The organism is Streptomyces arenae (assembly GCF_022343545.1).
Lineage (GTDB): Bacteria > Actinomycetota > Actinomycetes > Streptomycetales > Streptomycetaceae > Streptomyces > Streptomyces humi.
Genome location: NZ_JAKQYH010000068.1, coordinates 1 through 55,684 on the forward strand (window position 1 = coordinate 1; position 55,684 = coordinate 55,684).

The 55,684-nt window shown below is 71.7% G+C and carries 53 protein-coding genes, 1 tRNA gene and 2 pseudogenes (1 of these 56 cut by a window edge); 21 read left to right on the forward strand and 35 right to left on the reverse strand.

Annotation, left to right across the window (positions count from 1 at the left end):
- The first annotated feature begins 176 nt into the window (after positions 1 to 176).
- From MB828_RS30980 to MB828_RS31015, 8 genes are all read left to right on the forward strand, one after another.
- The gene (locus tag MB828_RS30980; protein WP_301651063.1) at positions 177 to 599 is read left to right on the forward strand and encodes a hypothetical protein; all 423 of its coding nucleotides are present in this window, start codon (positions 177 to 179) and stop codon (positions 597 to 599) included.
- Between the two features lie 54 nt (positions 600 to 653).
- Positions 654 to 1,076, forward strand: a complete 423-nt coding sequence (locus MB828_RS30985) for a phage tail protein (RefSeq protein ID WP_046734831.1) — start codon at positions 654 to 656, stop codon at positions 1,074 to 1,076.
- An 88-nt stretch (positions 1,077 to 1,164) separates the two neighbouring features.
- Complete coding sequence (locus tag MB828_RS30990) at positions 1,165 to 1,887, forward strand: LysM peptidoglycan-binding domain-containing protein (protein WP_046734830.1); 723 nt, start codon at positions 1,165 to 1,167, stop codon at positions 1,885 to 1,887.
- On the forward strand, positions 1,887 to 3,800 hold the full coding sequence (locus MB828_RS30995; RefSeq protein WP_301651064.1) for a VgrG-related protein: 1,914 nt from the start codon (positions 1,887 to 1,889) through the stop codon (positions 3,798 to 3,800). Before MB828_RS30990 ends, MB828_RS30995 begins: the two co-directional genes overlap by 1 nt.
- Before the next feature lie 40 nt (positions 3,801 to 3,840).
- The gene (locus MB828_RS31000; protein ID WP_133023585.1) at positions 3,841 to 4,284 is read left to right on the forward strand and encodes a GPW/gp25 family protein; all 444 of its coding nucleotides are present in this window, start codon (positions 3,841 to 3,843) and stop codon (positions 4,282 to 4,284) included.
- A gap of 5 nt (positions 4,285 to 4,289) precedes the next feature.
- Positions 4,290 to 6,251, forward strand: coding sequence for a putative baseplate assembly protein (locus MB828_RS31005; RefSeq protein WP_301651065.1), 1,962 nt, complete (start codon positions 4,290 to 4,292; stop codon positions 6,249 to 6,251).
- 28 nt (positions 6,252 to 6,279) lie between these two features.
- On the forward strand, positions 6,280 to 6,849 hold the full coding sequence (locus MB828_RS31010; protein WP_301651066.1) for a phage tail protein: 570 nt from the start codon (positions 6,280 to 6,282) through the stop codon (positions 6,847 to 6,849).
- Entirely contained in the window at positions 6,846 to 8,411 is a 1,566-nt protein-coding gene (locus MB828_RS31015) for a zinc ribbon domain-containing protein (protein WP_301651067.1), read from the forward strand. The genes MB828_RS31010 and MB828_RS31015 overlap by 4 nt, the downstream gene beginning before the upstream one ends.
- 33 nt (positions 8,412 to 8,444) lie before the next feature.
- On the opposite strand, the gene MB828_RS31020 is transcribed toward MB828_RS31015, so the two are convergent.
- The 5 genes from MB828_RS31020 to MB828_RS46740 form a co-directional block, all read right to left on the reverse strand.
- Entirely contained in the window at positions 8,445 to 9,110 is a 666-nt protein-coding gene (locus MB828_RS31020) for a response regulator (protein WP_301651068.1), read from the reverse strand.
- On the reverse strand, positions 9,107 to 10,213 hold the full coding sequence (locus MB828_RS31025; RefSeq protein WP_301651160.1) for a sensor histidine kinase: 1,107 nt from the start codon (positions 10,211 to 10,213) through the stop codon (positions 9,107 to 9,109). Before MB828_RS31025 ends, MB828_RS31020 begins: the two co-directional genes overlap by 4 nt.
- Positions 10,214 to 10,314: 101 nt before the next feature.
- Positions 10,315 to 10,845 carry a hypothetical protein gene (locus tag MB828_RS31030; protein ID WP_301651069.1) on the reverse strand — a complete coding sequence of 177 codons (531 nt, stop codon included), beginning with the start codon at positions 10,843 to 10,845 and terminating at the stop codon, positions 10,315 to 10,317.
- A 108-nt stretch (positions 10,846 to 10,953) separates the two neighbouring features.
- Entirely contained in the window at positions 10,954 to 11,904 is a 951-nt protein-coding gene (locus tag MB828_RS31035; RefSeq protein WP_301651070.1) for a glycoside hydrolase family 26 protein, read from the reverse strand.
- Positions 11,892 to 12,569 (reverse strand): M23 family metallopeptidase, encoded by a 678-nt coding sequence (locus tag MB828_RS46740; protein ID WP_343236217.1) that lies wholly within the window; start codon positions 12,567 to 12,569, stop codon positions 11,892 to 11,894. Before MB828_RS46740 ends, MB828_RS31035 begins: the two co-directional genes overlap by 13 nt.
- 172 nt (positions 12,570 to 12,741) lie before the next feature.
- On the opposite strand from MB828_RS46740, the gene gndA reads away from it, so the two are divergent.
- Complete coding sequence (gndA, locus tag MB828_RS31045) at positions 12,742 to 14,181, forward strand: NADP-dependent phosphogluconate dehydrogenase (protein ID WP_301651071.1); 1,440 nt, start codon at positions 12,742 to 12,744, stop codon at positions 14,179 to 14,181.
- A gap of 147 nt (positions 14,182 to 14,328) precedes the next feature.
- Here the strand turns inward: gndA and MB828_RS31050 are convergent, their stop codons facing one another.
- From MB828_RS31050 to MB828_RS31060, 3 genes are read right to left on the reverse strand one after another with little or no spacing between them, the layout of a single operon-like run.
- Positions 14,329 to 16,869, reverse strand: coding sequence for an FtsX-like permease family protein (locus MB828_RS31050; protein ID WP_301651161.1), 2,541 nt, complete (start codon positions 16,867 to 16,869; stop codon positions 14,329 to 14,331).
- A gap of 5 nt (positions 16,870 to 16,874) precedes the next feature.
- Positions 16,875 to 17,636 carry an ABC transporter ATP-binding protein gene (locus tag MB828_RS31055; protein WP_301651072.1) on the reverse strand — a complete coding sequence of 254 codons (762 nt, stop codon included), beginning with the start codon at positions 17,634 to 17,636 and terminating at the stop codon, positions 16,875 to 16,877.
- On the reverse strand, positions 17,633 to 17,863 hold the full coding sequence (locus MB828_RS31060) for a hypothetical protein (RefSeq protein ID WP_301651073.1): 231 nt from the start codon (positions 17,861 to 17,863) through the stop codon (positions 17,633 to 17,635). Before MB828_RS31060 ends, MB828_RS31055 begins: the two co-directional genes overlap by 4 nt.
- 183 nt (positions 17,864 to 18,046) lie before the next feature.
- On the opposite strand from MB828_RS31060, the gene MB828_RS31065 reads away from it, so the two are divergent.
- Positions 18,047 to 19,306 (forward strand): sensor histidine kinase, encoded by a 1,260-nt coding sequence (locus MB828_RS31065; RefSeq protein WP_301651074.1) that lies wholly within the window; start codon positions 18,047 to 18,049, stop codon positions 19,304 to 19,306.
- Between the two features lie 7 nt (positions 19,307 to 19,313).
- Entirely contained in the window at positions 19,314 to 19,976 is a 663-nt protein-coding gene (locus MB828_RS31070; RefSeq protein ID WP_301651162.1) for a response regulator transcription factor, read from the forward strand.
- A 13-nt stretch (positions 19,977 to 19,989) separates the two neighbouring features.
- Here the strand turns inward: MB828_RS31070 and MB828_RS31075 are convergent, their stop codons facing one another.
- Positions 19,990 to 21,030 (reverse strand): C40 family peptidase, encoded by a 1,041-nt coding sequence (locus tag MB828_RS31075; RefSeq protein WP_301651075.1) that lies wholly within the window; start codon positions 21,028 to 21,030, stop codon positions 19,990 to 19,992.
- Positions 21,031 to 21,238: 208 nt separating this feature from the next.
- On the opposite strand from MB828_RS31075, the gene MB828_RS31080 reads away from it, so the two are divergent.
- Positions 21,239 to 22,288: a chitinase gene (locus MB828_RS31080; protein ID WP_301651076.1), complete on the forward strand. Its 1,050-nt coding sequence runs from the start codon at positions 21,239 to 21,241 to the stop codon at positions 22,286 to 22,288.
- A 122-nt stretch (positions 22,289 to 22,410) separates the two neighbouring features.
- On the opposite strand, the gene MB828_RS31085 is transcribed toward MB828_RS31080, so the two are convergent.
- Positions 22,411 to 23,583, reverse strand: coding sequence for a right-handed parallel beta-helix repeat-containing protein (locus MB828_RS31085; protein ID WP_343236218.1), 1,173 nt, complete (start codon positions 23,581 to 23,583; stop codon positions 22,411 to 22,413).
- A 238-nt stretch (positions 23,584 to 23,821) separates the two neighbouring features.
- Between MB828_RS31085 and MB828_RS31090 the strand changes: the two genes are divergently transcribed.
- Positions 23,822 to 24,676 (forward strand): LLM class F420-dependent oxidoreductase, encoded by an 855-nt coding sequence (locus tag MB828_RS31090; protein WP_301651077.1) that lies wholly within the window; start codon positions 23,822 to 23,824, stop codon positions 24,674 to 24,676.
- 361 nt (positions 24,677 to 25,037) lie between these two features.
- On the opposite strand, the gene MB828_RS31095 is transcribed toward MB828_RS31090, so the two are convergent.
- From MB828_RS31095 to MB828_RS31105, 3 genes are all read right to left on the reverse strand, one after another.
- On the reverse strand, positions 25,038 to 25,646 hold the full coding sequence (locus MB828_RS31095; protein WP_301651163.1) for a TOPRIM nucleotidyl transferase/hydrolase domain-containing protein: 609 nt from the start codon (positions 25,644 to 25,646) through the stop codon (positions 25,038 to 25,040).
- A 187-nt stretch (positions 25,647 to 25,833) separates the two neighbouring features.
- Positions 25,834 to 26,709, reverse strand: a complete 876-nt coding sequence (locus MB828_RS31100) for a PhzF family phenazine biosynthesis protein (RefSeq protein WP_301651078.1) — start codon at positions 26,707 to 26,709, stop codon at positions 25,834 to 25,836.
- A 29-nt stretch (positions 26,710 to 26,738) separates the two neighbouring features.
- Positions 26,739 to 27,620 carry a TetR/AcrR family transcriptional regulator C-terminal domain-containing protein gene (locus MB828_RS31105; RefSeq protein ID WP_301651079.1) on the reverse strand — a complete coding sequence of 294 codons (882 nt, stop codon included), beginning with the start codon at positions 27,618 to 27,620 and terminating at the stop codon, positions 26,739 to 26,741.
- A gap of 103 nt (positions 27,621 to 27,723) precedes the next feature.
- On the opposite strand from MB828_RS31105, the gene MB828_RS31110 reads away from it, so the two are divergent.
- Positions 27,724 to 28,896 carry an FAD-dependent oxidoreductase gene (locus MB828_RS31110; protein WP_301651080.1) on the forward strand — a complete coding sequence of 391 codons (1,173 nt, stop codon included), beginning with the start codon at positions 27,724 to 27,726 and terminating at the stop codon, positions 28,894 to 28,896.
- 96 nt (positions 28,897 to 28,992) lie between these two features.
- Here MB828_RS31110 and MB828_RS31115 read toward each other — a convergent pair whose 3' ends face one another.
- Positions 28,993 to 29,631, reverse strand: coding sequence for a TetR/AcrR family transcriptional regulator (locus tag MB828_RS31115; protein ID WP_301651081.1), 639 nt, complete (start codon positions 29,629 to 29,631; stop codon positions 28,993 to 28,995).
- A 138-nt stretch (positions 29,632 to 29,769) separates the two neighbouring features.
- On the opposite strand from MB828_RS31115, the gene MB828_RS31120 reads away from it, so the two are divergent.
- Positions 29,770 to 30,789 carry an aldo/keto reductase gene (locus tag MB828_RS31120; RefSeq protein WP_301651082.1) on the forward strand — a complete coding sequence of 340 codons (1,020 nt, stop codon included), beginning with the start codon at positions 29,770 to 29,772 and terminating at the stop codon, positions 30,787 to 30,789.
- 51 nt (positions 30,790 to 30,840) lie between these two features.
- Here the strand turns inward: MB828_RS31120 and MB828_RS31125 are convergent, their stop codons facing one another.
- The 6 genes from MB828_RS31125 to MB828_RS31150 all read right to left on the reverse strand — a co-directional run bounded on the left by MB828_RS31125 (position 30,841) and on the right by MB828_RS31150 (position 36,935).
- A complete protein-coding gene (locus MB828_RS31125; RefSeq protein WP_301651083.1) occupies positions 30,841 to 31,020 on the reverse strand; it encodes a hypothetical protein in 180 nt (59 codons plus the stop codon).
- Positions 31,021 to 31,035: 15 nt separating this feature from the next.
- Positions 31,036 to 31,413: a hypothetical protein gene (locus MB828_RS31130; RefSeq protein ID WP_301651084.1), complete on the reverse strand. Its 378-nt coding sequence runs from the start codon at positions 31,411 to 31,413 to the stop codon at positions 31,036 to 31,038.
- 295 nt (positions 31,414 to 31,708) lie between these two features.
- A complete protein-coding gene (locus MB828_RS31135) occupies positions 31,709 to 32,338 on the reverse strand; it encodes a hypothetical protein (RefSeq protein WP_301651085.1) in 630 nt (209 codons plus the stop codon).
- A gap of 65 nt (positions 32,339 to 32,403) precedes the next feature.
- Positions 32,404 to 35,010, reverse strand: coding sequence for a SpoIIE family protein phosphatase (locus MB828_RS31140; protein WP_301651086.1), 2,607 nt, complete (start codon positions 35,008 to 35,010; stop codon positions 32,404 to 32,406).
- A gap of 162 nt (positions 35,011 to 35,172) precedes the next feature.
- Complete coding sequence (locus MB828_RS31145; protein WP_301651087.1) at positions 35,173 to 36,264, reverse strand: CU044_5270 family protein; 1,092 nt, start codon at positions 36,262 to 36,264, stop codon at positions 35,173 to 35,175.
- Positions 36,261 to 36,935, reverse strand: a complete 675-nt coding sequence (locus MB828_RS31150; RefSeq protein WP_301651164.1) for an RNA polymerase sigma factor — start codon at positions 36,933 to 36,935, stop codon at positions 36,261 to 36,263. Before MB828_RS31150 ends, MB828_RS31145 begins: the two co-directional genes overlap by 4 nt.
- A gap of 82 nt (positions 36,936 to 37,017) precedes the next feature.
- Between MB828_RS31150 and MB828_RS31155 the strand changes: the two genes are divergently transcribed.
- Positions 37,018 to 37,218 (forward strand): hypothetical protein, encoded by a 201-nt coding sequence (locus MB828_RS31155; protein WP_301651088.1) that lies wholly within the window; start codon positions 37,018 to 37,020, stop codon positions 37,216 to 37,218.
- 7 nt (positions 37,219 to 37,225) lie between these two features.
- Here MB828_RS31155 and MB828_RS31160 read toward each other — a convergent pair whose 3' ends face one another.
- The 5 genes and pseudogenes from MB828_RS31160 to MB828_RS31180 form a co-directional block, all read right to left on the reverse strand.
- Positions 37,226 to 38,005, reverse strand: coding sequence for an ATP-binding cassette domain-containing protein (locus tag MB828_RS31160; RefSeq protein WP_301651089.1), 780 nt, complete (start codon positions 38,003 to 38,005; stop codon positions 37,226 to 37,228).
- Positions 38,006 to 38,118: 113 nt separating this feature from the next.
- Complete coding sequence (locus MB828_RS46745; protein ID WP_343236219.1) at positions 38,119 to 38,457, reverse strand: substrate-binding domain-containing protein; 339 nt, start codon at positions 38,455 to 38,457, stop codon at positions 38,119 to 38,121.
- Positions 38,458 to 38,572: 115 nt separating this feature from the next.
- Positions 38,573 to 38,770, reverse strand: coding sequence for a hypothetical protein (locus MB828_RS31170; protein WP_301651090.1), 198 nt, complete (start codon positions 38,768 to 38,770; stop codon positions 38,573 to 38,575).
- A 19-nt stretch (positions 38,771 to 38,789) separates the two neighbouring features.
- Positions 38,790 to 40,991, reverse strand: coding sequence for a SpoIIE family protein phosphatase (locus MB828_RS31175; protein ID WP_301651091.1), 2,202 nt, complete (start codon positions 40,989 to 40,991; stop codon positions 38,790 to 38,792).
- A gap of 162 nt (positions 40,992 to 41,153) precedes the next feature.
- Positions 41,154 to 41,354: pseudogene (locus tag MB828_RS31180) on the reverse strand (antibiotic biosynthesis monooxygenase family protein); the annotation flags it as partial.
- A 22-nt stretch (positions 41,355 to 41,376) separates the two neighbouring features.
- Between MB828_RS31180 and MB828_RS31185 the strand changes: the two are divergent.
- Positions 41,377 to 43,014, forward strand: coding sequence for a recombinase family protein (locus MB828_RS31185; protein WP_301651092.1), 1,638 nt, complete (start codon positions 41,377 to 41,379; stop codon positions 43,012 to 43,014).
- Between the two features lie 198 nt (positions 43,015 to 43,212).
- Here the strand turns inward: MB828_RS31185 and MB828_RS31190 are convergent, their stop codons facing one another.
- Both MB828_RS31190 and MB828_RS31195 read right to left on the reverse strand, forming a co-directional pair.
- A complete protein-coding gene (locus MB828_RS31190) occupies positions 43,213 to 43,545 on the reverse strand; it encodes a hypothetical protein (protein ID WP_301651093.1) in 333 nt (110 codons plus the stop codon).
- 191 nt (positions 43,546 to 43,736) lie between these two features.
- Entirely contained in the window at positions 43,737 to 44,489 is a 753-nt protein-coding gene (locus MB828_RS31195) for a hypothetical protein (RefSeq protein ID WP_301651094.1), read from the reverse strand.
- A gap of 331 nt (positions 44,490 to 44,820) precedes the next feature.
- Here MB828_RS31195 and MB828_RS31200 point away from each other — a divergent pair, with 331 nt between their 5' ends.
- A complete protein-coding gene (locus MB828_RS31200) occupies positions 44,821 to 45,420 on the forward strand; it encodes a hypothetical protein (RefSeq protein ID WP_301651095.1) in 600 nt (199 codons plus the stop codon).
- 151 nt (positions 45,421 to 45,571) lie between these two features.
- Here MB828_RS31200 and MB828_RS46750 read toward each other — a convergent pair whose 3' ends face one another.
- The 3 genes and pseudogenes from MB828_RS46750 to MB828_RS31210 form a co-directional block, all read right to left on the reverse strand.
- Positions 45,572 to 45,901: a replication initiator gene (locus tag MB828_RS46750; protein WP_343236220.1), complete on the reverse strand. Its 330-nt coding sequence runs from the start codon at positions 45,899 to 45,901 to the stop codon at positions 45,572 to 45,574.
- A 73-nt stretch (positions 45,902 to 45,974) separates the two neighbouring features.
- Positions 45,975 to 46,307 (reverse strand): annotated as a pseudogene (locus MB828_RS46755) (replication initiator); the annotation flags it as partial.
- A gap of 546 nt (positions 46,308 to 46,853) precedes the next feature.
- The gene (locus MB828_RS31210) at positions 46,854 to 47,183 is read right to left on the reverse strand and encodes an antibiotic biosynthesis monooxygenase family protein (RefSeq protein ID WP_301651096.1); all 330 of its coding nucleotides are present in this window, start codon (positions 47,181 to 47,183) and stop codon (positions 46,854 to 46,856) included.
- A gap of 385 nt (positions 47,184 to 47,568) precedes the next feature.
- Here MB828_RS31210 and MB828_RS31215 point away from each other — a divergent pair, with 385 nt between their 5' ends.
- The gene (locus MB828_RS31215; protein WP_301651097.1) at positions 47,569 to 48,540 is read left to right on the forward strand and encodes a Yip1 family protein; all 972 of its coding nucleotides are present in this window, start codon (positions 47,569 to 47,571) and stop codon (positions 48,538 to 48,540) included.
- A 96-nt stretch (positions 48,541 to 48,636) separates the two neighbouring features.
- On the opposite strand, the gene MB828_RS31220 is transcribed toward MB828_RS31215, so the two are convergent.
- Both MB828_RS31220 and dcd read right to left on the reverse strand, forming a co-directional pair.
- On the reverse strand, positions 48,637 to 49,155 hold the full coding sequence (locus MB828_RS31220) for a phosphoribosyltransferase (RefSeq protein WP_133023559.1): 519 nt from the start codon (positions 49,153 to 49,155) through the stop codon (positions 48,637 to 48,639).
- 10 nt (positions 49,156 to 49,165) lie between these two features.
- Positions 49,166 to 49,741 carry a dCTP deaminase gene (dcd, locus tag MB828_RS31225; RefSeq protein WP_133023558.1) on the reverse strand — a complete coding sequence of 192 codons (576 nt, stop codon included), beginning with the start codon at positions 49,739 to 49,741 and terminating at the stop codon, positions 49,166 to 49,168.
- 525 nt (positions 49,742 to 50,266) lie between these two features.
- Here dcd and MB828_RS31230 point away from each other — a divergent pair.
- Positions 50,267 to 50,340, forward strand: a tRNA-Gly gene (locus MB828_RS31230).
- Positions 50,341 to 50,673: 333 nt separating this feature from the next.
- On the opposite strand, the gene MB828_RS31235 is transcribed toward MB828_RS31230, so the two are convergent.
- The gene (locus MB828_RS31235) at positions 50,674 to 53,535 is read right to left on the reverse strand and encodes a PKD domain-containing protein (RefSeq protein WP_301651098.1); all 2,862 of its coding nucleotides are present in this window, start codon (positions 53,533 to 53,535) and stop codon (positions 50,674 to 50,676) included.
- A gap of 694 nt (positions 53,536 to 54,229) precedes the next feature.
- Here MB828_RS31235 and MB828_RS31240 point away from each other — a divergent pair.
- Positions 54,230 to 55,009 (forward strand): hypothetical protein, encoded by a 780-nt coding sequence (locus MB828_RS31240; RefSeq protein ID WP_301651099.1) that lies wholly within the window; start codon positions 54,230 to 54,232, stop codon positions 55,007 to 55,009.
- 213 nt (positions 55,010 to 55,222) lie between these two features.
- Here MB828_RS31240 and MB828_RS31245 read toward each other — a convergent pair whose 3' ends face one another.
- On the reverse strand, positions 55,223 to 55,621 hold the full coding sequence (locus MB828_RS31245) for a PIN domain-containing protein (RefSeq protein WP_301651100.1): 399 nt from the start codon (positions 55,619 to 55,621) through the stop codon (positions 55,223 to 55,225).
- Positions 55,618 to 55,684, reverse strand: partial view of a hypothetical protein gene (locus MB828_RS31250; RefSeq protein ID WP_301651101.1) — the 3' end only. Its footprint extends 215 nt past the window's final position; only the last 67 of its 282 coding nucleotides appear in the window; its start codon lies beyond the right edge, outside the window — the gene reads right to left on this strand; it ends in the stop codon at positions 55,618 to 55,620. Before MB828_RS31250 ends, MB828_RS31245 begins: the two co-directional genes overlap by 4 nt.

Below are 55,684 nucleotides of genomic sequence, written 5' to 3' on the forward strand. Positions count from 1 at the left end.
AGGCAGCTGACGGCGAGGGCCGAGCCGACGGCGGCGGTCGCGGCGAGCGCGACGGTGGTGAAGAGGCTGCCGGAGTCGAGCAGCAGGAGGTCGAACAGCAGCAGCAGGAGCAGGGCGGCGGGACGCGACGACAGGACCTGACGGCCGTGCACCCGCATCTCCGAACCCCCCTCCCTGTGGCCCCCCTCAACCTCCCCGTCGTCCAGCGCGACGCTCTCACCGCCTCCCGGCCGCCCGTCCTCCCCGCGCACTCCGCGCACCCCGTGAAGAGGGCCCCGGTCACCGGTTCTGCCCCCACCCGCCCTCAGGCACCGCTCACCAAGTCCGAGACGCCGCCGCCACCCCCGCCGCCGCCCTCGTCCCCGCCGCCGGACGATCCGCCGCCGTCGTACTCCGTCTCCGCGTCGGCCGCCCGTGAGGACGACGACCCGCCGGCGTACACCGCGATCGAGGAGGGCGGCTTCGACCCCCGCGCCCTCACCGAGTACCAGGTCGACGCACTGGTCCACCGCATCATCGACCGGATCACCCGGCAGGTCCGCACGGAACTCCGCCGGGACCGCGAACGCGTCGGCAAGCTCCGCGACTTCCGTCCCTGAGCCGGTGCCCGCCCCCGCCCACCGCCCGCAAACCCCTCCACAGAAAGGCCCCCGATGGCTCGCCAGGACCCGGGAACCACGATCTGGTTCAGCCTCTCCATCGACGGTGAGAGCCTCGGCTACTTCAACGGGTGCGAGGGGCTGTCGTCCCAGGTGGAGATCGAGCGCCGGCAGGAGGGCGGCAACAACGGCTTCGTGTGGCAACTGCCCACCCGCGTCACGTTCTCCAACATCCGGCTGACCCGTCCGCTCACCCCGGACACCTCCAAGGTCGCCAAGTGGATCTCCTCCGTGCAGACCGGCATCAAGCGGCCCACCGCCCAGATCACCGCGCTGCGGGCGGACGGCTCGGAGGTCGCCCGCTGGGGTCTTCTCGACGTCCTGCCCGTGAGCTGGCAGGGCCCCTCCCTCGACCCGGCCAGCCCCGCCGTGGCCACCGAGGTCCTGGAGATCACCCACCACGGCTTCACGGACTGAGCGGAACCGGCGAAACCGGCGAGCCAGACGAGACAGCGAGTCGGACAAGACGGACGAGACGAGAGAGACAGAGAGGGCAGAGAAAGACATGGCCAGCAGCAGCCGGGGCGCCGGCAAGAGCCTCGTGCGCGCCACCCTGGAGATCCACCAGCCCCCGCCGAGCGGCAGCCGCACCCCGGGCGCTCTCATCAAGTCCTTCCACTTCGACTTCAACCCGGCGCAGCTCAGCATCGGCCGCCGGGCCGACTGGAAGTCCTCCTACGCGCCGATCGAACGCGACGGCCCCATCCCGGAGTTCCTCGGCGCGCACCCGCGGCAGATGAGCGTGGAGATCTTCCTCGACTCCTCCGACGACCCGGGCGACAACACGGTGCTCAAGAAGGTCGAGTCGCTGCTGACCTGCTGCGAGGTCACCGGTCAGAGCATCGCGAACAAGCGGCCCTCGCCGCCGTGGGTGGTCTTCGAGTGGGGTTCGTTCTCGACGGCCCGCTTCACGGCCTACGTCGCCTCGGTCGACGCCTCGTACACCCTGTTCGGGACGAGCGGGATGCCCATCCGGGCCACCTGCCGGCTCCAGCTCCAGGAGATCCCGACCAAGACCCCCGGGCAGAACCCGACCTCCGGCGCGCTCACCGCGCAGCGCGTGCACCGGGTGGTCGCCGGCGACTCGCTCCAGGCGCTGGCCTGGCGGGAGTACGGCGACGCGTCGGCCTGGCGGTCGATCGCCGACGCCAACGGGATCGACGACCCGAACCGGCTGCCCACCGGCACGGAACTCGTGCTGCCTGCCGCCGAGGAGGTGCGGCGCTGATGGTGAAGTACGCCTATTCGAACATCATCAAGGTCACGGTCGACGGGAAGGACCTGAAGTCCGACCCGGTGTGGGGGTCGGCGCTGGTCGACGCCACCGTCGACCAGGGCGTCGGGGTGCCCGCCGCCTTCCAGCTGACCTTCCGGGACAAGGACCGCAAGCTCTTCGGCGACCTGGGCGTCAAGTTCGGCAGCGAGGTGGTGCTCACCCCGATGTCCGACGGCCAGGACACCGCGGGACCGCTGCTGACCGGCGAGGTCACCGCGATGGAGGCCGAGTACGACGGCACCGGCAGCTACGCCGTGATCCGCGGTTACGACAACGGCTTCCGGCTGATGCGCCAGCGCCGGGTGGTCGCCTACCGCAACCAGACGGCCTCCGACATCGCCCGCAAGCTGGCCGGGCAGGACGGGGTGCCGATCGGCCGGATCGACGCGACGAAGACCGTCTACGAGTTCATCAGCCAGAGCAACGTCACCGACTGGGAGTTCCTCGCGCGGCTCGCCGACGAGAACGAGATGGTGATGTCCGTCGACGCGAAGGGCAAGTTCCAGTTCGTGAAGCCGAAGGACGCCTCCGGGGCGCCCTCGACCAGCACGGACGGCGACAAGAGCCCGTTCGTCCTGGAGGCCGGGCACGACATCCTGCGGCTGCGGTCCGCGGTGACCGCCGCCGACCAGGTCGCCACCGTCGAGTCCCGCGGCTGGGACGTGACGACGAAGAAGACGCTCACCGCGACCTCGAAGGCCAACGGCAACAAGGCGTACAGCATCGGCGCCACCCCGGGCGACGCCTACGCCAAGTTCCCCACCGCCAAGCTGGTCGAGACCCGTACGCCCTACGACAAGCAGTCCGAGGTGAAGTTCGCGGCGGACGCCCTCTCCGACGACGTGACGAGCGGGTTCGCCGAGGTCGAGGTGATCGTCCGGGGCAATCCGCAGCTGCGGCCCGGGGTGCCGGTGACGCTCAAGGACGTCGGCACGCCCTTCGCCGGCAAGTACACGGTCACCTCCGTACGGCACGTCTTCGGCGACGCCAAGCACTACGAGACCTGGGTGACGGTCAGCGGCCGGCAGTGGCGGTCCCTGTACGGGGTGGCCTCGGGCGGCGGGGCCACGGACGCCGGTTCCGACCGGCAGCTCAGCGTGGCCCCGGCGCTCGTCACCGACGTGCAGGACCCGCTCCAGCAGGGCCGGGTGAAGATCAAGTTCCCCTGGCTGGACGACACCTACGTCAGCGACTGGACGCGGACCGTGCAGATGGGCGGGGTCCGCGGCGGCGGGGTGTTCCCGATGGACGTCGGCGACGAGGTGCTGGTCGCCTTCGACCGAGGGGCCCTCGACCACGCGTACGTCATCGGCGGCCTCTACAACGGCAAGGACAAGCCGACCAAGGTCAGGGACGTCCCGCTGCACGACGGTCTGCGCGGCCGTGCCACCCGGCACACGATCTCCGACCGCGTCGGCAACCGGATGGACCTGCTCGACCAGCGGGGCCGCAAACAGGGTGTCCGGCTGGCCAGCGGCGACGACAAGCTGACCGTCCACCTGGACCGGCAGAAGACCGAGATCACCGTGGACAGCAAGGGCAGTGTCTCCATCAAGGGCAGCAGGTCGGTGTCGGTCGAGGCCGGCGCCGGCCTGTCCCTGAAGGCGGGCGGCGCGCTCAGCATCAGGAGCGGCGGACCGCTGTCGTTGCAGAGCGCGGAACTCGTCGACATCAAGTCCCCCGCGGGCGCGGTCACCGTGAACGCCGCCGCCGTGAACCTGATGGCGAACGCGGCCCTGTCGCTGCGCGGCAACGCCGCCGTCGCGATCAGCTCCCTGGCCACCGTGGCGATCCAGGCCCCCCAGGTGCCGGTCCTTGGCAACCTGATGATGGGCGGCCTGACCGTGATGGTGATCCCGGCATGAGCGGGTGCGAGGTCTTCCCCGAGGGGCGGGTGCGGAGCTGATGGCGGAGCAGTTCGTGGGCTCGGGGTGGTCCTTCCCGCTCCGGATCGGCCCCACCGGCGGTATCGCCCTGGTCAGCGGCGAGAAGGAGGTCGAGGAGGCCATTCGTCTCGTGCTGTCCACGGCCCCCGGCGAACGCCCGATGCGCCCGGAGTTCGGCTGCGCCATCCACGACCTGGTCTTCGCGCCGGTCAACGAGCAGACCGCAGGCCGGATCCAGCACGAGGTGTACGCCAGCCTGGACCGCTGGGAGCCGCGGATCGAGGTCGAGGACGTCGAGGTCACCACCGGCGCCGACCCGAGCGTGCTGATGATCGACGTCCGTTACTCGATCCGCGGCACCAACAACCCGCGCAGCCTGGTGTTCCCCTTCTACGTCATCCCCTCCCACGACGAGCCGGACCTGCCGCCCGCCTCCCCGGACTCCTCCGAAAGCGACCGCTGATCCCGATGGCCCTGCCCTCCCCGAACCTCGACGACCGGCGTTTCCAGCAGTTCGTCGACGACGCCAAGCGTTACATCCAGCAGCGCGCCCCGGAGTGGACCGACCACAACGTCTCCGACCCCGGCATCACGCTGGTGGAGACGGTCGCGCACATGGCCGACCAGATCGTGTACCGGCTGAACCGGGTCCCGGAGAAGAACCACCTGGCCTTCCTGGACCTGGTCGGCATCACGCTGTTCCCGCCGTCCGCGGCCCGCACGGACGTGACGTTCTGGCTGTCGGCGGCCCAGGAGGAAGCGGTCGCGGTGCCGGTCGGCACGGAGGTGGCGACCCGCCGTACCGAGACCCAGGAGGCGGTGGTCTTCGCGACCGAGCGCCATCTGAGCGTCGTGCCGAGCGAGTTGCGCCACCTGATGAGGCAGCAGCGCGGCTCGGCCGTCGTCGACCTCACCCACGAACTCAGCGAGGGCAAGGACCTGTTGTGCTTCACCGAGGCCCCGAACCCCGGTGACTGCATGCTGCTCGGCCTGTCCGCGGCGGTCCCGCACTGCGCGGTCGCGTTCGACCTGGACAGCCGGGTCGACGGTGTCGGCGTGGACCCGCGGCAGCCGCCGCTGGTGTGGGAGGCGTGGACGGAGGACGGCTGGCGGGAGTGCGAGGTCGACCAGGACGGCACCGGCGGCCTCAACCGGCCCGGCGAGGTCGTGCTGCACGTCCCCGGCGGCCACGTGCTGTCCCGCAACGGCGGCCGGGAGGCGGGCTGGCTGCGCTGCCGGGTCACCGAACCCCACCCCGGCCAGCCCTTCTACACCACCTCCCCGACGGTCCGGTTCGCCGAGGCCTGCACGGTCGGCGGTACCACCGGCGCGGTGCACGCGGAGACCGTCGAGGACGAGGCGCTCGGCGAGTCCACCGGGCTGCCCGGCCAGCGGCTGCGTCTGGCGCACGCCCCCGTCGTCGGCGACACCCCGCCGCTGCTCCTCCAGACCGCCGAGCACGACGGCGAGGACGGCTGGCTGGACTGGCAGGTGGTCCCGCACTTCGCGGCCTCCGGACCGTACGACCGGCACATCACGCTCGACGCGACCACCGGCGAGATCGCCTTCGGCCCGGCGGTGCGCGAACCGGACGGCTCGCTGCGCCAGTACGGCGCGGTGGCCGCGAAGGGCGCGGTCATCAGGGCCCGCCGCTACCGCACGGGCGGCGGCCGGGACGGCAACGTGGCCCGCGGGGCCGTACAGATCCTGCGCTCCTCCATCCCGTACGTCTCCGAGGTCGTCAACCGGGAGGCGGCGCGTGGGGGAGTGGACGGCGAGACGGTCGCCGAGGCCAAGGTGCGCGCCCCGATCACGCTGCGCGCCCAGGAACGGGCGGTGACCCTGCGGGACTACGAGGAACTGGCCCGCCGCGCCGCCCCGGAGACGGCCCGGATCACCTGCCTGGAGGGCGAGGAGGGCCAGCACGGGGCGTACGCGGTACGGGTGCTGGTGGTGCCGCAGGCCGTCGCGGACCCCGGCGGCCGGCTCCGCTTCGAACAACTCGTGCCCGGTGACGCCCTGTTGGACCGCATCACCCGTCACCTGGACGAACGCCGGCTGATCGGCACCCGGCTGGCCGTCGGCCCGCCCTTCTACCAGGGCGTCACCGTGGTCGCCACCGTGCACGCCTTCCGCGGGGTGGACGTCGAGCGGGTCCGCCGCCAGGCCCACGACGCCCTCTACCGCCACCTCGACCCGCTGACCGGCGGCGCCGACGGCAAGGGCTGGCCGTTCGGGCGCCCGGTGCAGTCCGGCGAGGTCTTCGCGGTGCTGCAACGCGTCCCCGGTGTCGAACTCGTCGACGAGGTCGTCCTGCACCCCGCCGACCCGCTCACCGGCAAGCGCGGCGACCCGACCGACCGTATCGACCTGGACGCCCCGTCCCTGGTCTTCTCCTACGACCACCGGGTCCGGGTGATCGGCGAATGACCGTCAACCACGTGATGGGAGACCCCCGTTGAGAGGCTCCATCGACGGCCTGGGCTCCTCCACCCCCATCGGCCCGATGCTCCCCGCGGTCTTCGCCGACGACGACCTGGCCCTGCGGTTCGTCGCCGGTCTGGACGACGTGATCGCACCGATCCCCAACGTCCTCGACTGCCTGCCCAGTTACTTCGACCCGGCGCTGGCCCCGCTGGACTTCGCGGAGTGGCTCGGCACCTGGGTCGGCGCGGAGACGGACGGCACGGAACCGGGCCCGCTGCTGCGCGCGGCGGTGGCCGCGGCCGCCTACCTGCACCGCATCCGGGGCACCCGGCGTGGTCTGTCCGAGGCGGTCCGGCTGGCGTTCGGCGTGGCACCGGAGATCACCGAGAGCGGCGGTGCGGCCTGGAGCGCCCGCCCGCTCGGCGCGTTCCCCGGCACCCCGCGCCCCCGCCTCCACGTCCACCTCACGCTGCCCGCGCCCACCCCCGCCGACGAGGTCCGCCTGGAGCACCTCGTGGCCGCCGCCCGCCCCGCCCACATGCCCTACACGGTCCAGGTGACCGCGTCTTCCCCGTCCGCCGAAAGGACCCCGCAGCGATGACGACCACCCAGAACTGCACGGAGTGCGGCACGGTCGCCGAACCGGGCCAGTCCTTCTGCGACGCCTGCGGAGGGGTCCTGAGCTGGTCCGCCAACCGGGACACCCCGGCCCCCGAACCGGCCACGGCCCCGAACGCCCCCTCCCCCGGCTGGGACGCCTTCACCCGCCGCGACGGCGCCTCAGGCCTCCCCCAACGAGAACTCCGCACAACAATCACGACAGCCCCCCACGACACCACCCCAGCAGAAGCCACACCAACACCCCATCACGGCGGCTCCGATGCGGCCACGTCAGCGCCCCGTCAGCCGGACGGCGAGGTCTCGGGAGCGGCCACGTCAGCGCCCGGTCAGTCCTACGGCGACGCCTCGGGAGCGGCCGCGTCAGCGCCCCGTCAGTCCTACGGCGGGTCTTCGGATGTGGCCGCGCCGGCGCCCCGTCAGACGGACGGCGAGGTCTCGGGAGCGGCCACTACAGCGCCCCGTCAGGGGCGCGGGGAACTGCGCGACCAGCCACAGCTCACCCGCACGGACTCCACGGTCCCCGACGCCCCCACCGTCCCCACACCCCGTGCCGCCGACGAGCCAGCACAGACAGCACAGACCGCACAGCCCTCCCACCAACCGCCCGAACCGCCCGCCGCAGGCGACGGCGACGACGCCCACGAACGCGCCCGCCGTCTCCTCATCCCCGTGCGGGACACCGAACCGGCGGCCCCCGCACCCCCCACCGTCACCCCCGTCCTCCCCGGCCGCCCCACCCCCCAGCGCCCCGCCTCCGTCCGCGCCCCCGGCGAGGACCTCGGCGCCCACGGCGGCACCCCCTGCCCCTGGTGCGCCACCCCCAACCGCCCCGACCGCCACTTCTGCACCCGCTGCGCCATGCCCATGGCCGGCCACCCCGACACCGCCCCGTCGGCCCCCCGCCCCTGGTGGCGCCGCATCTTCGACTTCCGCAACCGCGAGACGCCCTGGGCCGGCGACCGCCCCCGCCTGCGCCGCACCTTCGACCGCGTCCTCACCTGGATCGGCGTGGCCCTCCTCCTCACCGTCGTCACGGTCCTGGCGGTCAACACGCCGAAGGCGATCAGCGCCACCCGCGACCACTTCGCCAAGCGCACCCAGGTCCCCCCGGACCGCTACCTCGCCTCCCGCTCGTACGCGGGTCACAAGCCCGACCTGGCCTTCGACAAGCTGAACAACACCTGGTGGGGACCGGGCGTGACCGGGGCCGGCCGCGGCGAGTGGATCGAGGCCCGCTTCGACGAGCCCACCCGCCTGCTGAACGTCGTCTTCACCTCCGGCGAGTCGACCCACTTCGACCAGCTCAGGAAGTCGGCGCTGCCGCACCGCCTGAAGGCGACGATCAAGACGTCCGACGGCAGGACCGAGGAACGGGAGCTGATCCTCGACCAGACGGCCGGCGGCCAGACCCGCGGCTTCCGCGCAGCGAACGTCGTCTCGGTCCGCTTCACGATCGACTCGTCGTACCAGGCGTCCGCCAAGACCCAGGTGGCCATCGCCGAGATCGAGTTCTTCGGACCGTCGAACGCGGGCTCGTCCTGACGGTCCGGGGACGGCGTCCGCTGGGCCGGGAGGTCAGGCCAGGCCGGCCGCGATGGCGCGGCGCACGGCGTCGGCCCGGTCCCGGATGCCGGCCTTGGCGAACAGGTTGTTGATGTGCGTCTTGACGGTCGCCTCGCTCACGAAGAGCTTCTCGGCGATCGACCGGTTGGGCAGGCCCTGGCCGATCAGGGTGAGCACTTCGCGTTCACGGGGCGTGAGATCCGCCGGCAGCCGCGGTCCGGACGCCGCCGGCCTGGCGCGGACGGTGGCCAGCAGCCGGTCCTGGACCTCGCGGTCCAGGACGGACTGGCCCGCGGCGGCGGCGCGGATCGCGCGGACGATGTCCTGGCGTCCGGCGTTCTTCGTCAGATAGCCGCGGGCGCCCGCGCCGAGGGCCGCCAGGATCGAGTCGTCGTCGGCGAACGTGGTGAGCACGACGACGGCCACCTCGGGGTGTTCGTCGCTCAGCCTGCGGGTGGTCTCGATGCCGTCCAGCACGGGCATGCGCAGGTCCATCAGCACGACGTCCACCGGACCGGCGGCGACCGCGTCCAGTACGCCGTCGCCGTCCGCGGCCGCCGCGACGACGTCGATGTCCTCGGCCAGGTCCAGCACCGCGGCGAGGGGTTCGCGGACGGCGGCCTGGTCGTCGGCGACGACCACGCGCAACGGCCGGGAGCTCTCGGTGGGTTCACTCATCGCGGGATCACTGCCTCCACTCGCCAGCCGCCCTGGTCCGGTCCCTCGGTGACCGGTCCCGCGGTGAGGGTGCCGCCCAGCAGGGCGACGCGTTCGCGCATTCCGATCAGCCCCATGCCGCTGCCGGCCCCCGGTGTCACCGTACGGGTGGCGGGCCGGTTGCGGATCGTCAGCGCCGTCGAGGAAGCCGTGAGGGCCAGTTCCACCCGCACCTCACCGCCCGGGGCGTGCCGCGCGGCGTTGGTCAGGGACTCCTGGGCGATCCGCAGCAGATTCTGGGTCACCCGGGCCGGTATCTCCACGGGGGTGCCGTGGACGGTCAGGGCGTCGCGGTGGCCGGACGACTCGAGCATCGCGGTGAGGGTCTCCACCAGCGGCAGCGCGTCCTCGCGGAGTGCGTGGACGGTCCACTGGGCCTGCTTCAGGCTCTCCTTGACGAGACTGTGGGCCTTGTCGTTGACCGCCCTGACCTTCTCCAGGTCGCCGGTGTCGAGCAGCGCGTCGGCCAGTTCCAGCTGCATGTTGATCCCGGCCAGCGAGTGTGCCAGGACGTCGTGCACGTCCCGGGCGATCCGGGCGCGTTCGGTGAGCACGGCGGCCTGCGCCTCGGCCCGGGCGGCACGCTCCGCGCTCTCGGCGGCCGACAGCGCGGCGGCCACGGCCTGGTGCTGGACGCGGTTGAGTATCCCGATCAGGACCGGTGCGCCGGTGGTGAGACCGACGGCCCAGGGCAGCAGGTGGTGACCGGGTCCGACATGGAAGTACAGGACGCCTCCGCAGAGCAGGCCGCAGGCCAGCGCCAGGACGAGGGCCTGTCTGGCCGGCAGCCGGTACCCGATGTGACCGGAGAGGAAGAAGGCGAAGAGGTAACCCGTTCCGCCGCGGCCGGCGCCGATCAGCGCGGCCGCCGCGAGGATGCCCAGCGACAGCCAGACGACGGCGGCACGCGGCGGGATCCTGCCCGGGGGCAGGCCCCGGGCCAGCAGCGCGGCACAGTTCAGGACGTACAGGACCGCGACCAGCAGCCCCTGCCCGCTGACGCCCATCGGCCGGATCGTCAGGGCCCCGCTGACGATGACCGTCAGGGTCAGCGCCCACTGCACCCGGGGGTCCCGGCCCGGGATCGGCCGGAGCGCGGCCGACGGGGGCGGGACCTCTCCGGGGGAGGAGGCGGTCTCGGCGGTGGGCACGGCCCGACGATAACTCACGGCCGGACCGCGACACGGTGCGCGGCAGGGGCGGGCTGCCCGGCGGTCAGCATCCGGCCGCGGACGAAGATCGTGGCCAGCCGCGTGACGACCTCGGTGAGCGCCATCAGGACGAAGGCCGCCACCCATGCCTGGTCGCTGGTGATGTGGTGGGCGAGGCTGAACCGGGCGACGTCGTCGGCCCCGCCGTGCTCGGTCCACAGCTGGAAGCCCATCCGGGCACCCATGCCGAGCACCCACAGGACCGCGGAGACCGCGCCCGCCTTGATCAGGATGTGCTCGCCCGCGGCCCTGACCCGGGTGTAGACGCCGCCGGCGATGCCGAGTACGGCGCCTGCGCCCATGAGGGCTCCGACGAGCACCAGGTCGTTGCCCCCGGTGGGAACGGCGTCCAGGTACGTGTGGGCCACGTAGGCCACGATCCCCAGCGGGATCAGGAAGGTCCTGAGGTCCAGCCGGCCTTCCCGCAACTGCCGGAAGACGACGAGGATGAGAGCGATGTCGGTGATCCACTCGGTCGTTGTCATGCCCCCAAGCGTGCTGTCACAGAGGCCCGCGACGCCTGGACCCAAGGGTGGAAACCGGGGTGGAGAAACACGCCGGCGCCGGCCCGGGAGACAGCGCCTGGCCCTCGCCTAGCCCTTCATCAGCGCGCGGTACACGGCCGTGGACCTGGGGTTGCTGCGGCAGCCCCAGACACCGTGCGGGCAGTAGTCGGTGAGGGACTGGTACACCGGCCGGGCACGCGCGAACCAGTCCAGCATGCCCCGCAGATAGGCCGGGTCGTCCCCGTTCTCGTACAGCCCCCACTCCGGGTACGAGACGGGTTTGCCGTGGGCGCGGGCGAAGTCGACCTGGTCGCGCAGCCCGTACGGCTCGTCGGCCTGCTCCTGGAAGGACAGGCCGCGCGGCGAGTCGTAGGCGTCCATCCCGATGACGTCGACGTACCGGTCGCCGGGGTAGCACCGGGTCCACGGGACCGCGTCCAGCCCGCGGTTGGGCGCGAAGTCGAAGCGGAACCGGGCGCCCGGCACCGACCGCATCGCCGTGATGATCCGCACCCAGTACGCCTTCCAGGCCGCCGGGTCCGGACCGCAGCGGTGGCTGTACGTCACCCCGTTCATCTCCCAGCCGAGGACGACGACGGTGTCCGGCGCGCCGACCGTCACCAGCCGCCGGGCCAGCGTCCGGAAGTGGCCGTCGTACGCCCCGGACGCCCCGAGCCGCAGCCGGCGGCGCACCTCGGTGTCCGGCAGGTGCTCCTCGGTGCCCTCCAGCATCGGCACGTTGAGGACGAGCAGCCGGTCCGGCTCGGCACGCCGCCAGCGCGCCCACAGCCGGACGAAGCCGGGGGCGCCCTCGATGTTCCGCCACACGTCACCGGGCAGGTAGGTGTGCCCGACCCGCGGCTCGTCGTGCCCCAGCCACGCGCCCAGCGCACTCACCCGCCGCACCCCTTCGGCGCCGTAACCGACGTACGCCCCGAAGGGGCCGGGCGCGGCGGGGCGCGGGGTCTCCGGACGGGAGGCGGGGAGCAGGAAGAGGGCGACCAGCGCGGTGACGAGGACGAACCTCAGACGAGCCATGGGGTGCAGTCTGTCGGTTCCGGGGTGACGGCGCGGTCGCCGCGGAGATCTTCGAACTTTGTACGAGGCACGCACCGGATCCGGACCAGGTCCCGGTCCGCCGCGGCTTCCCCGGAGAGCCGCACGCCGTGCCGGCGCAGCCAGGGCAGCGGTGCCACGTCCGAGCCCAGGTACGGGGTCGTGCGGACCTCGAAGTGCAGGTGCGGGCCGTCCGCGTTGCCGGTGGCGCCGGCGGCGCCGATCCGCTGGCCCGCCGACACCTCCTGGCCGGGGCGGACGTTGATGACGGAGAGGTGGGCGTACTGGGTGTAGTAGCCGTCGGGGTGTCGTATGACGACCTGGTTGCCGAATCCGTCGCCGCAGCCCGCGGCCACCACCCGGCCGGGCCCGACCGCGTACACCGGGGTGCCGGTGCCGACCGCGAAGTCCTGGCCGGTGTGCCGCAGCCGCCAGTGCGGGCCCTGGGCCGCGTACCCGGCGGAGAGCCGGTAGTGGACCGTCGGCGCGGTCCAGCCCGCGGTGTCACCGCCGGCCGGCGGGCCGCTGGGGCTGCCGAAGGCGCAGGCCCCGGTGCCGGTGCCGGCCTTCGCCGGTGTGACGAGGAACGCGCCGGTCAGCAGGAGGACGAGCGCGGCGGTGAGCAGTCGAAGATCGTCCGTTCGCATCTTCGGATCCTCGGACGAGCGGGCCGCCGCCCACCGGCGTCACACGCCCGGCGCCGCGACTTTCGCCCGTTCGGATCGGGGCGCGGTGACTCTCGGGCCGGTCTGAACGGACGCCCACCGTCCGCCCGTACCTCCGGGCACGTCAGCGTTCGACCGCAGATCGGAGTCCCCCGTGAACGCATCCGCAGCCATCGGCGTGACCGGCCTGGGCGTGATGGGCCGCAATCTGGCCCGGAATCTCGCCCGGCACGGCTACCCGGTCGCCGTCCACAACCGCACGCCGGCCCGTACCCGCGCGCTGCTCGACGAGTACGGCGACGAAGGCACGTTCGTCGGCGCCGAGAACGCCGCGGAGTTCGTGGCCGCCCTGGAACGCCCCCGCCGTCTCATGATCATGGTGCAGGCGGGTGCCGCCACCGACGCCGTCATCGACGAGTTCGTCCCGCTCCTGGAGCCCGGTGACATCGTCATCGACGGCGGCAACGCCCACTTCGCGGACACCCGCCGCCGCGAGGCCGCCCTGCGCGCGAAGGGGCTGCACTTCGTGGGTGTCGGTGTCTCCGGCGGCGAGGAGGGCGCGCTCAACGGGCCGTCGATCATGCCGGGCGGCTCCACGGAGTCGTACGCCGTCCTCGGGCCGATGTTCGAGGACATCAGCGCGAAGGTGGACGGCGAACCGTGCGCCACGCACGTCGGAGCCGACGGCGCCGGGCACTTCGTGAAGATGGTCCACAACGGCATCGAGTACGCCGACATGCAGCTCATCGCCGAGGCCTACGACCTGCTGCGCCAGGTCGGCGGATACGCGCCGGCCGAGATCGCGGACATCTTCCGGGAGTGGAACGGCGGCCGGCTCGGCTCCTACCTCGTCGAGATCACGGCCGACGTCCTCGCCCACGTCGACGTGGCCACCGGCGCGCCCTTCGTCGACGTCGTCGCCGACGCGGCCGGGCAGAAGGGCACCGGGCGCTGGACCGTGCAGACCGCGCTGGACCTCGCCTCGCCGGTCACCGCGATCGCCCAGGCGACGTTCGCCCGCGCCGCGTCCGGGCGCAGTGAACTGCGCGCCGCGTACGCCGGGTTGCCGGGCGGCACCACGCCGCCGCTCAGCGCGACCGAGGCCGACCGGTTCGCCTCCCGCGTCGAACACGCCCTGTACGCGTCCAAGGTCATCGCCTACGACCAGGGCTGTACGATGATCCAGGACGCGGCCGCCGAGTACGGCTGGAAGATCGACCTGGGTGCGGTGGCGCGGATCTGGCGGGGCGGCTGCATCATCCGGGCGTCCTTCCTGGACCGGATCCGCGCGGCCTACCGGGCGGACCCCGACCTCGTCAGCCTGCTCGCGGAGGGGGAGTTCGCGAAGGAGATCGCGGACGCGCAGGTGCCGTGGCGGGAGACCGTCGCGTCCGCGGCCCGCCGGGGCATCCCGGTCCCCGCGTTCTCGGCGGCCCTGGCCCACTACGACACCCTGCGCGCGCCCCGCCTCCCGGCGGCGCTCCTCCAGGGGCAGCGGGACTACTTCGGTGCGCACGCCTACCGGCGGACGGACCGGGAGGGGACCTTCCACACCCTCTGGGCGACACCGCACCGCCCCGAAACAGAGGCCTGAACACAACACCCCGCCAGGGGCAGCGCCCCGTCAGGGGCGCGGGGAACTGCGCGATCAGCCACGACGGACCGCCGCGGGACATCCGGTGCTCAGCCGTCCGCGGCGCCGTCGTGGCTTGTCGCGCAGTTCCCCGCGCCCCTTACGGGGCTACGGTGCTCTCAGCGCTTCGGCCGGCGGCACCCTCAGTGCTCTTCTCGTCGGCAGTTCCACCGTCGCGTACGACGTGACGAGCACCGTCAGCGCGGCGGCGGGCAACAGCCACACCGGCCCCGCCGGCCACGGCCGGTGCAGGAAGCCCTGGCCCAGCAGCACCAGCGGCAGCGCCGACAGCACCACCCCCGAGACCAGCGCGGCCAGCGCGATCACCCCCGCCTCCCGGCGCATCATCGCGAGGACCTGGCCCGGCGTCGTACCGACCAGCCGCAGCGCGGCGATCTCCGTGCGGCGCTGGACCGTCGCCGCGACCAGCCGGTTGGCGATGCTGAGCAGCAGATAGCCGAGCAGGACGACGATGACGGCGAGGTTGATCCAGACCTCGGGCGGGGTGTCCGCGCCGGCCTCGGGCGTCGCGTCCGACAGGGCGAGGCCGGGGCGGGCGGCGGCCAGCGCGGTCAGCGCGCGTCCGGCGCGGGCCGTGCCGTCCGTGCGGACCAGCACGCTGTCGTCGAGGTCCGTCGTGGTGTGCCCGGCGGCCAGGTCGTGGGAGAGGACGACGGGGCCGAAGCCGAGTCCGCGGTCGTAGACGGCGACCACCAGGGCGGTGACCGGCGCCCCGTCGCCCAGGAACAGCCGGACGCGGTCCCCGGGTCCGGCGTCGCGCGGCCCCGCCACCTCGCTGCTGACGGCGATCGTGGCGCCGGTGAGGGCCGACAGGCTGCCCCGTGTCACCCCGGGGTCCAGGACGTCCTTCGCGGCCGGCGTCAGGACCAGCGCGGAGGCGGACTCGGTCTCGGTGTCGCCGAACATGCGGTACGGCCAGACCACGGTGGTCGTTCCGACGGGGGCCGCGGCCTCGACACCGGGCAGGTGCCGTACGGCGGCCGGTGTGCCGGTGGGCAGTCCGCCCAGCGCCGGCGCGGTCAGCCGGTACTGGGCCGGCGTCCCGGTCCGGGTGTCGTCCGCGGTCGCGGCGAGCACCGTGGTCTGCGCGAGGGTGTACGTCAGCACGAACACCACCGCCATGGCGAGCGGGCTGACCACCCCGGTGACGCGCTGCGCGTACGCCCGTACGTTGGACAGGGCCAGCCAGGTCGGCGCGGACACCCCGGGCCGCAGCCGTCGTACGACCGCCTCGCCCGCCGTCCGCACCAGCGCGGGGCCGGCCAGCGCCAGGCCGATCGCGGCGACGATGCCCGCGATGGAGGTGGCGGAGGCGCCGAGCAGGGTGCGTTGCAGCAGCGGAGGGACGGACAGGGCGCAGGAGGCGGCCATGAGGAGGAGGCCCGCGACCGTGCGGGCCCGGGACGGGGTGCGGGGTTCGCTGCGGGACTCGGCGACCGCCTCGGTGGCCGGCATCCGCGAGGTGCGCCAGGCCGCGCAGCGGGCGGCGAGGCCGACGACGGCGAGCAGCAGGACGACCGTGGCCAGGGCCGGGAGGGGGCCGACGGTGAGGGGGAGTTCGGCGGGCAGCACGGCCCGGTGGACGAGCAGGGTCCGGAAACGGCCGGCCAGCAGGTAGCCGAGGGCGACGCCGGGGACCAGGGCGACGGTGGCCACGGCCGTCGACTGGGCCGCGGCCAGCCGCCGGATCTGCCGCGGGGTCGCCCCGACCGCCCGCATCAGCGCCAGGTCCCGGCGTTGCCCGGCGATCGCGACACCCAGGGCGCCGGCCGTGACGAACCCGGTGATCAGCAGGACGATCCCGGCGAGCGAACCGGCGAGCAGCACGAGCAGCGACCGCGCGGACCCGACACCGGGGGCGACGGCGGTACCCCGGTCGGCCCCGGTGAGCACCTTGAGTCCGCTCCCGGCGACCGCCGCCCGGACCTCCGCGGCGACCCGCTCCCCGGCTCCGGGGGCGACACGGAGGCCGACGAGGTCGACGGTGCCGGCCCGGGGGGAGACGGTGGTCGTCTCCCCCACCCTGTTCGCCAACTGGCTCGCCCTTGTGTCCGTGACGTAGATCCCCGCGTCCGGGGCGTGGACCAGGGCCGTGATCCGGTAGGGCGCGGGCGGGCGGCCGTTCGCGGTGATGTGGACGTGGTCGCCGACGGACAGGCCGGTCGACGCGTCCACCGCCGCCTCGGCCGGGGCCGTCGGGGCCCGGCCCTCGATCCGAGGGTCGCTGAGCAGGCGCGTAGAGGACCAGCCGTGCCCGGCCGTCGCCGGGTCCTGGTCGGCGACCGGGACCAGTCGGCCGTGCGGGTCGGTCACGGCGGCCGGGAAACCGAGGTCGCCGACGGCCGCCGTGACACCGGGCAGCCTCGCCAGGCGACCGGTGAGCGCGGCGGGCACCGAGGCCCGTTCGGGCAGGGCGATCGGCAGGTCGCCGGGGACGTGGTACTCCTGGTCGGCCGCGACCACCACGTCCGCGCCGCCGAGCCGTCCGGGCGGCAGCCGGGACCGCAGCCCGGACTCCGCCAGCACACCCGTCGCGGTGACCAGGGCGGCGGCGCCGAGGACCGCGCAGGCCACGGCGAGCAGCGCGGTGATCCGGTGGGCGGCCATCCGCAGGGCGAAGTGCAGCACGGCGCTCACCTGTCTCCCAACGCGGCCAGCCGGGCGGCGAGTTGCGGCGCCGTGGGGTGGTCGAGGGACTCCACCACCCGGCCGTCGGCCATCACCAGCGCCGTGTGGGCGCGGGCCGCGGCGGCGGGGTCGTGGGTGACCATCACGACCGTCTGGCCGAGCTCGTCGACGAGGTCGCGGAGCAGGCCGAGGACCTGGTGGGCGCTGCGCAGGTCGAGCGCGCCGGTCGGCTCGTCGGCGAAGACGACCGCGGGCCGGGCCGCCAACGCCCGTACGAGCGCCACCCGTTGCTGCTGGCCGCCGGACAGCTCGGCGGGCCGGTGGTGCAGCCGGTCGGCCAGCCCGACCCGTTCGACCAGGCCCCGGATCCAGTCCCGGTCGGGGCGGCGGCCGGCTAGCCGCAGCGGCAGCGTGATGTTGTCCTCGACGGAGAGGGACGGGATCAGGTTGTAGGCCTGGAAGACGAACCCGACGCGCTCCCGCCGGAGTTCGGTGCGCCTGGTCTCGTTCAGCCCGGCGATCTCCCGGCCGTCGACGCGGACACTGCCCGAGCTCGGCGAGTCCAGGCCGGCCGCGCAGTGCATCAGCGTGCTCTTGCCGGAGCCGGACGGCCCCATCACGGCGAGGAAGGTGCCGTGTTCGACGGTGAGCGACACGTCGTCCAGGGCCCGTACCCCACCCGCGTACGTCTTCCCGACGCCGGTCAGCGCGATGGCCGGGGCGCGCCGGGCGGTGTCCACGGCGGTCGCGTGCGCCGGCTGCCTCATCGCCGGCCCCGCAGCCGACGCGCCAGCAGGAGGCCCGCGCCGAGCAGGGTCACCGCACCGCACGCCACGTTCAGCCAGGGGGGACCACCGGTGTACGAGGCCACCAGGTTGGCGCCCGCGCTCAGGACCACGAGGGACCACAGCAGGACGCGGGTCAGGTCCGGACCGGCGCCCGGTTCCCCCACGGGGGGCGGGGTGGTGATGCGGTAGGGGTCGGTGCTGGCCACGGGAACCTCCGCTGGGGGCTGACGTCCTTCGTCACGGCCCCGACGCTACGGACCGCGACCGGCCCCGGCCGATCCCGCAGACCGCCGGTTCCGGGGTACAGCAGGCTGTACTTTCCGGGTGCGCGGGACGCGGTGAACCGGCGTACGCCATAAGGTCGTCGACGAGGACCGAAAGGGGTGCGGATGGCCGTCACCGGGGTGCGGGCCGAGGGGATCCGGGGTCTGGCCGCGCGGACGCTGCGGGCCGCGGGCGGCGCCCTCGCGGAGCTCGTCGGCGGGCTCGGTACGGCCGCCCTGGCGTTCGGCCTGCTGCTCCTGCTCGCGGTGACGGCGGTGACCGCACCGCTCGGCGTGGGCCTGCTCCTCGCCCCCTCGGTGGTGCGCGCGCTGCACGCCCTGGCCGGGCGGGAGCGGGAGCGGCTCGGGCGGCGCGGGCCGGAGGTGATCGCCCCGGTCCGGCCGCCGGTCCGGCCGCGGCTCGCGCTCACCGACCCCACCACCCGGCGTGAGCTGCGCTGGCTGCTGCGGCACGGCACGCTCGGGCTGCCACTGGGTCTGCTCGGCGTCCTGCTGCCGCTGTCCGCCGTACGGGACACCACGTTCCCGTTGTACTGGCGGTTCGCCCCGGCGGACCTGACCGCCACCTCCTTCGGCTACGGCACCGCGCACTCCTGGGCGGACGCGTGCGCGGTGTCGATGTTCGGCGTCGGCTCCATCGCCGTCATCCTGGGCCTGACCCCGGCCATGGCCCGGCTCCAGGCGGCCCCCGGACGGCGTCTGCTGGCCGCCGGACCCGACCAGGACCTGTCCCTCCGGGTCGCCGAACTGACCGCCACCCGGGCCGCCGCCCTGGACGCCCACGCCACCGAACTGCGCCGCATCGAGCGGGCGTTGCACGACGGCACGCAGAACCGGCTGGTCTCGGTCACCGTGCTGCTGGGTGCCGCCCGCCGGCAGGTGGCCCGCGATCCGTCCCGTGCCGACGAGATCCTGGAGCGCGCCCAGTCGGCCGCCGAACAGGCGCTGGCCGAACTGCGCACGGTCTCCCGCGGCATCCTGCCGCCGGTCCTCGGTGACCGCGGTCTCGCGGGGGCGCTGTCGGGTCTGGCCGCCGAGTCGCCGGTGCCGTGCCGGATCGACGTGGACGCGCCGGAACGCTGTGCCGCCTCCGTCGAGGCGACCGCCTACTTCGTGGTCGCCGAGGCCCTCACCAACGTCGCCAGGCACAGTGGCGCGGGGCGGGCCGCGGTCACGGTGCGGGTCCGGGGCGGCCGGCTGGCCCTGACCGTCACGGACGACGGCCGGGGCGGCGCCGACGACGGCGGGGGTTCCGGGCTGACCGGGATCCGACGCCGGGTCGCGGCGCACGACGGCACCCTCCGCCTGACCAGTCCGGTGGGCGGACCGACCTGTCTGGAAGTGGAACTGCCCTGTGGAACGTGACGAACCGCTGCGGATCGTGCTGGCCGAGGACGACCCGCTGCTGCGTGAGGGACTGGTCCTGCTGCTGCGGGCCGAGGGCGTGGACGTGGCGGCCGCGGCGGGGACCGCCGAGGGGGTGCTGGACGCGGTCGACGCGCACCGGCCCGACGTCGCCATCCTGGACGTGCGGATGCCGCCCACCCACACCGACGAGGGGATCCGCGCGGCCGTCGAGGCCCGGCGCCGCCACCCCGGTCTCGCCGTGCTCGTGCTGTCCGCGTACGTGGAGCAGAGCTTCGCCACCCAGCTGCTCACCGGCGGGGTCGGCGGGCTCGGCTACCTGCTCAAGGAACGGGTGGGGCGGGTCGAGGAGTTCCTCGACGCGCTGCACCGGGTGGCGTCGGGCGGGACGGCGATCGACCCGGAGGTGGTCGCCCAGCTCTTCACCCGTTCCCGTCAGGACACCCGGTTGGAACGGCTGAGCCCGCGCGAACGGGACGTGCTGGCGCTGATGGCGGAAGGGCTCGGCAACTCCGCGATCGCCGAACGCCTCGTCGTCACGGACGGCGCCGTGCACAAGCACATCCGGTCCATCTTCGCGAAGCTGGACCTGTCCCCGGCCGACCAGGTGGACCGCCGGGTGGCGGCGGTCCTGCACTACCTGGAGGACGCGAGGACCCGGGCCCGCTGACCGCGGGGCCGGGTCAGACGCGGACGCCGAACATGAACGGGCCGCCGATGGTGCTCATCGACTCGTAGCGGACGACCGTGCCGGTGCGCGGGGCGTGCAGGATCTGTCCGTTGCCCGCGTACAGGCCCACGTGGTGCAGGTCGTTGAAGAAGAAGACCAGGTCGCCGACCTGGAGCTGCGAGGTCGAGTAGATCCTGGTGCCGATGGCCGACTGCGACTCGGAGGTACGCGGGATGGAGACGCCGGCCTGCGCGTAGGCCCAGGACGTCAGACCCGAGCAGTCGTACGAGGACGGGCCGGTGGCGCCGTACACGTACGGGGTGCCGATCTTTGTCTTGGCGGCGGCGAAGGCGGCGGCGGCCCTGCCGGTGGCGGAGGTGTCGTTCCCGAGGTCCACGCGCGCGCTGGAAGAACGGCTGGCGCGGTCCTGTTCGGCGGCGAGGGCGGCCTTCTCGGCGGCGGTGAGGCTGTTGAGCAGCTTCTGCGCCTCGGCGAGCTTGGCCTGGACTTCCTTCTTCTTCTGGCCGAGTTCGGTGCGGGTGGCGGCCAGGTCCTTCAGCTTGCCGGTCGCCTCGGCCCGCTCCTGGGCCAGTTCACGCTGCTTGGCCTGGATCTTCTTCAGCGTCTCGACCTGCTGGCCGCTCAGCTGGTCGAGCGTGGACGCCTTGTCCAGGTAGTCGTCCGGGTCGGCGGAGAGGAACAGCTGGAGGGAGGGGTCGAGGCCGCCGCTGCGGTACTGGGCGGTCGCCATGGCGCCGATGCCGTCCCGCAGTTCGTTCAGCTCGTCCTGGCCGCGGGCCACCGAGTCCTGCAGCGCGGATATCTGCTTCTGCAGCTTCTGCTGCTTCTCCTTGGCCCCGTTGAACTTCTCGGTGGCCTGCTCGGCCTCCTCGTAGAGCTTGTCCACACGGGACTTGACCTCGCTCTTGCTCGGCTTCTCACTGGGCGCCGCGTCGGCCGCCTGGGCGGAGAGGGCGACGGCTGCGGCGGCCGCGGAGGTGAGCACGGTGACCCGAGCACGGCTCGGCTGCTTGGGACGACGGTGGGACGCCACGGAGGCGAACTCCTTCCGAGCAGAGGTTCGGGGCAACAGACACTAATGACTCTCTTATGTTCAGTTCAAATCTTCGCCTGAAAATTGTTGGCCAGAACTTGTCGGAACTGGTGGGAGGGTGCCGCCCCCTGATGTCGCGTCGGGTGGTCGGTCCAGAGATTGTAAAGAACCTTGACAGTTAATTGGTCTAGTCCAAATATGGGCGTCCATGAGACGCACCCGTGCCCTGCACGCCCTGGCAGCAACAGCCCTGTCCGCCGCGCTCGTCACCCTCGGGTCCGGCGCCGCGCACGCCGCCCCGCACCCGGCCGCGCGGCCCATGCCCGCGCACGTCGCCGCCCCCTACTTCGAGACCTGGACCGGCCAGAGCCCCGCCGCGCTCGCCGCCGGCTCCGGCAACGACTTCCTCACCCTCGCCTTCCTCCAGACCCCCGCGGCCGGTTCCTGCACGGCCGACTGGAACGGCGACCCCACCCGGCCGGTCGACCGCTCGGTCCTCGGCGCCGACATCACCGCCCTCCAGGCCCGCGGTGGCGGCGCGATCCCGTCCTTCGGCGGCTACAGCGCCGACACCACCGGCACCGAACTCGCCGACAGCTGCACCGACGTGGGCGCCATCGCCGGGGTCTTCGAGAAGCTCGTCACGACGTACGGCATCTCCCGCATCGACCTCGACGTCGAGGCGGACTCCCTCGCGAACACCGCGGGGATCGACCGGCGCAACAAGGCGGTCGCGGAGGCCGAGCGCTGGGCCGAACGCACCGGCCGGCCGCTCCAGTTCTCCTACACCCTGCCGACGACCACCAAGGGCCTGGAAGCCGACGGCCTCGCCGTCCTCCAGAACGCCGTCGCCAACCACGCCCGCGTGGACGTCGTCAACATCATGACCTTCGACTACTACGACGGCGCCGCCCACGACATGGCCACCGACACGAAGACCGCGGCCGAGGGCCTCTACGCCCAGCTCCACGCCCTCCACCCGCACCAGAGCCCCCGGCAGCTGTGGGGCACGGTCGGCGTCACCGAGATGCCCGGCATCGACGACTACGGCCCCGCCGAGACCTTCACCACCCAGAACGGCGCGCGGGTCGCGAGCTGGGCCGCCGGCCGGGGCATCGACACCCTCTCCTTCTGGGCCCTCCAGCGCGACAACGGCACCTGCGTCGGCACCGGCGGCTCCGACTCCTGCTCCGGCATCGCCCAGGACACCTGGTACTTCAGCCACACCTTCGCCCGGTTCGCCGGGCCCCGCCGGTAGCCGCCGGCCGCACCGGGGCTCCGCCCGCCTCCCCGTGGCGCGTGCGCCGGCCCGGGGGTCCACAGGGTGTGGACACCCGGGCCGGGCGGTGGGCGGGGGCGTGCGGTGTGTGCGGTGCGGGGCTACGGGTTGACGACCGTGCCGCCGAACGTGACGTTCAGCTTGCCGCTGGAAGCGAAGGACCAGCCGAGGGTGCCCGCGTAGGAGGAGCAGCGGGAGCCGTTCGTCCCGGTCCAGAACTGGTTGGAACCGTCGGCGTCGCCCACGGTCTTGTCGTTGGAGCCGTCGACGGCGAACCGGCACGAGGTGTTGGTGCGGAACACCGAGGTCCCCTTGTCGAAGGAGAAGTTGCGCTCGGCGTTGTCGATGCCCACGTTGTTCGACACGGTCATCGTGCCGGGGTTGCTGTTGTAGGTGAACCCGTGGTGGCCGTTGCCGTAGGCGATGTCGTGCTGGACGACGTGGTTCACGGCGATGTCGTCGCCGCCGAGCTTGTAGCCGTTGCGGTCGCCGTCCCCGCTCTGACTGCCGTCGCTGAGCGTGCCGTTGCCGTAGGAGAGCGAGTACTCGATGGTGACCGGGCCGATCGCGCCCGTGTCCGTCTTGGTGTACAGGTCCCAGCCGTCGTCGATGTTGTTGTGCGAGACGTCGTACCGGAAGACGTTGCCGGTGCCGGTGGTCAGCTTGGCCGCGAACCCGTCGGCGTCCTCGCCGTCGCTGTCGGCGTTGTCGTGCGACTCGGAGCTCACGATCAGGTTGTTCGCGGGCCACGCGCTGCTGGACGTGCTGGAGGAGATCCGGCCCAGCTGGAGACCGGTGTCACGGTTGTAGGCGGTGACCGTCCGCTCGACGACGTTGTTGCTGCCGCCGACGTAGATCCCGTTGTCGCCCGCGTGCTGGACCGTCAGGCCGTACAGGTGCCAGTAGTTGGCGAAGAGCTGTATGCCACGGTTGGACGAACTCTCGCTCTGCGCGGAGAAGTTGAGCACCGGAGTCTCGCCCGGGTAGGCGGACAGGGTGGTGCGGGCGCCGGACGTGCCGTCGGAGCCGGCCGGGATGGTCACCGTGGATGAGTAGTCGTACGTGCCGCCGCGCAGGTAGATCGTGCCGCCGGCGGCGATCCGGCTGATCGCCGAGGTGAGCGTGGTCGGCGCGGACTGGGTACCGGCCGCGCTGTCGGTGCCGCTCGGCGACACGTACAGCACGGTGGACGCGGCCTGCGCGGGCGCGCCGGACAACGCCACGAGCGTGCCGGCGACCAGGCCGACGGCCGCGATTACTGGTCTCACGTGCATCGTTGTCTCCGTTCGGGTCCGTTCGGGTCCGTTCGGGTGCGTTCGGATGGGTACGAGGACGTGTTGGAAAGCGCTTTCTAAAGGAAGCTAGAAGCGTGTTGTGGGCGCGTCAAGGTTCATGTATGTAAAGAAAATTCAGAGATATGATCAGCGAGGGTGCGTGTCGGCGGTCGCCGGGGGCGGGTGTTACTTCGACGGTGATCGGAATAGGCGTCGTTGGGCCCGCGTTGTGCGTCGTATGACCGAGATCACAAGCGAGATCGACCTGGGCGCCGTCGGTGTGTGGCGCCACTCCCGGACCCGGCCCGAGCTGGCCGCCGAGGTGGAACGGCTGGGCTACGGCACCCTCTGGCTCGGCAACGTGACCGACCCGGACCTGGCCGTGGTGGAGGAACTGCTCGACGCCACGGAACGGCTGGTGGTCGCCACCGGCATCGTGAACATCTGGTCCAACCCGGCCGAGCGGGTCGCCCGGGCGTACCGGCGGATCGCCGAACGCCACGCGGACCGTTTCCTGCTGGGCGTCGGCGCGGGCCACCCGGAGGCGACGAAGGAGTTCGTACGGCCGTACCAGGCCCTCAACGACTACCTGGACGTCCTCGACAAGGAGGGCGTGCCGGTGGCGCGCCGGGCCCTGGCGGCCCTCGGCCCCCGCGTACTGCGCCTGGCCGCCGAGCGCACGGCGGCGGCGCACCCCTATCTCGTCACCCCCGAACACACCCGGCAGGCGCGCGGGATCCTGGGCGCCGGGCCGCTGCTGGCCCCTGAGCAGAAGGTGGTCCTGGAGACGGACCGCACCCGGGCCCGCGCGGTCGGCGACGCCACCCTCGGCATGTACCTGGGCCTGCGGAACTACGTCAGCAACCTGCGCCGCCTCGGCTTCGACGACACCGACTTCGCGGACGGCGGCAGTGACCGGCTCTTCGACGCCCTGATCCTGCACGGTGACCCGGCCCGGTTGGCCGAGGGCCTGCGGGCCCACCTGGACGCGGGCGCCGACCACGTGACCCTGCAACTCCTGCACAGCGACGACACCGACCCCCTCCCGGCGTACCGGGAACTGGCGGCGGCCCTGGGCCTGCCGACCCGCTGACCGGGAGCGGGCCGCCCGCGTCTCCGCTGACGGGGAGCGGGCCGCCCGCGTCCCGGCTGACTGGGGGCGGGCCGCCTGCGTCCCGGCTGACTGGGGGCGGGCCGCCTGCGTCCCGGTTGACTGGGGGCGGGCCATCTGCGTCCCGGTTGACTGGGGGCGGGCCATCTGCGTCCCGGTTGACTGGGGGCGGGCCGCCTGCGTCCCGGTTGACTGGGGGCGGGCCGCCTGCGTCCCGGTTGACTGGGGGCGGGCCATCTGCGTCCCGGTTGACTGGGAGCGGGCCACCTGCGTCCCGGGCTGCTGCGACGGCCGTCTCTCTTGCGGTCGGGGACCGCGGCTCTGGTCGCGGGTCGGGCGCCGGTCAGAGGGTGGTGAGCAGGCCGTTCAGGGGGGCCGGGACGCGGGTGGGGACCAGGGCTTCGGCGAGGACGCGGCCGTAGTGGATCTTGCGTCCCTTCTTCGTGCCGAGGAAGCGCCGCAACTGCTGTTGGGCGGTGCGGCCCCGCTGGGCGGGCTGGTTCAGGAAGGTGCACAGGGGCCGGTGGTCGCCCTCGGCGCGGATGAGTTCGGTGACCCGGGGCGGGCCGAGGGCGCGGATCAGTTCGTCCTCCAGATCGGCGGCGCAGACGAAGACTCCGTCCTGCGGAGCACCGGCCCGCTCCAGCCCCCTGGCGTAGTAGGGCTGTTCGCGTTCGTCGCACAGTCCGGTGAGGCGCAGGCCGAGGCCGGGCGGCCCGAGGAGCCGGGCGAAACGGCCGACGTTCATCGCACCGCCCATCGACAGCACGCAGACTCCCTCGGCGGCCAGGTCCCGTCCGTGCAGCGCGGTCACCGCGCCGACGGCCGCGACGTCACTGGGCCCTTCGAGCAGCACGGCCGCCCGTACGCCGAGCCGGCCCACGAGCTCCCGCGCGGGCCCGTCACTTTCCCCTCGCAACCAGGCACCGACTGCCGCACGGAAGGCGTCCATGTCGGGTACGGGGCCCTGGGGCGTACCGGGCCCCGGGAGCTGGGCCGGGTTTCGTGCCGTGTCCTGGGCCGGGGCCTGTGACGTGTCCTGCGCCATGGGACGAGTCTGCGGTCCGTCCCGACGGGGCCGCCAGGGGATTTCCGCCGGAGCCGGGGGGAGAGCCTTCGGCAGGGTACGACCGGCGGTGTCAGGCGATGCGGGTGCCGGTGCCGCTCACCCGGACGCGGGGGTCGTCCGCGCGCAGGGTGACCGTGAGTTCGCCGGGCCGGCCCAGGTCCTCGCCCTGGTGCAGGGTGAGGACCGCGTCCTCGGGAACCAGGCCGAGCTCACGGGCGTACGCGCCGAACGCGGCGGCGGCCGCCCCGGTCGCCGGGTCCTCGACGACACCGCCGACCGGGAACGGGTCCCGCACGTGGAAGACCTCGGCCGACGCCCGCCACACCAGCTGGACCGTGGTCAGGTCCAGCCGGTGCATCAGGGCTTCGAGGCGCGCGAAGTCGTAGGCGAGGTCCGCGAGTCGGGCGCGGGTGGCCGCCGCGAGCACGAGATGGCGGGCCCCGGCGAACGCGACGCGGGGCGGGAAGGCCGGGTCGAGGTCGGCGGCCGGCCAGCCGAGCGCGGCCAGCGCCTCCGCGAGATCGGCGTCGGCGATCTCCTCGGTGTGCGGCTCGACGCTGGTGAGCGTCGCCCGGACCGTGCCGTCCTCCTGGGTCACCGTCACCGGGACGGTGCCCGCACGGGTCGCGAACACCAGCTCGCCGGGGCCGGTCCGCTCGGCGAGCGCCACGGCGGTCGCGATGGTGGCGTGCCCGCAGAACGACACCTCGGCCTTGGGGCTGAAGTAGCGGATGCGATACGCCCGTTGCCCTCCGCCGGCCAGGTCCTCCGGGGGCGCGGTGAGGAACGCGGACTCCGAGTACCCGAGGTCGGCGGCGATGGCGAGCATGTCGTCGTCGTCCAGGCCGCTCGCGTCCAGCACGACACCGGCGGGGTTGCCGCCGTCGGGGCTGCTGGAGAAGGCGGTGTAGCGCAGGACCTCGGGCCGGGGCGCGTTCGTCGTCATGCGGGCGGCAACACGGGTTGGGGCGGCGGCTATTCCTGGCCGGGGGCGGCGGTGCGGGCGGCCGCGACGGCGGTGATGCCGGTGAGGACGAGGTCGATCCCGGCGAGGAACTGCTCACGGTCGTCGTGCTCGCGCGCCTGGGCCGCGACGGCCCGGGTGAACGGGTAGTCGTCGGGGTCGAGTCGCTCCCATGCCGTCGACACGGCGTCGAGGAACGCGGCACGGTCCACACCGGGTCCGAGGCCGCTGCCGTGCGCGGCGTTCACGGCGTTCTGGCCGGCGGCTCCGAGGACGTAGTGCACCAGGGCCGAGGTGGCGGTGAACCAGCCGTCCTCGGGCACGCCGAGCGCACGGACCTGCCGGCCGACGCTCTCGAAGATGCGCGGTGTCACCGGCCCCCAGGGGCTGCGGGAGAGTTGCGTCGCGAGTTGTGTGGCGAGCCACGGGTGGTCCTCGATGGCGTCGAAGAGACCGAGCGCGACGGAACGGATCCGGTCCTGCGGCGAGACGGTGCCCACCGAGGTCCCGGCGCCGCATTCCGCGGCCGCCGCGTCCTCGCCCGGTTCGGCCGTCGGGTCCTCGCCCGGCGCGACTGCCACGGCCCCCGCTCCTGCTTCCACCGCGGGTCCCGTTCCTGCTTCCACCGCGGCTCCCACTCCTGCTTCCGCCGCGGGCCCCGCTCCCGCCACCGCCGCGGCGACGACCGCGTCCGTCGCCGCGCCGAGCAGCTCGCCCTTGTTCGCCACGTGCCAGTAGATCGCCCCTGGCCCGGTGGCGAGGCGCTCGGTGAGCGCCCGGAACGTCAGCCCGTTCTCGCCGGCCGAGTCGAGCAGTTCGACGGCGGCTTCGACGATGCGCTCGCGGGAGAGCGCCTCTGTGCGCCGCGGTGTCCGGCGGGTGCGCGTTGCCATGGGCCCATCTTGACACGACTGGAGCGCCGTTCCAGCATGGAACACTGTTCCAGAATGGAACGCCGTTCCAAGATTGCTCTCCTGCCCTCCCTGAAGGAGCCCCATGTCCCCCACGCCAGTCACCCCCGCCACCACCACCTCCGTCACCCCCGTCACGATCGTCGGCGCCGGGCTCGGGGGCCTCACTCTCGCCCGGGTCCTGCACCTCCACGGGATCTCCGCCACCGTCTACGAGGCGGAGCCGTCCCCGGCGGCCCGTGCACAGGGCGGAATGCTCGACATCCACGAGCAGAACGGCCAGTCGGCCCTGGCGGCGGCGGGCCTCACCGAGGAGTTCCGCGCCCTCGTCCTGGAGGGCCGCCAGGCGACCCGGGCACTCGCCCCCGACGGGGCCGTCCTGCACGACGAACCCGACGACGGCACCGGCGGCAGGCCCGAGGTGCTGCGCGGCGAACTGCGCCGGATCCTGCTCGAATCGCTCCCGGCCGGCACCGTCCGATGGGGTCACAAGGTCACCGGTGTCCGCGCCCTCGGCGCCGGCCGGCACGAGGTGACCTTCGCCGACGGCGGCACCGTCACCTCGGACCTGCTGGTCGGCGCGGACGGCGCCTGGTCGCGGGTCCGCCCGCTGCTCTCGGCCGCGACGCCCGCGTACTCCGGCATGTCGTTCGTCGAGACCTACCTCCATGACGCCGACACCCGGCACCCCGCCGCGGCGAAGGCGGTCGGCGACGGCTCGATGTTCGCGCTCGCGCCTGGCAAGGGGATCCAGGCCCACCGGGAGACCGGCGGGACGCTCCACACCTACGTGGCGCTGCGCAGGCCCGAGGGCTGGTTCGCGGCGATCGACTTCACCGACCCCGCCGGGGCCGCCGCGCGGATCGCGGCCGAGTTCGACGGCTGGGCCCCGGAGCTGACCGCACTGATCACCGACGGCGACACCGCGCCGGTCCTGCGCCCTCTCCACGCCCTGCCGGACGGACACCGGTGGGACCGGGTGCCCGGCGTGACCCTGCTGGGCGACGCCGCGCACCTCATGATGCCGAACGGCGAGGGCGCGAACCTGGCCATGTACGACGGCGCCGAACTCGCCAAGGCCCTCGCCACGCACCCGCACGACACCGAGGCCGCGCTCGCCGGGTACGAGGAGGCGATGTTCGCCTGCGCCGCCACGGAGGCGGCGGACACCGTCCGCCTCCACGAGCTGATGTTCGGCGACGACACACCACACGGCCTGATCGCCATGGTCACCGCCACCGACCACCACACGTCGTAGCCCGGCCGCACTGGCGACCGCCCGGCCGGCCGTATTGCCGACCGCCGTACGACGGCATCCGCTGAAGCCCTGATCCCGACCGCGGCCCGGCGGAAGCTAGGAGCGCGCTGCTCCGTCCGCGTCCCGCCCCAGCCCGGTGACCAGGAGGCCGACCAGTCGGCGGGCGTCGTAGCGGGGGTCGTTCTCCGCGCCGATGCAGAGGTTGCCGACGCCGCGCATCAGCTCGTACGCCGGCAGGCCGGAGTGGACCTCGCCGGCTTCGGCGGCCGCGTCGAGGAGGTCGGCGCAGACGGGGACCAGCCGGTCCAGGAAGTAGCCGTGGAGGGCGTCGAAGCCGGCCTGGTCGGAGTGGAGTGCGGCGGCCAGGCCGTGCTTGGTGGTCAGGAAGTCCACGAAGAGGTCGATCCACCGGCGCAGCGCGTCGTACGGGGTGGGGGCCGAAACCAGCAGGGCCGGCCCGGCCTCGGCGCACGCCTCCACCTGGTGCCGGTAGACGGCGATGATCAGATCCGCGCGGGTCGGGAAGTGCCGGTAGATCGTCGCCGTGCCGACGCCCGCCCGGGCCGCGATGTCGCGCACCGGGGCCTCCACGCCCGACGCGACGAACGCCGCCGCGGCCGCTTCCAGCAGGGTCACCTCGTTGCGCCGGGCGTCCGCCCGCCGCGGTCTGGCCGACGCCCGCTCCTCGTCCGGCACCCGCTCCTCGTCCTTCGTCAGCTCGCCGTCCTTCGTCATCGCTGTGCTCCCACGTCGTGCTCCGTCCGGGGTCACCCTATCGGGGCGTTGCTAAACGGGACAGTGTTCCGTATCGTCGAAGACGTGAAACGGGACATCGTCCCGTTTGTGCTTGGGTTACGTGAGGGAGAGTCAGCCATGCAGTACCGCACCTTGGGCCGGACCGGCGTACAGGTCAGCGCTCTCGCGCTCGGCGCGATGAACTTCGGCGCGATCGGGCGTACGACGCAGGAGGAGGCGACCGCCATCGTGGACGCCGCACTGGATGCCGGGATCAACCTCGTCGACACGGCCGACATGTACGGCCAGGGGGAGTCGGAGGAGATGGTCGGCAAGGCCATCGCCGGCCGCCGCGAGGACATCGTGCTGGCCACGAAGGCCGGGATGCCGATGGGTGACGAGCGCAATCACCGGGGGAGTTCCCGCCGGTGGCTGGTCACCGAGCTGGAGAACAGCCTGCGCAGGCTCGGCGTCGACCATGTGGACCTCTACCAGATACACCGCTGGGACCCGGCCACCAGTGACGAGGAGACCCTGTCGGCGCTGACCGATCTGCAACGGGCCGGGAAGATCCGCTACTTCGGCTCCTCGACGTTCCCCGCGTACCGGATCGTGCAGGGTCAGTGGGCCGCCCGTGAACACCACCTGAGCCGGTACGTCACCGAGCAGCCCAGCTACTCGCTGCTCCAGCGCGGTGTGGAGACCCACGTGCTGCCCGTGACCGAGGAGTACGGCATGGGGGTGCTGGTGTGGAGCCCGCTGGCCTCGGGCTGGCTGTCGGGCGCGGTGCGCAAGGGCCGGCCGATCACCACCAGCCGGGCCGAGCTCCTGCCCGACCGCTTCGACCTCACCCTCCCCGGCAACCAGGCCCGGCTCGACGCGGTGGAGCGGCTCGCCGGTGTCGCAGAGGAGGCCGGGCTGACCCTGATCCAGCTCGCCCTGGGCTTCGTGACCGCGCACCCCGGCGTCACCAGCGCCCTCGTCGGCCCCCGCACCCTGGACCAGCTGCGCGCCCAGCTCGCCGCCGCCGACACCGTGCTCTCCGCGGACGTCCTGGACGCGGTCGACGCGATCGTCACCCCAGGCACCGACCTGGCCGCCCACGAGAAGTACGACACCCCGCCCGCCCTGCTCAACCCGGCCCTACGCCGCCGCTGACCGGCAACGAAGCGTCACCCGTGGCAGCCGTCTCAGCCCGCGGCAGTCGCCTCAGCCGACGGGCCGATGATGCACGGGGCCGCCCGGCACGTTCTCGGCGCCGAGCAGCTCGGCCGCCTGGTGCTGGGTGTGGTCCGCCGCCTGACGGGCCTCCGCGACGACATCGCCGCGTTCGCGCACCAGGTCCTCGTAGATGGGCAGTTGGACACGTTCGGTGGGGCTCGGTGTCATGGTCGGTCCTCTTCGTCAGGCCCGGTTGAGGCGGGCGGCGATTCCGTGGCCGATCAGCAGATACAAAACCGCGGGAAGTCCATAATTGAGGATGACGCGCAATCCTTCTGTGTCCATCGTGAAAATGTCCTGCGACCACCAGGCAAGCAAATCCGCCATGCTGTGCACGAACTGCACGAATATGTTGGCCCGATTCGCGTCGAGCAGGTACAGCAGGATCCACAGACCCAGCAGCCCGGCCGCGGTGTCGGCGATCGTGCAGATGGTAAGGGCGGCTCGGCGGCCGGTGTCGGGACGGCGTACGGGCCGTCCAGGGCCAGGGCCATAGGGATGATCGGGGGTGGGCGGCTGCTGGTATGCGGGGTATCCGGAGACCGGGTCTGTGTTGCTCACGGCAATTCCGTTCTCTCGACGATTTCGGCTTCTCTCCTACTGCGTACGACCGCCGTATCCGCGTTACACCCCAATTCGCGGCCGCCCTGTTCGATCCTGCTTTCTGGCCGCCTATTCGTGCACTTGCCGCGATGTGCAGCCGTTGTGGCGCATGGGGGCAGGCGCACCGAGCCTGTGCCTCGCTCCTCCGCCCGGCCGGGCTCAGTAACCGTTTCCTGAAGAAGGGCAGATCCCAGGTCCGGGAAGGCCGGAGTGCCCCACCCGGACCTGACACAGGTGCGGCGCTCCGGCTCGCCTAGCCGCAGTCGACGTCGACCAGTCCCCCGCCGAGGACCGGGTCGGTGGCCCGGCCGCTGATCTGCAGCACTCCGGTGCCGTCGGGTCCCCAGCGCAGGGCGTAGGTGCCCGCGTCGAAGGGGCGGTAGCCGTCGTCGACCGTCCAGGAGCCCGCCGTGCCCAGGGCCACGCCGGTACGCCCCACGGCGTAGGCCTCGCCGGTGCCGATCACCAGGAAGGAGGTCTCCCGCACCACGGCCGTGCAGCCTCCCGGCCCCACCGGACGGAGCACGTGGTACCTCGCGCTGGAGACCAGGTCGTCCGCCGCTCCCAGCGTGGTGCCGAGCGCGGCGACCGCGATCAACAGGAGGCCGCCCCACCGGACCCACCCCGCCCATCTGCCCAGGAGCGTCGCGGTGCCGGCCGGGTGGCGGCGGCCGGTCCGGCGGAGGACCCCTCGCAGGGCGAGCGCCGCGGCGAGGAGAACCGCGCTCACCGCCCAGCCCGGCACCACCCGCCCCCCGACGAGCAGCAACGGACTGCTCCAGCCCGCCACGGCGGCGAGAGCCGCACCCGCGAGGCCGACGGCAGGCCCGGCGACGGCCCGCCACCTCGGCGGCCCGCCCTGTGCTGTCAACGCTTCGGTCACGGCGGCTACGACGGTGCCGGCCCCGCCGGAGGTTGCACGGCCCTCTGGGCTCTTGGCGCGGTGCGTCACCTCGCCGTGGCGGGAAGCGGCAGTTCCGCCCAGATCGTCTTGCCGGTCGGGGTCTGGCGGCTGCCCCAGCGTTCCGCGAGCTGGGCGACGAGGAGCAGGCCCCGGCCGCCCTCGTCGTAGACACGGGCCCGGCGCAGATGGGGGGCCGTGCTGCTGCCGTCGGACACCTCGCAGATCAGGGACGCGTCGCGGATCAGACGGAGGGCGATGGGGCCCTCGCCGTAGCGGACCGCGTTGGTGACCAGTTCACTGACGATCAGTTCCGTGGCGAAGGCCGCGTCCGTCAGCCCCCAGGCCTCCAGCTGTTCGCCCGCCATCTTGCGGGCCCCGGCGACCGCCGCCGGATGCTGAGGGAGCTGCCAGGTGCGGACCCGCGCGGCGTCCAGGGCGCGGGTGCGGGCCAGCAGGAGCACGATGTCGTCAGCCGGACGGCCGGTCAGGACCGTGCGCAGCACCTGGTCGCACATGTCCTCCAGGGGCGCGGGCGGCCCGCCGAGCGCTTCGCGCAGCAGGTTCAGGCCGACCTCGATGTCGTGGTCGGCCGTCTCCACCAGGCCGTCGGTGTAGAGGGCCAGCAGGCTGCCCTCGGGCAGCTCCATCTCGACGGACTCGAAGGGCAGACCGCCGAGGCCCAGCGGCGGTCCGGCCGGGAGGTCCAGGAAGCGCACCTGGCCGTCGGGGGTGACGAGCGCGGGCGGCGGATGCCCGGCCCGCGCCATCGCACAGCGGCGGCTCACCGGATCGTAGACGGCGTAGAGACAGGTGGCCCCGACCTCACCAGACGCCGTGGCCCCCGCCCCCGACCCGCCCCCGGCTCCCGGCATCCCCGACCCGACCCCATCCTTCGACGTCCACCCAGCCCCCGTCACCCCCGATCCGGCCTCAGCCCCCGCCCCACCCGACCCGGCGCCCGGCCCCGCCGCACCCGAGGCGCCCCCACATCCGCCTCCGCCCCCGCCCCGACCCCCGCCCCCGCCCGGCAGTGGCGCCGGGTGGCCGGGGAAGGCCGGGGCGCTCTCCTCGGGGTCGAGGCGGATGACCAGGTCGTCCAGCTGGGTGAGGAGTTCGTCGGGGGCGAGGTCCACGTCCGCCAGGGTCCGTACCGCCGTGCACAGCCGGCCCATCGTCGCGGACGCGCCGATGCCGTGGCCGACCACGTCACCGACGACCAGGGCGACCCGGGCGCCGGACAGCGGGATCACGTCGAACCAGTCACCGCCGACGTCCGCGCCGGAACCGGTCGGCAGATAGCGGTACGCCACCTCGGTGGCCGCCAGCCCCGGCGGCGGGCCGGGCAGCAGACTCCGCTGGAGGGCCAGGGCGGTGCGGCGCTCGCGGGTGTAGCGGCGGGCGTTGTCCACGCTCACCGCGGCCCGCGCGACGATCTCCTCCGCGAGCCGCTGGTCGTCCTCGGTGAAGGACTCGGGCGTCCGGTGCCGCAGGAAGTGGGCCAGACCCAGGGTGACGCCCCGGGCGCGCAGCGGCACCATCAGCACCGAGTGGATCATGTGCCGGGCGACGGTCTCGGCACGGGCCCGGGAGGAGGTGATCCACTCCTGCATCCCGGGGTCGCCGGGGCTGTTCCGGCTGGTCCGGCCCGCGGTCAGGGCCCACATCGGGGGTGTGTCCACCGGGTAGTGGACCAAGTCACCGGGGGCGACCACCGACTCCGGGCAGCCCGGCAGGACCGACCGGTGCGCCGCCCGGCACACGGTCACCGGCCGGCCCGGCGGCAGCGGTTCCGGCTCCTCGCCCAGGGCGACGGACTCCAGCAGGTCGACGGTGACGTAGTCGGCGAACTGGCCGACGGCCACCTCCGCAAGTTCGTCGGCGGTCCTGACCACGTCCAGGGTGCTGCCGATGCGCATGCTGGCGTCGTTGAGGACGGCGAGATGGCGGCGGGCCCAGTACTGCTCGGTGGTGTCGAAGACGACCGCGGACAGGCCCTGCACGGCGCCGCCCTCGTCCTTCAGCGGGCAGAAGAACATCGACCAGGAGTGCTCGCGGGTCTCACCGGGCGCCTGGCCGTGCTGCTCGTGGAAGACCGTACGGCCGGTGCGCAGCACCTCCCGCTGGAGCCGGTCGTACTCGTCGAAGGGCGGCCCGGGTTCGATCTCGGGCAGGGTGAGGCCGCGCATCTCCTCGACGGGCAGGCCCATGATCCGGGTCATGACCTCGTTGGCGGCGACGAGCCGGGCCTCCCGGTCGTAGATCGCCACCGGCATCGGCAGCTGGGTGAGCGTGAGGTCCCACAGGGCCGTCGCCCCCGGCTGCCCGCGTCCGGACACGGCCGCGGGCGTCGCGCCGGTGACCAGCCAGAGCGGCCGGCCGGGCCCGGCGGCCAGCGGGGTGCCCTGGAGGTGTGCGACGACCCGGTCGCCGCCGCGGTGCCGCAGGGCGACCTCGGTGGACCAGCGGTGCCCGGCGGCGAGGTGGCGGCGCGCGGACGGCGGCAGACGGCCGGCGAGCAGGGACCGGGCGGGGCGGCCGACGACCTCGGCGGGTTCGTACCCGAGCAGCTGCCGGGCACCGGCGCTCCACACGAGCACGGCCCCACCGGCGTCGACGACGACCGCCAGGTCCTCCGGTACGCGTCCGTCCATGGTGCCTCCGGATCTCCGGCTCCCCGGGTACCCGCTCCCAGGATCCCGCCCCGCTTCCTCCCGCTCAACCGACACCGCCCCGGCACCCCGTCGGTCCGCCGCCCCGGCGGCCGCGGGGAACCGCCGGTTCGAAGGGGCGGTCGGTTTCGACGGGGCCGCCGGTCAGGACGTCGCCGCGGGTGTCTGCTTGATGGCGTCCACGACCGTGCGTTCCAGGATGGCGCTGGTGAAGACGACGGTGCCGGGTGTGATCAGGGCGTCGGTGCCGCTGTTCCTGCGCACCTGCACCGAGCGTTCGCCGAGGAAGACATGGCTCTTCCTGTCGAAGATCCACTCCTCGCGCTGTCCGCTGGTCTCGTCGAGCCGGGCCACCGCCACCCCGTGCCGGCCCGCCGCGTCCGTCGCGTCGTCGACCACGACGACTCCGGGGATCTTCGCGGCGGCCTTGAACAGCGCCGGGTACAGGGCCGCCGGCGGGTAGCTCTCGCCGAGCAGGTCACCGATGGTCGTGAACGCCTCCTGGTCGGGGGAGTTCCCCTGCCCCTTCGTCTCCCGGTAGATCTTGGCCAGCAGCTTGTCGGGGTCGGTGGTGAGCTTGGTGAGGTAGTCGTACGACGGGCCGTTCAGGGTCGGCTCGCGGGTGTTGCCCTGTTCGTCCGGGAGGGACAGGGTCTCGCCCTCGGGGCTCTGGTTGACGGCGGGATCGATCAGCCAGCCCTTGGTGCCGTCCGCGGACATCCAGGTCTGCCGGGTGTGCAGCGGGTGGCCGGCCAGGGAGGACGTGTCGCCGACCTGCCTGATGTAGCTGTCGGCCGTCTTGGACTTGATGTAGATGTACTGGCCGGGCTCGACGGCGGGGCGGGACGTCGAGGTCGCGGCGGCCGCCAGGGAGATCTGGTCGAGCAGCTGCGGTACGCCCTTGCTGCTGGCCGCGCCGATGGTGGTGGTGAGGGCCGGGCCGGCGTCCTGTACGCCGTTGCCGCCGTTGCCGGACAGGACCACTCCGGCGACGACCGCCGTCGCGAGCGCGGCCGCCGTCAGCGGCAGGACGACCGCCAGGCGCGGAAATCGGCGGCGCGGCTCCGGTGCGGGGTCCGTGGTCCGCTCGGCCTGCCGCATGTCGTGGATCTGGGCCATCAGTCGCTCCTTGTGGAACTGGTGGCGGCCCGGTGGCAGGTCCCGCGCGGTGGCGGAGAGCAGCTCGGCGCTGCCGTCCCCCTCGGCCGGGTGGTTCCGGGAGGTGTTCGCGGTCATCGTCTTCCTTCCTGTGCGGGCCGGATCACGTGGGTGTGATCACCTCTTGTCTGTCGGGAGCGGCGGCCGCCTTCCCGGATTCCGCGAACTTCTCCGGACGACGGGCCCGCGGGCGGTACGCCGGCCAGCGGGTCCTCGGCCGGCGGCGCCTCGGTGAGGGCGCGCAGTTTCCGGCGGGCGCGGGAGAGCCGGGAGGCCACGGTGCCCACGGGGATGCCGAGCGCCACCGCGGCCGCCTCGTAGTCCAGGCCCTCGCCCAGGCAGAGGGTGACGACCTCGCGCTCGGGTCTTCGGAGTTTCCCGAGTGCGGTGAGGGCGGCGGCGAGGCGGTGCCGGTCGTCGACGCGGCCGGCGACCTCGTCGGCGTGGTCGGGCACGGACAGCTGGGCCGCCGCGGCGGCGGTGGCGGCGGCCCGGTAGCGGCGGTTGCTGCGGTACTGGTTGCGGGCCGTGTTGGTGGCGATGCCCAGCAGCCACGGCCGTAGCGAACCGCCCTCGGGGTCGACCCGGTCGCGCAGCCGCCACGCCTCCAGGAAGGTGGCGGCCATCACGTCCTCGGCCACCGACCAGTCGGCGGTCAGCCGGAAGGCGTGGTTGTAGACGGCGCGCGAGTAGCTGTCGAACAGTTCCGCGAACGCGCTCGGCTCCCCGGCCCGTACCCGGGTACGCATATGTGTGGTCACGTCACTGAGCTGTCCGGCACACCCCACCGGCTTCCCGTGACCTGCGCCACATTCGACTCCCGTCCCCTCCGTGTTCCGCACAGTGTGCGGCATCGCCGGGCCGGGGCGGCCGCTACGCCCGTTCCCCCGGGGGCGGTCCTGGGCGGGTCAGGGCGTCGGAGACCACCGCGACCAGCAGCACCCGGGCGAGCAGGACCGGGACCGGGCCGAGGCCGCCACCCGCAGCCGTCGGCGCGCCGTGCCCGCGTACGCCGTGAGCCGGCCCCGGTGACCGCCCCTCACGGCCAGAACTCCTCCGGGTCGGCCGGGCGGCGGTTCCGGCCGGAGTGGTCGGCCGCGCCCGTGATGGCGCCCATGATCTGTTCCTGCGAGGTCGTCCCCACCTCGAACACGCCGTTGTTGTGGCCGAGCCGGAGCACGGCGACCCGGTCCGCGACGGCCTTGATGTCCCCCATGTTGTGGCTGATGATCAGCACCCCGGCGCCCCGGTCGCGCAGCTCCTCGACCAGGTCGAGGAGCTGGTTGGTCTGTTCGAGGCCGAGGGAGGCGGTGGGTTCGTCGAGGAGCAGCAGCCGGGGCTCGCTGAGGAACGACCGGGTGATCGCGACGACCTGCCGCTGGCCGCCGGTGAGGGTGGCGAGCGGGGCCCGGACGTCGGGGATGGGGAGGGGCAGGATCCGCAGCACCTCGCGGGCGCGGCGCTCCATCTCGACCTCGTCGAGGATGCCGTGCCGGTGGATCTCCCGGCCGAGGAAGAGATTGCCGACCACGTCGAGGTTCCCGCACATCGCGAGGTCCTGGTAGACGGTCGCGATGCCGAGGGCCCGGGCGTCGTGCGGGCGTTTGATCTGGACGGCGCGGCCCTCCCACTCGATGCCGCCCTTGTCGGGAGTCACGACCCCGGAGATCACCTTGACCAGCGTGGACTTGCCGGCGGCGTTGCCGCCGACCAGGGCGAGCACCTCTCCGGCCCGGATCTCCAGGTCGACGTCCACCAGCGCTTCGACGGCCGCGAACCGCTTGCAGACGCCGTGCAGCGCCAGCAGGGGCTGGACCACGGGGCGACCACCTCCTTCACCGGTGCGGCGGGCTCATCGTGTGAGTCCGGCCTTGGCGCAGGCGGACTGGAGTCTAGGGGTGCATATCTGATCGAAGATGCATATACCGTCCTTTACCAGCGTGTCATCACCGCGTCGGCGAGGCTGCCGTTGGCGGCGAACAGGGCCCGGCCCTGGAGCCGGCCGATCGTCGCGCCGTCGAAGGTGACGTAGCCGGAGACCGGGCCCTGGGCGAGCCGGTCGTGGGCGACGACCGGAATGCCGGCGCGGCGCGCGGACTCGACCGAGGGGCGCAGCGCCTTGGGATCGATCGCGGACAGGACCACGACGTCGACGCCCCGGGTGATCAGGGCGTCGAGCTGCTGCTGGACGTCGGCGCCGAGCACGACCGCCACGCAGGCACGCGCGAGGGCCCCCCGCCGCATGCCCGGAGGCCCGACGCCGAGACCCATGACCGGTTCCTTAGGATGTTTCATCCTGAAGCGCCCGACTGGTCAGGCTCGCCCGACCAGTCAGACTTATCTGACTCGTCCCGTAACAGGAGTCTGACACCGGGCGGTCAGGTCGTCACCCGGCCTCCTCGCGGAGCGCCCGGTCGATCTCGGCCAGCGCGCCGGTCAGCCGGGTGTAGTCGTCGGCGGCGAGCGGCCTGACGAAGAACTCCTCGACGACCCGGGCGTGGACGCCCGCCGCCCGCAGGAACGCCGTGCGCCCCTCGGCGGTCGGCTCCACCAGCGCCACCCGCCGGTCCCCGGGCGACGCCATCCGGCTGACGGGCGGCCGCTCAGCCCGCCGTGCGCAGCAGGAGCACGGCGAGGTCGTCGGTGTGGCCGCCGGCCGGCCACGCGCGGTGCACGAGGGAGTCGATGAGGCGCTCCAGGTCGTGGACGTCGGCGTGCGTGAGGTGGTCGGCGAGGTCCGCGGTGGCCTGCTGGACGTCGGTCCTGGGGCGTTCGACGAGGCCGTCGGTGTAGAGGGCGAGCACGGCGCCCGGCGGGAGCGCCTCGCGGGTGAGGGGGTAGCGGGCGCCGGTGTCGACGCCCAGCGGCGGGCCTGGGTCCAGACGCAGCGGGCGGGCGGGCCCGGCGGCCGGGCGCAGCAGCGGCGGGACATGACCGGCGCCGGCCAGGACGACCTCGTGGCGGGCGAGGTCGAGGTGTGCGTACAGGCAGGTCACCAGGAGGTCGGAGTCCAGGTCGGACAGCAGCCGGTTGGTGCGGGCGAGCACCTGGTCCGGGGCGGCGCCCGCGGTGGCGTGGGCGTGGATGGCGGTACGGACCTGGCCCATCAGGGCGGCCGCGGCCATGCTGTGGCCCTCCACGTCACCGATGACGGCCGCGACCCCGGTGCCGTCCAGGCGCAGCAGGTCGTAGAAGTCGCCGCCGACCTCGATGCCGTGCGCGGCCGGCAGATAGCGGGCGGCGACCTCCAGGCCGGGCAGGGCGGGCAGGGCGCGGGGCAGCAGTGCCTGCTGGAGCTGGTGGACGAGGTGGTGCTGGGTGTCGTAGAGGCGGGCCCGGTCCAGTGCCTGGGCCAGCAGACGGGCCAGCGGGGTGAGGACGGCACGTTCGTCGGCGGTGAAGGTGTGCGGGCGGTCGTAGGAGAGGATGCAGCAGCCCACCGCACGGCCCGAGACGACCAGGGGCAGGAAGGCCCACGCCTGTTTCCCGCTGATCAGCGGCGCCCGGGGGTAGCTGTGGGCCAGCTCGGCCGCGCTGCCGAAGAACGCGGGGGTGCCACTGGCGAGGACCTGGCCGGCGGGGGTGAGACCGGTGTCGATCGGCAGCGCGTCGAGGCGGTCGACGACGTCGGCGGGGTAGCCGTGCGTCCCGGTGATCCTGAGGCGGCCCGCCTCGACGGTGCTGAGCACCAGCCCCTGGGCGCCGAACGCCGGCAGGATCTGGTCGGCGATCAGCGCGACGAGATCCGCCGTGGTCACCGTCTCGGTGAGCGCGGCCGCCTGGTGGACCAGCTGGTAGAGCCGTCCGGGCGCGGCCGGCGCCGGCTCCGCGCGGCCGGCCCGGGCGGGCCCCGCGCGCCCGGACGCCGGGCCCGACGGCTCCGGCCCGGTGCCGCCCGACGCCGGGTCCGACGGCTCCGGCCCGGTGCCGCCCGACGCCGGGTCCGACGGCTCCGGCTCGGCGATGATGCGCACGCTGATGCCGCTGTCGTCCGGGTGCAGCTGGAAGGTCAGCCACTGGTCCGGCGGGCGCCGCGCACTGAAGGAGACCGGCGTCCGGCTGACCACCGCCATGCGGTACCGCTCCTCGTACCTGAGGTCGTCGAGCCACGGCAGCGACTGCCAGGGCCGGGTGCCCAGGAGCCGCTGCGCGTCCCGGCCGAGCAGCCGCGCGGCCGTGCCGGACATGAAGGTGATGCGGCCCTCCAGGTCGAGGGCGAGGGCGCCGTCCGGGAGCCGGTCCAGGTAGTCGACGGCGGCCAGCGCGGTCTGGGCGGGATGGCCGGGGGAGCCCACGGGGACGACCCGCGGCTCCTCGAAGAGGGTCGGCGGCACCGGCGAGTCGTCCAGGAGCCGGGCCAGCCGGCGGGCGCTCGCGGTGATGTGCTGGCGTTCACGGGCGGTGGCCCGGTCCGGGTGATCGGCGGGCCACATCAGCACCACCCCGCCCCACCGGCGGCGCACCCCACGCACCGGGACCGCGGCCAGCGCGAAGGGGTACGGCAGGACGGCCGCCGCACGCGGATAACGGCGAGCCATCTCGTCCTGGCCGCCGACCCAGACCAGCCGGTCCTCCTCGATGGCGTCGGCGACCGGGACGGGGGCGGTCAGCGCGAGACGCTGCCAGGGCGCGGAGAAGTCGAGGGGCAGCCCGCACAGCGCGACCAGGCGCAGCAGGGCCGCGGGTTCCTCGATGAGGTAGGCGCCGCCGATCGCCGCGCCGGTCCGGCGCACCATGTCGGCCAGCGCCGCGCCCAGGGCGTCGTCGACCGAGAGGTCACCCCTGGGGCGGGCACTGGGCCGCATGACGTCGTCCTCGGGTCGTGAGCGGCGGGCGGCACACGCCGTACCGGTCCGTCCCCGCCCGCCACGGCGGCGCACACCACCCAGTCACGACAATATGCGCATACCCCCGCCCGGCAACCCCGCCGCGGCCCGGCCCGGCCCGGTGCGGGCCGCGGCGGCGGGTCAGCTCTTGGGCCCCGCGGACTGCACCACCTCGAACGACCACAGCGACGAACCGGAAGCCGCGGGCTTCGGCCGCTCACCCTCCGCACCGCCCTGGTGCGCGGTCTTCATCGGCCCCTCCATCCACGCCTGGAAGGCCTCCTCGTCCCGCCACCGCGTGTACACGAGATACTGATCGGTCCCCTCGACGGGGCACAGGATGTGTGGATGTACCTTACGGACCATGAGCGAAGATGACTTGGTCTCTCGCGCACAGTGGGGGAACTTAGAGAACCAGAACTGGGCCGTTCTCGTCCGTCTCTCCACAGACGAGGACGACGACGAGCCCGCCGGCGAACCGTCCGGGAGCTGCGGCCAACGACGCGGCCCCATGACCGGCCGCGACATCAAGAGCACCAAGGAGCAGGAGCGCGACGGCCGGGACTACATAGCCCGCCACGGCGGCACCTGCGTGCACATCTACTACGAGCCGGACACCTCGGCATGGCGCAAGAAGCGTGTCCGCCTCCCTGACGGCCGAGTGGCCTACCGAGTCATCCGCCCCGTGTTCGAAGGCGCGCTGGAAGACCTCAAGTCCGGCCGAGCACCCGACGGCCGGCGTCTAGACGGCCTGATCGTCTACGACATCGACCGCCTGACACGCGACAACCGGCACCTTGAAGACGCCATCGATGTGGTGGAGCGTCACCGCCGGCCCATCATCGACATCAACGGCAGCCTTGACCTCCTCACGGAGAACGGGCGCGCCACGGCGCGCGTGGTCGTGGCGATGAGCAACAAGCAGTCCGCCGACACGGCGAGGCGCGTACGGCGTAAGCACAGGGCGTTGGAACGCGAGGGAATCCCGACAGGGGGAACGCGGCCGTTCGGCTGGCTGGACGACAAGCGGACCCTGCACCCGACCGAATCAAAGCTCCTGCGGGAAGCGGCACTTGGCATCCTCGGTGGTGCTCCGGTACGTGCCTACCCAGTCCGCTGGAACGAGACCGGGGTGACGACGCCGCGCGGAAGCACGTGGAACCCCACCAAGCTCAAGATGGTGCTGCGTAATCCGCGTATCTGTGGAATCCGTTCACGCAAGGTACGCGCCCTCAACCCCGACACGGGAACCGAGAACGAACGCTGGGAGATCGTCTACGGGGACGACGGCGAACCGGTCCGTGGGCAGTGGGAGAGGATCATCTCCGTCGAGCAGTGGGAAGCCCTGCTCGAAGGCATCGGCGAGAACATGCAGCCCGGCAACGGGCACAACTCCCGCAAGTACCTGTTGACCGGAACTCTGCGTTGCGACAAGGACGAGTGCGGTGCTCTCCATCGAGCGATGAAGGCGCCGAAGAGCGCCAACAAGCCCGAAGGGTTCTTCTACTACGCATGCCCGGACAAGGGGCAGGGCGGGTGCGGGGCCGGAACAAAGATCCCCGGTCCCGAGGCCGACCAGGCGGTGACAGAACTTGTGATCGCCAAGTACGAGGAGGAAGCGGCAGCACGGCAGGCTGAGCCCGCGCCGCGGGAGTGGGACGGCGACGAGAGGCTTGCGCGTGTCCGTGAGGACATCGAGGAGACCAAGGAAGCCCGCCAACAACGCTTGCTCACCAAGGAACGCTACTTCGCCATGCTCCAGGAGCTCACCGCGCAGGAACGTCGGCTGACGCGGGACCGTAACCGGTGGATCAAGCAGCAGAGTGCCGCGAATGGAAAGCCTGTGGACCTGCGCGCGGAGTGGGAGGGGCTCACTCTCCCGGAACAGCGGGCGTACGTGGAGCAGACCCTCACAGCGGTGCTGGTCAGCCCGGCAATCGGCCGCCGCAAGCCGGTCCACACGAGGTTGACCCCGCTCTTCCGGACGGAGGAGGACGCCTAAAGGGCGTGCCGTTTGGATCACGTGGCTTTGAGCCTCGGTGCGTTGTCGCCGGGTCCCACCGCATGAAGCGAATGGCACGCCCTAAAGGGTGTCTCTCAAGAGCATGAACGCATGATCGGGTGCCGCGCCCGTCTCCGTCGATCTGGTTTTGCCCGTCACGTCGGCACAAGCCTCGCGGATCGGCACCAAACGGCGCGCCTATTGCCGCCGAGGCGGATTGGGATCCCAGCCGGCGGCGAATGACCAAGTGACGTTCGACTTCGAAGTGAAATTCAACGAGGCTTCAGGGTGATCCTTACTCATTTGAATCTCATTCAACGTCGGAATGATCTCTCCCTTTTCGCAGGTAAGCGGAAAGGAGACGCCCGCTGGTTTCACCTGGACAGTGAGCACACCCGAACCCTGGCAATTTATCGCGATCGCCAGAACCTTTCCAGATTCGATTCCCCCGGGGATCGCATAAACGGCACTGCCCTTGACCTTGACGTCACTGACCATGACCGCGATGCCTCGAGAGGCGATTTGCGGCACTCTCGCGACTGAGGGGGCGTTGGGATCACTGGTTGCGCCGAGCGCCTGTGTTGCTGGTGACGTGAGTGCGGCGCGAGTGGGGTGGGCAGTTGAAGAGTTTCGAGCGTGGTCACTGGAGCCACACCCCGCTATCCCCAAGGCCGCGACTACTAGGCCGCCTGCCCAGCGGACGCGCTTCCCAACGGTCTTCATCAGGCGCTTGTCTCCCAGACGTACCAGCCGACGTAATCGGGACTGTAGCTCGTGACGGTGTTCTTGGTTGACGTCTGGCAGTTGCTGTAGATTATGTAACTTTTCCCCGTGTTCCGCAGGCGATAAACACCGTACTCAGCATGAGTGGTCTTGTTGACAGGGGTTGGGATGGAGATCGTGTTACCCAATTTGGCCGTCATGGAAGTCGACACGCTAACGCTGAAATGAGAGTTGATCAGGCCGATCATGGCTTCGGTAGTCACCACGAGCCCGGTGCTGACCTTCACGCCCACGGTGCCCGATACTTCAGCGGTGAAAGTCGATTTGGCCGTGTGACTTCCATGATTCGTGTTGGCCTGGGGTGCACCGACCCTCTTGTGATAATCCTTGCCCTTGGATATCGGTGTATAGACGCGCGACGGATCGCAGTACTCACTGCCGGGATGATTCCCAGATCCTGTGTCGCCGCTACCGGGCACATCAGGTTCAACATCTACCTGATCCGCTGGGACATCGACGAGATCCGTGTCGGCCGGATCCGTCTCCTGTGGCGGCTCGGTATTGACGACGGGATCGGCATCCGCGGCTTTCAGAGGAGTGTCGTCAGCAGCCGCGACATTTCCCCCTGCACCCAGCACAACAAGCAGTGCCGCCGCACAAATACTAGCTGCACGCCTTGAAGTGAGACCCATATTCTTTTTTCCCTTCACCTTCTCTCCCCCCGCGGGAGATGGCATGTACAGACCATACATGGCGAGAGGGTCAATGGGTCAAGCGGTAAAACCGATCTTCGAGAACCGTCGGTTTTCAGGCCATCGGAAAGCAATAAACTACCCAAGCGTTGGAAAAGTTCAGTGTGTTCTGCTTCCACGCTCAGACCCGGTTCACCGGGATGGTGTCCGCATGGCTGGCGAGTGACGGGTGAAGTCATGACTCGCGCGAGGCAACCGCATGAGAAGGGCACCGGAGCATGCAGGGATTCCGGGGCTGGCTCGCCCTAGTCCTCCAGTACGTAATGATCTCGCAAAGATCATTGACGGCAGACAGCGGCCACTGTGGCATCGAGGCGACGAGGAGGAGATGTTGAACACCACTATTCGCCACGGCGCCGTTCTCGCCGCCATCGCTGGCGTCCTCAGCGCGCTCGCCGGCCACGGTGCCGCGGCTGCCGCTCAGCCCAAGGTCGCCGTCACCGGGTACACCTGCCGGAACGGAGCGGTATCGGTCTCGGACGCTGCCGGATCGGCTGTACCCACCGCACGGAAGCCCGGCGTTCCGCTCTACGCCACGCTCCGGCTCCACAACACCGAGAACACAGCGCTCGCCAAGGCCTCATATGTCTTCGCCATCGGCAACCTCATGAAGAACCGGGGCCCCGCTCCCCATGTTCGCTGGCGCGTCGGCAAGGGCGCCTGGCACGCGGTGGCGCTGCACTGGAACAGCAAGACCAACGGCACGCTGCCCCTGTGGAACTCCCCGGCTTTGGCCGTGGGCACCATCCCCTCGCGCGGCACCGTCACCACGGAGATCTCCGTGTCCTTCCCCAAGAAGTCCATCAAGGCTGTCGATTACGACTTCCTCGACGTGCACAGCGGTAGTTGCGGCAACACTCGCCTGGACTGGTACACCGGCAACGGCTTCTCCTACTGGCCGTGGAAGGGGACCCCAGGCAAGCCCGCCTAGGCCTCCGGCGAGGACGGAGTAGGAGCCAGGCGGCGGGTAGTGACGTCCAGCCGAAGCGTGACGTTCACCCGCCGCCACTTCCGCTCGGACCAGCGGGGCGCATTGCGCGCGTGCGCCCGTGCCCATTCTCGTAACTCTTGATTCGGGTCGTTCACCAGGCGGCACCCCCGTCGGCGATACGCACCTCAGTAAGTGCAATCTCCCGGTTGAGGACGATGTCGGAGGCGAGGCCAGCCGCTATCAGCGCAGCGCCCGGGGTGTGGCCGGAGCCGACGTAGCGCCATTGCCGATCAACGATGGCGTTGGGGGTGTCGGCGTGGCCCATGTGGTGGGCGCGTTCGGCGCGGAGTGCTGCGTAGGTGGTGGAGTAGGCGCGAGATTTGGTGAGGATGTGGCCCCGGTAACCGAGGGTGTGAGTCCACTCCCGGAGGCGGAGGGGCGCGTACTCGGGGAGGCCGCCGAGACGCCAGCAGGCCCGCATGAGGGTGCGGACGTTGTCCGCTCACGGGTGCAGACTCGATGTCCGCCTGATCGGTGACAGGGTGGTCGAGGCCGGCGCCTGTCTCGTTGACTCCCTTGGTGACGTATTTGGCGACGTACGCGGCAACGGCGTCATCGTCGGGGCCGTCACCGTTCGTGCGCAGGGGCCGGGCGTCGACCTGGGCGCCCCAGCACAGTGCCAGCTCACCCACGGCCAGGCTGTACGGCGGTGAGGACCAGGACACGACCGGCGGAGGCGCGCACGGCGTCGGCAGGAGTGGAGGACCCAAGTACGACGGGTCGTCAATGCGGTCACGCCATGACCGGCCCGAGCAGCCCTTGGGGTGAAGCCGTGGCAACGCGGCCGGGCAACTTCGCCAGCCCGAGTCCGACAGGCGATCCTTCACAGGCGGCTGACGAAGGTGCAGCGGTCATGTCAGCAATGCACCCTCAGGTCTCTGGAGCTGGCTCCAGCAACGGGACTGGGGGTGATGGGTCCAAGATTCGCAAGTTTGAAGCCGCAGTTACTGTCCTTGTGGGGAGTATCGGTGGGTTCGCCGCCGGTACGGGGCGACGGATCATGGACCATGTCTCGTATTTTGAGGCAATCTACACAGGCCGCCTAGCAGCAGCCGGTTTGTGCAGCTTTATCATCGTGATGGTGAAGTACATCCGGGGGCAGTCCTGACCGGGTAGCACTACAGGAGGGGCCTTGGCATCTGGCCGAGGCCCCTTTCCTTTATTTCCGTTACCAAGCCGAAGAGACGTTTATACGGGTTACGGGCGTACACCGCAGACCCACGTATCGACGCCTCGCCAATCCTGACCTCACGATCCGGACAGCGGCTCTGACAGGGGTTCACCCGTAAACCGCTTTCCCTGGTTCGAGGACGTCACCTCGGGAAGCCGGATTGGCGAAAACTGGGTGGAGTTCAAACTCGGCGGTTTGCTGATCAAGCGTTCTTGGGCTCAGCCTGCTGAACGACCTCGAAGGACCACAGCGTCGAACCTGACGCGGCTGGCTTCGGCTTCTTTCCCCCTTCCTCGCCACCGCCCTGGTGCGCTGCCTTCATGGGCCCCTCCATCCACGCCTGGAAGGACCCCTCATCGCGCCACCGCGTATAGACGAGGTAGTTTTCGGTGCCTTCGACCGGCCGGAGAAGTTCGAACCACTCGAAGCCGTCGGAGCTCTCCACGGCATGCGCCCGCGAGGCGAACCGCTTCTCCAACGTCTCCCGCTGCTCAGCCGGCACGGTCAGCACATTGATCTTGACTACGCTCATGCCCCCATCCTGCCGCAGCCAAGATCAGCAGACCGTGAACGACGACGACGGCGCTGCCGCAGCCCGCGTGGTCGTGTTCAAGTGGCGGGCCGCTGAGATTCGGGATGACGGGGTGAAGGGGATGGCGGCGTCGAGCGGAACGGGATGGCGGCGGCGAACGCGAGCCTCACGGACCACCGGTTGCTTCCGCGCCGTGGTCGGCCGTTGCGCGTCACCGACCGTCCCCGATCCGCGCCGGCCCCGTGTCGGCCCCGCGTGACCGGCCCTGACCGGCGCTGATCGACTCTGGGGGTTCCCCTTAGGGGATGTCACAGGTCTGCGGCAATGGCCGGTTCCGGCGGCCGAGCCCACACGCGACTCTCCCGAACCGGGTACGTTCGAGGACGTGGCTGGATTCAGGATCGGACGCGGCGGCCGGGACACCCGTGCCCCGCAAGCGCGACCGCAACAACCCGCGTACGGGCAGCAGGCGCCGCCCCAGGGCTACGGGGGGCAGCCGGGGCCGTCGTACGGACACCCGTCGGCCCCGCAGCCCCAGCGGCCCCCGCAGCAGTCGTACCCGCAGCACGGTGGCGGGTCCGGCTGGCCGCAGGCGCGCGGCGGCTACCCGGGCCAGGGCGGCGGCGACGGCCCGGAGTACTTCGGCGACGACAACGGGTACGGCGGCTACGGCGGCGGCCAGGGCGCCGGTTCCCACGACCCGTACGCGGCGAACCAGCCGGGCCACACCCAGGCCTTCTCGGTCGACGAGGCCGAGGGCTACACGCGGGGCGCGACCTACCACGCCGGTTCGGCCGCGCAGGCCGGTCCGATCGGGCCGCGGCTGCACTGGAAGGACTTGCTGAAGGGGATCGTGCTGGCCCCGAACCAGACGTTCCTCCAGATGCGGGACTACACGATGTGGGCCCCCGCCCTCATCGTCACCTTCCTCTACGGCCTGCTCGCGGTCTTCGGCTTCGACGGCGCCCGCGAGGACGCGATAAACGCCACGCTGTCCAACGCGATCCCGATCGTGCTGGTGACGGCGGTGGCGCTGGTGCTGTCGTCCTTCGTCCTCGGTGTGGTGACCCACACCCTGGCCCGTCAGCTGGGCGGCGACGGCGCCTGGCAGCCGACGGTCGGCCTGTCCATGCTGATCATGTCGATCACGGACGCCCCGCGCCTGCTGTTCGCCATGTTCTTCGGCGGCAACGCGGGCTTCGTGCAGTTGCTCGGCTGGGCCACCTGGGTCGCCGCGGGCGCCCTGCTCACGCTGATGGTGTCCAAGTCCCACGACCTGCCGTGGCCGAAGGCCCTGGGCGCGTCGGCGATCCAGCTGATCGCACTGCTGTCGATCGTGAAGCTGGGCACGTTCTAGCAGCCGTCACGGATACGGCAAGGGCCCCCGGCGAGGTAGCCGGGGGCCCTTTCGTGTGCTCCTCCCCGGCCCGGCCGGAAACGCGGAAGCCGCAGGTCAGACCGCTTCCGTGTTCTCCCGGGGTGCCTCACCCGACTTGTGTACGGGAGGCAGCACACTCCATGGGAAGTTGATCCAGTCGTCGGTCCGCTTCCACACGTACTCGCACTTCACGAGGGAGTGGGACTTCTCGTAGATGACGGCGGACCGGACCTCGGCGACCGTGTCGAGGCAGAAGTCCCGGACGAGCTTCAGCGTCTTGCCGGTGTCGGCGACGTCGTCGGTGATCAGGACCTTCTTGTCGCTGAAGTCGATGACGTTGGGGACGGGCGCGAGCATGACCGGCATGTCGAGGGTCGTCCCCACCCCGGTGTAGAACTCGACGTTGACCAGGTGCAGGTTCTTGCAGTCGAGGGCGTAGGCGAGCCCGCCGGCGACGAAGACCCCGCCGCGGGCGATGCTCAGGACTATGTCGGGCTCGAACCCGTCGTCGGCGATGGTCTGCGCGAGCTCGCGCACGGCGACCCCGAACTGCTCGTAGCTCAGGTTCTCCCGTACGGGACCACTGCTGCTCATGTCCGGTCCCTCACACCTGCGTCCGATGGAAGTTGAGGTAGGAGCGGGAGGCGGTGGGCCCGCGCTGCCCCTGGTAACGGGAGCCGTAGCGCTCACTGCCGTAGGAGTGCTCGGCGGGGGAGGAGAGCCGGAACATGCACAGCTGCCCGATCTTCATGCCCGGCCAGAGCTTGATGGGGAGGGTGGCGAGGTTGGACAGCTCGAGGGTGACGTGCCCGCTGAACCCCGGGTCGATGAACCCGGCGGTGGAGTGGGTGACGAGTCCGAGCCGCCCCAGCGAGGACTTTCCCTCCAGCCGGGACGCGAGGTCGTCGGGGAGGCTGATGACCTCGTACGTCGAGGCCAGCACGAACTCGCCGGGGTGGAGGATGAAGGGCTCGTCGCCCTCGGGCTCCACGAGCCGGGTGAGGTCCGGCTGTTCCACGGAGGGGTCGATGTGCGGGTACCGGTGGTTCTCGAACACCCGGAAGAACCGGTCCAGCCGGACGTCGATGCTCGACGGCTGAACCATGGATTCGTCGTAGGGATCGATCCGTACCCGCCCGGCGTCGATCTCGGCCCGGATGTCCTTGTCTGAGAGAAGCACGCCCCGAGGATACGCAAGGCGCGCGGACCCGTGAAAACCACCACGAGTCCACGCGCCCCGGTTGTCGCGGCTTCCCCAGTGCCGCTACTGCCTTTCGAGCGTTTCCAGCGCGACCGGTACGGCGCTACGCAGCCGGGCGCACTTGGGGCACCGGACGAGCCGACCGGGGCCGAGCCGCTCGGCCTGCTGCATCGGGAACGAAGTGGTGCTGAACACGTGCCCTTCGGCACAGCGGACGACGGTGCGTTCCATCAAGTCCCTTGATTCCCTTCCCCAGGAGCCGCGTCGGGCCAACTGCCGTGACGACGGAAAGCCACATTACGGGATCAAAGGGATGGCTCTCCAGGCGGCACTCCGACCCTGCGCGGAGCCTCTCCCACGCCTCCACCGTACGCCCCAACTCCGTTCCCCCGCAGCGCCATCCCATGCCCCGAAACACCAACGGACCCCGTGGTCCGAGCACCGGGGGTCCGTCATGAGGTACAGTGAGCGAGCGTTCAGACACCGACTCCGCTCGGTCTCTACGCGGGTGTAGTTTAATGGTAGAACATCAGCTTCCCAAGCTGAGAGCGCGAGTTCGATTCTCGTCACCCGCTCCACGAAGAAGGCCCAGGTCGGGGATCTGGGCCTTTTGGCTGCGCTCGGTGATCAGTTGTCGGTTGGCCAGGACGTTGATTGTCTGGAGCAACGGCGTCCTCTTCTGGCACGACGGTGGGCTCCCGACGTGCCTTGCGAGCCCACTGAGTCGAGTCTGGTTGCATCTTCGTGCCGTCGGTCGTCTCGTGCGGTGTGCGTTCTTCGCCTCGGCGGGTCAGGTTGATATCGAACTGCGGTGGGTCATGTGATCCCGGGAAGTTGCGTCCGGCGCCTTGAACCGTGGCCCGATCGGAGCCCGCCGCGAGGTCACGGGGCCCGAGCGGTGTCAGGCTCGGTCAGCCGATGTAGCCCTCGAGGTCAGCGACGATGTCGAGGGAGCCGTTGGCGTTGTGGATGTGTAGGGAGCCGTTGGCGTCGAGGGGGATCACAGCCAGGACCGGCCTGGTCTCGCCGGGGCTCAGGTTGTCGTTGGATGTGTTCGGGAGGGTGCCGGCGCCGTAGACGGCCAGGTGGGTGGCGGTGGTCGGGGCGACGCCGGTGAGGTTGACCAGTACGGCGGTCGCGTCTGCCGGGACGCCGCCGATACCGGCGACCTTCACGGTGAGGGTGCGGTTCGCGCCGAGCGGCCCGACCGGGGCACCCGTGCCGTTGCGGGTGTCGAGGAAGCGGGTGGGATCGGCCGGTACGAAGGGGCTGCCCCAGGGGGAGGTGCCGTCGACGACGGAGTTGGTGTAGAGGCCCTGGAGGTCGGCGATCAGGTGGACGTGTCCGCCGCTGTTGTAGAGCTTGACCTTGCCGCCGGTGCACACCTTCGTCACGACCAGGTTGGAAACGGTCTGCCCGGCACGGTAGTTGAGGTTCGACGTGCTGGGGCGGCTGCCGCAGTAGACGGTGACCACGCCGCTGCCGGTGCCTCCGGTCACGGTGACGTCGAGGACGGCGCCGACGGTGCCCGAGCCCCGTCCCTCCTTCGGCAGGGTGACGGTCGTCGTGCTGCCGGACGCGACCTTGCCCTTGGCGGTGCCGGTGCCGTAGCGCGTGTCCAGGACCCGTGTCGGGGTGACGGGAGCGAGGTTGCTCATGCGGTTGTCGCTGGAGCCGGCCCTGGTCGTGAAGTAACCCTGTACGTCGGCGATGAGGTCGACGTGGCCGTGCGCGTTGTACAGGTCGACATAGCCGCCCGCGCCCACCCGGACCGTGACCAGGTTCGGGTTGGTCCGCCCGGCGGTGAAGTCGAGGTCGGACGCGGTCGGGCGCCTTGTGCCGTCCGGATACACCGTGACGTAACTGCTGGCAGTCGCGCCGGTGTCGGTGACGTTCAGGGTGACCGCGGTCACCCCGGAAGCCGGGATGCCGCCCACGCCGAGGACCTTGAGGCGGACCACGCCGCCGGGGCCGACCCGCCGCTTGCCGGTGCCGGTGCCGGTGCCGTTGCGGGTGTCCAGGACGCGGCTAGGGCTGGTGGCGACGTAGGACGGGCCGACGGTGGTCAGGGTGGTGTCGGTGGTGGTGCGTCCGCCGGAGTCGGTGAGCCGCTGGGTGACGGTGTAGGTGCCCGCGGCGGCGTACGTGTGCCGTACCACGCCCTTGGAGCCCGTCACGGAGACCGCCTTCGAGCCGTCGCCGAAGGTGATCAGGTCACTGGTGATCGGGTAGCCGCTGAAGCCGGCGGCGGTGAAGGCGCAGCCGGCGGTGTCCGGCAGGGAGGGGGCGATCCGGATGGAGGCGCTCCGGCAGTCGAGGCTCCCGGTCAGCGCCGGCAGCGGACGCACGGGGAAGTAGGAGCTGAGCTCGGTGCCCATCGTGGTGCCGTCCGGCCGGTACACCGTGACGGTGGCGTAGATCTTGGTGCTCGTGGTGGGCTGCGTGTACGTGTGGGCGACCGAACGCGTGGTGGACGTGGCCGTGGTGCCGTCCCCGAAGTCGAAGGTGTAGCGATAGCCGTCGAGGGAGTCCGACCACGGGTTGACGAAGCCGACGGTGAAGGTGACGGGGACGCCGACGTAGGCGTTCTCGTACGTGCCGCCCGCAATCCCGAGGCTCAGCGGGTCCTGTACCTCGGTCGCGCCCCGGTCGTAGTCGCCGGCGCCCGTGCCGGTGTCGGCGACCAGGGGATCGTCGACCCGTTGCGCGCCGTGGAGGTCGGTGGCGAGTTCACCGGGCGCGTCGGCGTCCGCGGAATCGATCAGCGGCGTGCTCTGCGTGGACAGCGTCACGTCCGTCTGGTCCAGGTCGTGGGCTCCCTGACCGGTACCGGTCAGGAACGCCTGGCTGGTCCCGTACGCGGTGCCGGCCCAGTCGTAGTCGGTTCCGGCCGACCGGGGGTTGACGGCGTTGTAGTCCGCGGTGACCTGCGGTGCCGAGGTGGTGTCCACCGTTAGCTCGGCGGGGGTGCCGGTGTCCGGGCAGGATGCCGTCGTGTCGGGGCGTACGACGGTGTTCTCCACGGACCCGGAGGTGCCGTCGGTCAGGCTGATGCCGTTGCCGCAGGTCGTCACGATGGTGTCGCCGGCCAGCCGGATGCCCGTGGTGCCGGTGGCCGATATGCCTCCGCCGAGCGACGTGGTGTCGTCGGCGAGCGTGATGTCCTGTGCTCCGGCCGCACTCGCGAAGGCCGGACCACCGGACTCGGGGGCGATCTGCAGTCGGGTGAGTGCGATGCCGGAGGAGGAACCGTCGACGGCGATCGTCCCGCCGGTACCGGTGGCCGCCTGGGCCGTGCTGACCGAACCCGTGTCATAGGAGATGTGCTGGGACAGGGAGAACACCAGCGTGCTCGGCCCGCTCGACGAGAGGCTGAACCCTGACACGTCGACGTACCGGGCGCCGGAGAAGGTCATCGCCGGTGTCGAGGTCCCGGCCAGAACGCGGGCGGTGGCTGCCGGATTGTCGCCGGGAGTCGTGACGAAGGTGACGGGTGCCTCGGAGGTGCCGGCCGACCCGATGGTCACAGGGGCGTACCGGGTCTTGTTCCGTGCCACGTGGACGGTGTCCCCGGGGCCCGCGGAGTCCGCGGCCGGCTGGATCTGGCAGAAGGGCTCCGCCTGTGAGCCGGGTCCGGTGTCGCTGCAACCGGCGGCGTCGTCGTCGACGTACAGGGCTGTGCCGGCGGTGGCGTGGGCGACGCCGGTACCGAGACCGCCGAACAGTACGGAGAGGACGGCAGCGGATCTCACCAGCAGTCGCCTGCGGCTCATGGACGCGCTCCCCCTGGGCCGTAGGGGACGTCGAACGCCGACCCGCACAGCCGTTCAGATCCAGTCACCTGTCAGCTGGAGTTGGCGGAACGATACGGCAGGTCGGGCGGGCCAGATCACGGAAATACGAACGTCCCACTGTCGACTACGCCCTTGAGGGAAAGACTTGATCACCAGAAGGGCATGGCACGGCAGACGCTTGAGCCTTCCATTACCTCGCACTCTCTCCTCGGACAAGGAAGTCGGCCGCCCGGCTTGGCCCCAGCGGCTCGCTGAGGGCGCAGGACTCGGTGACTGTGCAGGCGTAGCCATGGGCGGACTTCCGCCGGTCCTGGGCAGGACGAGCGCGGCTGTTCGAGCGGGTGAGCGGGCGCGGGGGCTTCTTCCCAAGCTGAGAGCGCGAGTTCGATTCTCGTCACCCGTTCCATGACAAACCCCCGGGTCGATGACCTGGAGGTTGCTTGTCGCCCAGACCGGTGCACGGTGTGCGCGCCACAACCGGCCGGCCGGCGTGCGGCGTTGTGCTCGTGTTTCTTCGGACGCCCCGCCGATGCCGTGGTGATCAAATCGTTGCTGCGCCGCGTACAACCGCGAACAGCGGTCTCCTGTCCCACAGTTAGCCGCTGGGGATGAACCTCTGGCCGGTGCGACCACGCGCTCGGTCCAGACTGCAGGGGGAAGGACGGGGTCGAAGATGAGGAAGATGATGTGGAGCGCGGTGGTGGCCGGTGGAGCGGCGATCGTGTTCACAGGGGTGGCTGCGGTGCCGGCCGGGGCGGCGGAGGGCGGGGTCTCGTTCAGCCGGGTCACGGTGAACGGCGGGAAGCCGATCGTGATCGGCGTCAAGGAGGAGGTCGAGGTGAGGGCGGCCTTCCGGATGACGACGACGCTCAGATACGACCACGGGCCGACAGTGCTCCCCTACCGAGGGAAGCTCGACTCGGGGGACAGGCTGTACAGCGCCGTCATCACCAGCGACTGCGAGGTCGTGGACAAGGCGAAGGGGATCTGCGACTTCGACGAATGGCTGTACATCGACCCGCGGCACGTCGACTTCGGGAACGAGGACGCCGGCACCTGGAAAACCGCCGGTCGGGTCTTTCTCCCCGGTGACGCCCAGGACACCGACGACCTGAACCTCCCGTTGCAGGTCAAGCGGGCCACACGCGTCACCGTCGACGCCTCGCCGGAGCCGGTCGCGGTAGGGAAGGCGATCACCGTGACCGGACGGGTCACACGGGCGAACTGGAACACCCACACGTACCAGGGGTACGCGGGCCGCACGGTGAGCCTGCAGTTCAAGGCGGCGGGCGCTTCCTCGTACACGACGGTCAAGAAGGTGACGTCGAGTAGTACGGGGGCGCTCAGGACCACGGTGAAGGCCACCAAGCCGGGGACGTGGCGGTGGACGTACTACGGGAACTCCACCTCTGGGGCGAAGTCGTCGACCGGGGACTACGTCGCCGTGCGGTAGGCGACGTGCGCGGACCGCCCTCCCCCGCAGAAGCGTCACCACCGTGCGTGGCGCAGAACCCTGAGAGCGCTGCTCAGGCAGGCTGGCCAGGCATCGCTCTCAGCAACGGGAGCTCTGGCCAGGCGTACCGGATCCGTGCCAGGTCGTGCCGAGAGGACCGGGCGTGCGGGGAGTCTGTGCATGCGAGAGCCGTGCGCCTGACGGCGCCTTGGCTCAGACCTTCTCGGAACTCACACGTGGATGCCCGGCAGTGAGCAGCCTGATGTCTTCTACATCGGAGGTCAGGATGGTCACTCGGCCGGGATGTTGCAAGGCGGTCGCGCACAGCATGGCGTCGATTGCGTACTTGTGGCCGTGCAGTCCCGCTGCACGCAGCAAGGCGGCGGCGGAGTGCGCGACGGCCTGGGTCACCGGCTCGACACCAAGGCGGGACAGCGTCCACTTCAGTGCGGCTTCGTTGATCTTCGGGTGGATCACCTCGACCAGCACCGCTGCCGAGGTGATCACGGGGAGGTCCGCGTCGCGAGCCGCCGTCAGCCACTCGTGGATCTCCCGATCACGCTGTACGGCCTTCGCCAGCCCCTCGCTGTCCAGGACCAGGACACCGCTCACGCGGCCGCTCCGGCATCTGAAGCACCGCCGGTCAGCCGGGCACGCTTGGCCGCTACGGCTTCG

What these genes read in the sequence shown, in the direction of transcription:
- MB828_RS30995 (WP_301651064.1), top strand. Translation starts at nt 1,887, where the DNA reads ATGGTGAAGTACGCCTATTCGAACATCATCAAGGTCACGGTCGACGGG.
- MB828_RS31210 (WP_301651096.1), bottom strand. Translation starts at nt 47,183, where the DNA reads ATGAGCGTAGTCAAGATCAATGTGCTGACCGTGCCGGCTGAGCAGCGG.
- MB828_RS31220 (WP_133023559.1), bottom strand. Translation starts at nt 49,155, where the DNA reads ATGAGCAGCAGTGGTCCCGTACGGGAGAACCTGAGCTACGAGCAGTTC.
- MB828_RS31125 (WP_301651083.1), bottom strand. Translation starts at nt 31,020, where the DNA reads ATGACACCGAGCCCCACCGAACGTGTCCAACTGCCCATCTACGAGGAC.
- MB828_RS31090 (WP_301651077.1), top strand. Translation starts at nt 23,822, where the DNA reads ATGACCGAGATCACAAGCGAGATCGACCTGGGCGCCGTCGGTGTGTGG.
- MB828_RS31000 (WP_133023585.1), top strand. Translation starts at nt 3,841, where the DNA reads ATGGCGGAGCAGTTCGTGGGCTCGGGGTGGTCCTTCCCGCTCCGGATC.
- MB828_RS31085 (WP_343236218.1), bottom strand. Translation starts at nt 23,583, where the DNA reads ATGCACGTGAGACCAGTAATCGCGGCCGTCGGCCTGGTCGCCGGCACG.
- MB828_RS31065 (WP_301651074.1), top strand. Translation starts at nt 18,047, where the DNA reads ATGGCCGTCACCGGGGTGCGGGCCGAGGGGATCCGGGGTCTGGCCGCG.
- MB828_RS46740 (WP_343236217.1), bottom strand. Translation starts at nt 12,569, where the DNA reads ATGCGAACGGACGATCTTCGACTGCTCACCGCCGCGCTCGTCCTCCTG.
- MB828_RS46745 (WP_343236219.1), bottom strand. Translation starts at nt 38,457, where the DNA reads ATGGGTCTCGGCGTCGGGCCTCCGGGCATGCGGCGGGGGGCCCTCGCG.
- MB828_RS31175 (WP_301651091.1), bottom strand. Translation starts at nt 40,991, where the DNA reads ATGCGGCCCAGTGCCCGCCCCAGGGGTGACCTCTCGGTCGACGACGCC.
- MB828_RS31120 (WP_301651082.1), top strand. Translation starts at nt 29,770, where the DNA reads ATGCAGTACCGCACCTTGGGCCGGACCGGCGTACAGGTCAGCGCTCTC.
- MB828_RS31095 (WP_301651163.1), bottom strand. Translation starts at nt 25,646, where the DNA reads ATGGACGCCTTCCGTGCGGCAGTCGGTGCCTGGTTGCGAGGGGAAAGT.
- MB828_RS31005 (WP_301651065.1), top strand. Translation starts at nt 4,290, where the DNA reads ATGGCCCTGCCCTCCCCGAACCTCGACGACCGGCGTTTCCAGCAGTTC.
- MB828_RS31105 (WP_301651079.1), bottom strand. Translation starts at nt 27,620, where the DNA reads ATGGCAACGCGCACCCGCCGGACACCGCGGCGCACAGAGGCGCTCTCC.
- MB828_RS31170 (WP_301651090.1), bottom strand. Translation starts at nt 38,770, where the DNA reads ATGGCGTCGCCCGGGGACCGGCGGGTGGCGCTGGTGGAGCCGACCGCC.
- MB828_RS31100 (WP_301651078.1), bottom strand. Translation starts at nt 26,709, where the DNA reads ATGACGACGAACGCGCCCCGGCCCGAGGTCCTGCGCTACACCGCCTTC.
- MB828_RS31150 (WP_301651164.1), bottom strand. Translation starts at nt 36,935, where the DNA reads ATGCGTACCCGGGTACGGGCCGGGGAGCCGAGCGCGTTCGCGGAACTG.
- MB828_RS30985 (WP_046734831.1), top strand. Translation starts at nt 654, where the DNA reads ATGGCTCGCCAGGACCCGGGAACCACGATCTGGTTCAGCCTCTCCATC.
- MB828_RS46750 (WP_343236220.1), bottom strand. Translation starts at nt 45,901, where the DNA reads ATGCGGGCCTGCTGGCGTCTCGGCGGCCTCCCCGAGTACGCGCCCCTC.
- MB828_RS31140 (WP_301651086.1), bottom strand. Translation starts at nt 35,010, where the DNA reads ATGGACGGACGCGTACCGGAGGACCTGGCGGTCGTCGTCGACGCCGGT.
- MB828_RS31185 (WP_301651092.1), top strand. Translation starts at nt 41,377, where the DNA reads ATGAGCGAAGATGACTTGGTCTCTCGCGCACAGTGGGGGAACTTAGAG.
- MB828_RS31110 (WP_301651080.1), top strand. Translation starts at nt 27,724, where the DNA reads ATGTCCCCCACGCCAGTCACCCCCGCCACCACCACCTCCGTCACCCCC.
- MB828_RS31055 (WP_301651072.1), bottom strand. Translation starts at nt 17,636, where the DNA reads ATGAGGCAGCCGGCGCACGCGACCGCCGTGGACACCGCCCGGCGCGCC.
- MB828_RS31115 (WP_301651081.1), bottom strand. Translation starts at nt 29,631, where the DNA reads ATGACGAAGGACGGCGAGCTGACGAAGGACGAGGAGCGGGTGCCGGAC.
- MB828_RS31020 (WP_301651068.1), bottom strand. Translation starts at nt 9,110, where the DNA reads ATGAGTGAACCCACCGAGAGCTCCCGGCCGTTGCGCGTGGTCGTCGCC.
- MB828_RS31015 (WP_301651067.1), top strand. Translation starts at nt 6,846, where the DNA reads ATGACGACCACCCAGAACTGCACGGAGTGCGGCACGGTCGCCGAACCG.
- MB828_RS31030 (WP_301651069.1), bottom strand. Translation starts at nt 10,845, where the DNA reads ATGACAACGACCGAGTGGATCACCGACATCGCTCTCATCCTCGTCGTC.
- MB828_RS31035 (WP_301651070.1), bottom strand. Translation starts at nt 11,904, where the DNA reads ATGGCTCGTCTGAGGTTCGTCCTCGTCACCGCGCTGGTCGCCCTCTTC.
- MB828_RS31080 (WP_301651076.1), top strand. Translation starts at nt 21,239, where the DNA reads ATGAGACGCACCCGTGCCCTGCACGCCCTGGCAGCAACAGCCCTGTCC.
- MB828_RS31235 (WP_301651098.1), bottom strand. Translation starts at nt 53,535, where the DNA reads ATGAGCCGCAGGCGACTGCTGGTGAGATCCGCTGCCGTCCTCTCCGTA.
- MB828_RS31240 (WP_301651099.1), top strand. Translation starts at nt 54,230, where the DNA reads ATGAGGAAGATGATGTGGAGCGCGGTGGTGGCCGGTGGAGCGGCGATC.
- MB828_RS31145 (WP_301651087.1), bottom strand. Translation starts at nt 36,264, where the DNA reads ATGACCGCGAACACCTCCCGGAACCACCCGGCCGAGGGGGACGGCAGC.
- MB828_RS30990 (WP_046734830.1), top strand. Translation starts at nt 1,165, where the DNA reads ATGGCCAGCAGCAGCCGGGGCGCCGGCAAGAGCCTCGTGCGCGCCACC.
- MB828_RS31195 (WP_301651094.1), bottom strand. Translation starts at nt 44,489, where the DNA reads ATGTATGGTCTGTACATGCCATCTCCCGCGGGGGGAGAGAAGGTGAAG.